The following is a 57,671-nucleotide window of genomic DNA, read 5'->3' as shown; positions in this document are numbered from 1 at the left end:
TGTATTACACCAGACTTTTATGCCAAGTGTACTTGTAGAGACCGGTTTTATAACTAATGATGCCGAAAGGAGATACCTTCAATCCTCTAAGGGACAGAGCGAAATATCCAAGGGGATAGCCAATGCCATTGTGGATTACAGAGAGACCCTGTTGGAAAATGTCGGAGATGATTTTTCATTTGAGACCCAGCTTGATAGTATTGCGGAGACCCCGGAAGTTACTGAAGGGACCAATGGAACCGGAACAGAGACTAGTAAAGAAAATAAGACTGAAACAGCTGTAAAGAAGGAAGAGAAGAAGGATGTGGTGTTCCGGGTGCAAATTGCGGCAGGATCGGTTCTGCTTGAGGCCAAACCCTATAATTTTAAAGGTCTGGATCCTGTTATTGCGGAAGAATCAGATGGAGTATACCGTTATTTTTACGGAGAATCTCCTTCCTTTGAGGAAGTAAAGAAGTTTCAAAAAGAAGCCCGGGAAAAAGGATACCCTTCGGCTTTTATTGTTGCCTATAAAAATGGACAAAAAATAAGTGTAAGAGAGGCTGTAAAATCTACGTCCAATTAGAGACTTACTTAAGAAAATTATTTCTAATTTTGTTCAGAACCAAAAAAAAGGTAACATTTGAAATTATCGAGAGAACTCAAAACAGCAATAATAGTACTTGGAGGCATCTTACTTGGTATTCTATTGTTCAGCTATCTGAAATCCAACTCAGTTTTTACAAGATATCGTACATTCTATGTGGTTTATGATCATGTAGGCGGATTGGCAACTGCTACTCCGGTAATGGTAAATGGTTTCCCTATCGGAAAGACCAAAGACATTCGTTTTCTGGATAAATCGGGAAAATTACTGGTAACACTTGCCATTGATGGCGATTTTGAGTTTTCAAAACACAGCGTGGCCGAACTTTTTGATACCGGTATCATAGGTGGAAAGAGTATACAGATCATTCCTGTCTTTGACGGAAGTGCACCGGCTATGTCGGGGGATACCCTTAGCGGAAATATAAAACCCGGAATTACCGAACTGGTTACTCAGAAGCTAACTCCTTTACAGGAGCAATTAGGGCAGATGCTGGTAAGCGGAGATTCTTTACTGGTAAATGTTAATGGCTTGCTGGACAATCAGGCGAAAAGCGATATCAAGAGTAGCCTTGCCGGCCTTAATGAGACCATTGCCAATTTTAAGAAGGCATCGGAGTCTATTAATGAGCTGATAAAGAACAATGATGAAAAGCTAAATACTACCCTGGGCAATGTTGAGAATATAACAACCAATTTGTCTAAAGTATCCGATTCATTGGCAGAAGCTAATATAGGAACAGCGGTTAAGGACCTGCAGTCCACAGTGAGTAATATTAACAGTGTACTTAAGAAGATAGACAATGGAGAAGGCTCTATAGGGAAACTATTAAAAGACGAGGAATTATACGATAACCTTTCCGGGGCTTCCAAGCAATTGGAAGAATTACTGGAAGATATGAAGCTCAATCCTAAACGATACGTGCATTTTTCACTTTTTGGAAAACGCCCGAAACAGTATGAACCTTCGAAAGAAGAAACTGAAAATAACTAAACTATGAATTATCTGGCTAGTTTCATTTTTGCAATTATCCTGGTTGCCGGGATCGGTTTTTTTGCAATGAACGTAAAGAAAATGATGCGTAACATCAAATTAGGAAAGGATGTTGACGTATCAGATAATAAGGCTCAGAGATGGAGGAACATGATCATGATCGCCTTGGGGCAGCAAAAAATGGTGGTCAGACCCGTAGCAGGCTTACTTCACATCATAGTTTATCTCGGTTTTATAATTATAAATATTGAGGTCCTTGAAATAATCATGGACGGGCTCTTCGGAACCCACCGTGTATTTGCCGATTTCGGAACGATGTACAATGTGCTGATCGCTTCGTTTGAAGTATTGGCATTATTGGTATTGGTTGCGGTGATCGTTTTCTGGATCCGAAGGAATATAATAAGGTTACAACGTTTTATCAAACCAGAAATGAAAGGCTGGCCTGAGAAGGACGGGAATTTTATCCTTTACTTCGAAATGGTGTTGATGCTGCTTTTCCTTACCATGAATGGCGCCGATCATCAGTTACAGATCCTGGGGGCTGAACATTATACGAAAGCAGGGGCATTCCCGGTCAGTCAGTTTTTACTACCATTATTTGACGGTCTGTCCGAAGGAACGCTCATTATTGTAGAAAGAACGGCCTGGTGGTTACATATTATAGGTATTCTGGTGTTCCTGAACTACCTTTATTATTCCAAGCACCTTCATATTCTTTTGGCCTTCCCGAATACCTTTTACGGGAACCTGAAACCTAAAGGAGAGTTTAATAACCTGGAATCGGTAACCAACGAAGTAAAGCTGATGCTGGACCCTAATGCAGACCCTTTTGCCGCACCGGAAGAAAATGCAGAGGAGGCTCCGGAGAAGTTCGGGGCATCGGATGTACACGATCTGAACTGGGTACAGTTATTAAATGCCTATACCTGTACGGAGTGCGGGCGCTGTACCAGCGTTTGTCCGGCTAACCAGACAGGAAAAGAGCTTTCTCCGAGAAAAGTGATGATGGATACCCGTGACAGACTGGAAGAAGTTGGAAAGAATATAGATGCCAATAACGGAGAATTCGTAGAAGACGGAAAACAGCTGTTGGACGATTATATAAAAAGAGAAGAATTATGGGCATGTACTTCCTGTAACGCATGTACGGAAGCCTGTCCTGTAAGTATAGATCCGCTTTCGATTATCCTGGACATGAGACGTTATTTAGTGATGGAGCAATCCGCCGCTCCGGCCGAACTGAATAATATGATGAGCAATATTGAAAACAATGGAGCTCCATGGCCTTATAATCAAATGGATCGATTAAACTGGCAAAACGAAGCATAACTTAAATAACAGAAAAATGAACAAAGAAGAAGTAGAGAAGTTCCTCCATCAGAAAGTTGAAGATGGAGAACATGTGAGTCCGGTATTGCCGGAGGGGATCAAGAATTACCTGATCGATATAGACGGGACAATTTGCGATGATATCCCGAATGAAGAACCCGAAAGGATGGCTACCGCCGAAGTCTATCCGGATGCCCTGATTACCCTTAACAAATGGTATGACGAAGGGCATATGATCTGTTTTTTTACTTCCAGAACCGAAGATCACCGAGTAGTGACCGAAGGCTGGTTGAAAAAACACGGATTTAAATATCACAGTTTGTTAATGGGAAAACCTCGTGGTGGAAATTATCACTGGATCGATAATCACCTGGTAAAGGCTACAAGATACAATGGGAAATTTACCGACCTTGTGGAAAAAGAAGTGACAATCCAGGTATTTGATGACGGAAAGCACGATTAAAATATAGTTTAGAAAATGAGTGAAGCTTTAAGAGTACCAACCATGGCCGAGTTGATGGCCGAGGGTAAACAACCCGAAGTTCTGTTTTGGGTAGGATGTGCAGGGAGTTTTGACGACAGAGCAAAAAAGATCACCAAGGCCTTTGTCAGGATCCTGAACAAAGTGGGAGTTGAGTTTGCCGTACTGGGAACTGAAGAAAGTTGTACGGGAGATCCCGCCAAACGCTCCGGAAATGAATTCTTGTTCCAGATGCAGGCGATGTCCAATATTGAGGTACTCAATGCTTATGAAATAAAAAAAATAGTTACCGCCTGCCCGCATTGCTTTAATACCATTAAAAATGAATACCCTTCTCTGGGTGGTTCTTACGAAGTGGTACACCATACTCAATTCCTGAAATCCCTGTTGGATGAAGGGAAACTGAGTATTGAAGGCGGACAGTTTAAAGGGAAGAGGATCACTTTTCACGATCCTTGCTATCTGGGTAGGGCTAATAATGTATATGAAGCCCCCCGGGAACTTATCCGAAAACTGGATGCGGAGCTGGTAGAGATGAAAAAGTGCAGGAAAAACGGTTTCTGCTGCGGTGCCGGAGGAGCACAGATGTTTAAAGAGCCCGAAAAGGGAGATAAAGATGTAAATGTTGAACGTACGGAACAGGCTTTGGAAACACAACCGCAGATCATAGCTGCCGGGTGCCCGTTCTGTAATACAATGATGACTGACGGAATAAAAAGTAAGGAAAAAGAAGCCGAAGTAGAGGTGATGGATATTGCAGAGCTTATTGCCAATGCAAACGACCTGTAGAGGTTCTATCCCGTAGAAATACGGATAGCATCTTTTTCTGCTTTCTTATTTTAACTTTTTTATAAGAATCTCCCGATTCTTTTATTTATACCGATATCTTAATTTTGTTTAAAAAGCTAATATGTTAGTAGATTTTGAAAAGCTTCCGGAAACTTCCTGTATATGGATTTATCAGGCGAACAGAGGGTTTTCGGATGGAGAAATATCAGAGATCAGGCTTAAGCTCGATACATTCCTTGAGAATTGGACTGCTCATGGAGCAGATCTGCGGGCTTCCTATGAGATAAAATACAATCGCTTTATTATAATTGCATTAGATCAGGGAATTAATTCGGCTACCGGATGTTCTATCGATGCTTCCGTTCATTTTATTCAGCAATTGGAAAAGGAATACAATGTTGACTTGCTGGACAAAATGAATGTTTCTTATAAACAGGGAGAATATGTGGCTTACAAGAGCCTGACCGATTTTAAGAAGATGGCCAAAGACAGAGCAGTTTCCAAAGACACTATAGTGTTTAATAATCTTGTAGCTAATAAAGGAGAATATCTTCAATTCTGGGAAGTTCCTGCTAAAGATAGCTGGCATTCCCGCTTTCTAAACTAATGCCCCGCCCAAAAGTTATTAAGTTCAAATTGTTGAAAGAATCAGGCGTTGAGGCTTTTATAAACCTGATCCCGATCGTATCTTTTGGCATCATTTTAGCAGAATGTATCCTATGAGAAAATATTTATTCCTGATCCATACACTTTTTATTACGGCAGTTTTGGCCAGGCAGGACCATCCGCTTATCACCAAAGATTCACTGGAACAACAAAAATGGGTAGACAGTATCTATAACTCCATGTCTTTGGAGGAAAGAGTGGGGCAATTGTTTATGGTGGATGTTTTCTCATCTAAAGAAAAAAGACATACAGACAGGGTTAAAGAACTGATCAGGGAGCACCATATTGGAGGTGTGATCTTCTCTAAAGGAGGCCCGGTCCGTCAGGCCAGACTAACCAATGAATACCAGGAACTGTCCAAAATACCTTTGATGGTCGCTATGGATGCCGAATGGGGACTGGCAATGCGCCTGGATTCCACCTATGCTTTTCCCTGGAATATGACGCTGGGTGCGGTAAAAGACAATGCCCTGATAGAAAGGGTGGGTAGACAGATAGGAAAACATGCCAGACGCCTGGGAGTTCATATAAATTTTGCTCCCGATATAGATATCAATACCAATCCTAACAACCCGATTATCGGAAACCGGTCTTTCGGAGAAGATAAGGAGAATGTAACCCAAAAGGCACTTGCTTTTATGAAAGGAATGCAAAGTGCCGGAGCCCTTACTTGTGGAAAGCATTTCCCGGGACACGGAGATACCGATACGGATTCTCATAAAACATTACCTACCATATCCTTTAGCAGGGAGCGTATAGATAGTATAGAACTATATCCGTACAGGAAACTGATAAAAGAAAATCTGGAGAGCGTAATGATCGCTCATCTTAATGTTCCGAGCCTGGAACAGAGAGACGGTTATCCTTCATCTATTTCAGAAGGAATTGTGACCAGTCTTCTTAAGGATACCCTGGGTTTCAAAGGCCTGGTATTTACGGATGCCCTGAATATGAAAGGAGCTTCCAATTTTACAAGCCCGGGCGATATTGACCTGGCCGCCTTTCTCGCAGGAAACGATATTCTGCTTATATCGGAGAATATTCCGAAGGGGATAAGTAAAATAAAGGAAGCTTATGAAAAGGGCGTTATCACTGAGGAGCGGTTGGCTATCTCCGTAAAGAAGATCCTTCAATCTAAATACAAGGTAGGTCTGAACAATTACAAGCCGGTAGAGACGGAAAACCTGGTAGAAGACCTGAATACCCTCGAGGACGACCTGCTGCATGAAGAGGTTATGGAAAATGCACTGACGCTGGCAAAGAACAAGCTTAATCTGGTGCCGGTCAAAAACCTTAACACCAAAAAAATTGCCTATGTGGAATTAGGGGATGACAGCGGGGATACTTTTTTAAAAGCGATGCAGCGGTATGGTAAGGTTGATAAAGTATCTGCACCTTTACTGAACGAACTCCTGGCCAAGCTGAGAAATTACAATATGGTAGTGGTCGGGTTTCACCGATCCAATGCCAATCCGTGGAAATCCTATAAATTCAAGGACAAAGAGCTGATCTGGCTGCAGGAAATAGCGCGGAATCACAATGTTATCCTGGATATCTTTGTCAAGCCCTACGCTCTACTGGATATCCCGTCTATCGAGAATATCGAAAGTATTATAGTCAGTTATCAGAACAGTGATATAGCCCAGGAGAAATCGGCTCAGCTTATCTTCGGAGCCATAGAGGCCAAAGGAACTTTACCGGTATCCGCACATGAGGAATTAGTAGTAAACACGGGTTTAAATACCAATAGGTTATATCGTCTGCAATACGGGATTCCGGAGAGTGTTAAGATGAATGGGGAAAAACTTCTGGAGATCGATTCGGTGGCCCAGTTGGCTATCGATTCGCTGATGATGCCCGGAGCTCAGATCCTGGTAGCGAGAAAAGGAAAAGTGATCTATAATAAAAACTTCGGAAAAACCGGTTACGAAAACGGGAGAAACATAGGAGAGAGCAGTATTTACGATGTTGCTTCCCTGACCAAGATCCTGGCAACTTTACCGATGATCATGAAAATGGAGGAAGAGGGGAGACTTTCAATGGAAACTCCGCTTAAGGAAATGCTGCCGGAAGCAAAAGGAACGAATAAGGAAGATATTACCCTGAGGGAGATGCTGTCGCATTACGCTCGCCTGAAAGCCTGGATCCCTTACTATTTAAGGACTCTCGATACGGTAACGCATCAACCCTCTGCAGAATATTACAGAAAGCGTCCCGATAATTTTCATTCCATCAAGGTTATAGGAAACTTGTATCTGAGAAAGGATTTTAAGGATACCATCATCAACAGGATCATGGAAAGCGACCTGATAAGGCGTAAAGAATACAGATACAGTGATTTACCCTATTACCTGCTGAAGGAGTATATTGAAAGGGAAATGAATACTTCTTTGGATAAATTGGTGCAACAGAATTTCCTGGCTTCCCTTGGAACGAACAATACGACCTATAACCCTTTGGAGAAATTTTCGAGGGACAAGATCGTTCCTTCGGAAGATGATTCCTATTTCAGATATCAAAGGATACAGGGTTATGTGCACGACATGGGAGCAGCCATGCAGGGAGGAGTAGGAGGTCATGCAGGCCTCTTCAGCAATGCGAATGATGTGGCTAAAATTATGCAAATGTACCTTCAGGGAGGCTATTATGGAGGCAAGCGTTATTTTAAAGCTTCGACAATAGATAAGTTTAATACCTGTTATTTTTGTAAATTTAATAACAGAAGAGGAGTTGGTTTTGACAAACCTCAATTGGAAGAAGTAGGTCCGACTTGTGGTTGTGTTGCAGAATCAAGCTTCGGGCATAGTGGTTTTACAGGAACCTATACCTGGGCTGATCCGGACAAGGAGATCGTATACGTTTTCCTTTCCAACAGGACGTATCCTACCGCCCAGAACAGAAAACTGATTTCAGAAAATATCCGGACCGTCATTCAACAGATTATTTATGACGCTGTCCTGGAGTAACGAAAATATTATAGGAATTCCTGAATGAGAAGACTTTCTCATTTTCAGGCACAAAAAAATAAACAGATGAAAATTGCAATAGTTTGTTACCCGACCTTCGGAGGAAGTGGTGTTGTAGCTACCGAACTTGGAATAGCACTTGCTAACAGGGGGCATGAAGTGCATTTTATTACCTACAGGCAACCGGTACGACTGGCCCTTTTAAGCGGGAATATACATTTTCATGAGGTTCATGTTCCCGAATACCCTTTGTTTCACTATCAGCCTTATGAGCTCGCCCTGTCGAGTAAACTGGTAGATACCGTAAAGCTGTACGGGATAGAGTTGTTGCATGTACACTATGCAATTCCTCATGCCTATGCAGGTTTTATGGCGAAGAAAATGTTGCAGGAAGAAGGGATATCCATTCCAATGGTCACAACCCTGCACGGTACCGATATAACGCTGGTAGGAAACCATCCGTTCTATAAACCTGCAGTTACCTTTAGTATTAACAATTCCGATGTGGTTACTTCGGTTTCACAGAGCCTGAAGGACGATACCTTAAGACTTTTTAATATCCGAAAGGAAATACATGTCGTTCCCAATTTTATAGATAAACGGAAATACAGCCAGGATTTTACGGATTGTCAGCGGGATATGATGGCAAATGAAGATGAGCGTATCATTACCCATATAAGTAACTTCAGGAAGGTAAAACGCATCCCCGATATTATTCAGATCTTTTACAGGGTGCAGCAGAAGCTGCCATCAAAACTTATTATGGTTGGAGAAGGCCCTGAAAGAACGGAAGCAGAACAATTGTGCAGAACTCTGGGAATAGAGAACAAGGTATTGTTCTTAGGGAACAGTAATGAAATTGACAGGATATTGTGTTTTTCAGACCTCTTCCTTCTTCCGTCTAAGACAGAAAGCTTTGGTCTGGCAGCTCTAGAAGCAATGATTAATAGTGTTCCGGTAATATCCAGTAACACCGGAGGTATTCCTGAGATCAATACGAACGGAGTAAGCGGATTTTTAAGCGATGTGGGAGATGTAGAGGAAATGGCGGCAAACGCTATTCATATCCTTGAAGATGATACACGACTGGAGAAATTTAAAAAGAATGCCAAAGAAGAGGCTTTAAAGTTTGATATAGCGAATATAGTTCCTGTTTATGAAGAGATATATCAGAAAGCTTTCAGCCTTGCTTAAAAAGACACCTATGAAATTAGCAGCGGTTTTTCTATTATTCGTTTCCTGTTTTTTTAATGAAGACAGGTATAAAACCGATGCTGTTCAGGAACCTACTTTTGAGCTTATTCTTCAGGAGCAAACCGGAGGACCTGCCAAACCGCAGATGATGGTGGTTAAAGGGGAGAAAAGCCTGAAAGATTTCTATATTCAGATCAACAAGACTAGAAGACCCGGGCTTCCGGTTCCCGAGATTAACTTTAAAGAGGAAAAAGTGATTATCCTCTGTATGGGCTCCAGAACTACAGGAGGATACAGTATCGAGATAGAAAAGCTCGAAGAAAAGGCCGATCTCATTAATATCTACGTCAGGGAAAAAGGTTCTCCGAGTAAATACAGTACCTCCGTTTTAACCGAACCTTTCAGTATCTATAAGATAAAAGCAGCTGATAAAAAACTGGTTTTTAAAAAAGCCGATCAGCGGTAAAATTCCCGTAATCTCATTAAAATAAGAGGTTATTAACCGAATTTTACATCATTTTTATCGATTAGATACCCTTCAACTCAGCGTCCGTTGAGAAAAATTATACCTTTATACCAGTTCTCTCAGAAATATTAAATGAATTAATAGCAAGAATTATTTAATTAATGAGAGCATGTATTTTCGATTAAAAATCAATTCTGATTTTAACCTTGGCAACGACAGCTTTTTTGTTGCCGGTTATTCCTATGCTTTGAATTTAGCGGTGCATCACTCTCAAAACTCGGTTTTTGAAAAACACTATATCCAACATATTTTAACTAAATAGCGCACTATGAAATTTAGAACATTACTCTTTTTAACTTTATTATTTATTACTGGTGTCAGCGCACAGAATCTGCATACAGATTCCAATGCAGCATCCATTGATAACGAAGCTGATGCAACAACAGGCTGGTTCGGATTGGCAAACCTGGCTTCTGATTCATCAGATCCTTTTGACGGAGAATTTGCTTTAAGAGCTTCTTCTTCGGCTACCAACGGAAGAAATATTAATTACAGTTTTAACGCTGAGATCGGAACGACTTATGTCATCAGTATCTGGGCCAGGGAAGGAGAACAGAGTTTTGAACCTGCCTTTGCCAACTGGAGTGGCCTGGATGGTTTTACCAATCCAACCCTGATCGTAGGTACCGAATGGCAGGAATATACTTTCGTTGTTACGGCTACCAGTGAGAACCCGCTTATAGGTGTGTTTACAAGCCCTTCGGTTGGAGGTGCTGAAGGAGATACCGTATTTATAGACAGGGTTTCCATTACTCCTCAGGACAATGAAGCTCCTTCTGCGGTAATCGATCTTTCGGCTTCCAATACTACTGCTACTTCTACCGATCTCTCCTGGAGTGCATCTACAGATGATGTAGGAGTTACCGACTATGAAGTTTTCCAGGATGGAGAAAGTATCGGTATGACAGGTGGCGCTACCAATTTTGATGTTACAGGCCTGGATCCTGAAACCTCTTACGATTTTACGGTATTGGCTCAGGATGCATCCGGAAAAGTTTCCGATATAAGCAATGTTTTAACGGTAACGACCGAAGCAGAAGAAGATAATAGTTGTGGTCCCGGACGTGTGGCAATTTGCTACAGAGGACAGACCTATTGCGTTCCTAAATTCCTTGCATGGTTCTATGTAAGATACGGTGCATCTCTCGGAGCTTGTGATGATGATGCTGAAAAGCCAATTGTTGCCAGAGCACGAGTATATCCTAACCCGGCCAGATACAATACTTATCTGTTGCTAAGAGCCAGAAAAGAGGCTACGATCGGAGTAAATATCTACACCAGACACGGAAGATTAGTATACTCTGAGCAGGCTAATGTTGAGCAGGGAAGAAACGTAATTCCACTTCAGATATCTTCTTTCAGGAGAGGACTTTACATTCTTAAGATCACCGATGCAGGGATCGATCAGAAAAGCATCAGGATCTTTAAATTATAACTGAAAACAGAATTTAGGCAAAGTCGATTGTTAATCAGGCGGAGATCAATGAACCGATAATTGGATCACTTCACCGATTTTGATTAATTAATCGACTTTGTCTTGTCAAAAAATACGTATCTTTGGCATGATATAAACCTAGAGTATTAAATTGATTAATAGCAAAGAATGTTAATTTAATATTTGAGGGTATGTATACTGCCAAAAATTACTTTTCTCTCCAAGCAATAATCTCAGGATTATTGTCTAAGAATTGTATTCCTTTTATTTTGATGGCCTGTATCATTTCTCCTCTTATTGAGATGTGAAACAATAAATTAATTATATATAATTTAATCAACTGGCCATGAAATATAAATTACTATTTCTTATTTCTTTATTTGTAATTGGTGTTAATGCGCAGGACTTACATGATGATGCAAATGCAGCTTCTGTTAACAACGAAGCGAATGCTACTACCGGTTGGGGTGGATTAGCCGTTTTAGCATCGGATGCAACAGATGTTTTTCACGGATCTTTTTCGATAAGAGCATCTTCTTCTGCTACCAATGGTAGGAATGCCGATTATACTTTTAACGCAGTTATAGGAGAAACCTATAATATTACTATTTGGGCAAAACAGGGAACTCAGAGTTTTAACCCTGCTTTTGCAAACTGGAGCGGAATGACCGGATTTACAAACCCGACTCCGATTACCAGTACCGACTGGACGGAATTCAATTTTACCGTAACTGCAACAACTACAACACCAACAATTCGTATTTATTGTAGCCCTTTTACCGGAGGAACTCAAGGAGATACGGTAATGATAGACAGGGTGTCTATTACTGTTGCTTCTTCAGATACTGAAGCACCGTCTGCCGTAACCGACCTTGCAGCTTCCAACACTACAGCTACTACTACCGATCTTTCCTGGAGTGCTTCTACAGACAATGTGGGAGTGACCGACTATCAGGTTTTCCAGGACGGGAACAGTATAGGGTTTACCGGTGGAGCGACTACTTTTAATGTTACCGGTTTAACAGGAAATACTTCCTATGCCTTTACAGTAACAGCGAGAGATGCAGCAGGAAACACTTCGGCAGCAGGTAATACGGCTAATGTAACTACACCGCCGGCACCTGATACCGAGGCACCGTCTGCAGTGACTGATCTTGCAGCCACCAATACAACACAAACAACTACCGATCTCTCCTGGAGCGCATCTACAGATAATGTAGGGGTAACCGATTATGAAGTATTCCAGGACGGGAACAGTATAGGGCTTACCGGAGGAGCAACCACTTTTAATGTAACCGGATTAACGGCCAGTACCGCATATGCTTTTACGGTAACGGCAAGAGATGCAGCAGGAAATACTTCTGCAGCAGGAAATACGGCCAACGTTACTACTTTAGATCCGCCGGATACCGAAGCGCCATCAGCAGTAACTGATCTGGCAGCTAATAATACAACGCAAACAACTACCGATCTCTCCTGGAGCGCATCTACAGATAATGTAGGAGTAACCGATTATGAAGTATTCCAGGACGGGAACAGTATAGGACTTACCGGAGGGGCAACTACTTTTAATGTAACCGGATTAACAGCCGATACATCTTATGCCTTTACGGTAACAGCAAGAGATGCAGCAGGAAATACTTCTGCCGCAGGAAATACAGCTAATGTAACTACGCAGTCATCTCCGGATACGGAAGCACCGTCTGCAGTAACTGATCTTGCAGCTAACAATACAACACAGACAACTACCGATCTATCCTGGAGCGCGTCTACAGATAATGTAGGGGTGACCGATTATCAGGTTTTCCAGGACGGGAACAGCATAGGGTTTACAGGTGGAGCAACTACCTTTAATGTGACCGGATTAACAGCCGATACATCATATGCCTTTACGGTAACAGCAAGAGATGCAGCAGGAAATAACTCTGCGGCAGGTAATACGGCCAATGTTACCACGCCACCGGCACCTGATACCGAGGCGCCGTCTGCAGTATCCGATCTTGCAGCTAATAATACAACACAGACAACTACCGATCTCTCCTGGAGCGCATCTACAGATAATGTAGGAGTAACCGATTATGAAGTATTCCAGGACGGGAACAGTATAGGACTTACCGGAGGAGCAACTACTTTTAATGTAACCGGATTAACAGCCAGTACATCGTATGCTTTTACGGTAACAGCAAGAGATGCCGCAGGAAATACTTCTGCAGCAGGAAATACGGCTAATGTAACTACCTCAGGAGGCGGAGGAGTAACAGATTATACTTCTGCGAACTCCAATCTGCCGACAGTAGACTGGCAGGCCAGAGACCTGATGGCAGCAGGTTCTCTTGGTATCGGAACCACCGGTGTGGTTCCCGGTTTCAGACTGGCAGTAGCCGGTAATGTGGTAGCCGAAGAAGTTAGAGTAGATCTTCAGGCAAACTGGCCGGATTATGTTTTCGAGAACAATTATAATCTTCCAACCTTAAAAGAAGTAGAAGAATATATCAGGCAAAAAGGTCACCTGAAAAATATCCCAAGTGCAAAAGAAGTAGAGGAGAACGGGATAATGGTAGGGCAAATGAATGCCATGTTACTTAGAAAGATAGAAGAATTGACACTGTATACCATCCAGCAGGAAAAGAAAATAAAGAAGCTGGAGGAAGAGAATAAGAGTCTTAAGGATATTAACAAAAGATTACTGGAAATAGAGAAAAAGCTGGAATTAGATAAAAAGAAATAATATTGATCCAATGTTATTAAGGTTATCTTAAAATTAAAGATAGTTATATGAGACAAGTCTATATATTATTGATTTTATTGATTTCAGGATCCATCGGTCTGAACGCTCAGAGTATCCGGAAGAATTATCTGGAGCTGACCGAGACAGAAAGGATTAATCTGATCAATGCTTTCTATGCACTCAGAAACGGGCCCGATCTGGTTAATGATCTGGCCACCTTTCATATGGATTTCTTTAGCTTTGACAATACGGCAGATCCGACCAGACTGGATATCCACCTGAACCTTCCCGATGAGCCGGAAAGAGATATTTTCCTGGCCTGGCACAGAAGACAGATGTTTGAGATGGAACAGGCAATGCAGGATATTAATCCAAGGATCAGCCTTGCATATTGGGATTCTTCTGTAGATCAGTCGATAAATGACCCTATCTGGGATCAGGATTTCCTTGGGCAATTTAACGCCGACTGGAACCTGAACAGGAACCTTGGAGGTAACGGGGCTCTACCTACACCTCAGGAGGTAACTACGGTTCAGTCTAATACCGATTTCCTTACGTATTCTAATGCTTTTGAAAGAGGAACACCTCACGCAGGAGCGCATAGATGGGTAGGTGGTGTAATGCCAACTTCGGTATCGCCAAGAGATCCGATCTTCTATTTTCACCACAGTTTTGTTGATAAACTATGGCAGGAATGGGAGGAAGTAAACCAGAGTTCGGCATTTATTATGACCTCCATGCTCAGGTATGACGGAACGTATGTTTTTGACGGAGAAACTTTACCGTTGGTAAATCCGAACGATATTACGGACAGCAGGGCGTTAGGTGTGTTTTATGCAGAGAACGGGCTGGCAGAACTGGATAATTATACGGTGAGTAACACCCATAATCCTGAAGAGACATTTTACTATCAGTTTTCGATAGAGGTAGGAGATAATTTTATTGCACCCTCCGGGACCAGCAGTAGGATAGAATCTGTAAATAATATTCTTTTAAGGCCCGGTTTCCGTGCCGAAAGCGGAGCCTCTTTTGTTGCAACCATCGATACGGCGCCTATTACAAACGGCATCCAGGGAAGAGACAGAAGTTCTGAGATCGTGAGAAATCAAAAACCTTTTGATGAGGTAGGTGAGCTTGAGAATGTAATATTTACGGATGAGGATCTGGTAGATGATGTGGTACTGATCAAATCATTTCCCAATCCGTTTACCAATAAGATTACCATTGAAGTTAGCAAGAACATCAAAGAATGTAGCATCATCATCTTTAATATGATGGGGCAGGTGGTGAAAGAAGAGTTCTTTGATGACACCAGCAATATAGAGATCAGAGGACTTTACGGACTCTCGAACGGAGTTTATGTATTGAAGGTAGTAGATGGTAATAACAATGAGTTGATAACGAGAAGGATCGTTAAATTATAAGGAATGAAGATGTCAGGAATAATGGCCTTGTGGTGTATGTTCCTGATATCTACATTCAGTATTGAGGAAAAGAATTGCTTACAATCAGATAATAAATCATTTATCAGAATTTTGAATAACAGCAAATATCCTCTCGGGAATATAATGCTGTATTCAAAACATTTTAAGGACCTCCGACCGGGTGATTCATCAAAGTATAAAAAGATACGTTTTGATGAACGCAAAGACGATGCAATTGTTTTTGTCTCGGTAAACGAGGTCAATTTTGCAGTATTTTTAACTGTGCCCGAAATCGGTAGGAAATACACTGTTGTCATAGACAGCATTCAATTGAAAGAACGAAATATTTTTGTAAGAGAATTGAAAAAATAATGACCTACTGTTTATATGCTGTGATGGAGGTGTCCGTTTGAAAAAGAAAAGAAGGGGGTGTTTTAAAAAGATCTAAATCCGTAACCGTTTAGATATAGGCTTGCTTTTTAGAGATTCTTTATTTTCTTGGATTTTGGAATTACGTGAGCGTAGTTCAGGATAAGGAATGTTTAAATTACTTTATTGCAAAATATAAAGGGGGAAAAATGTATTTGCTATGAATATTTCGGCTTCTAATCCTATATACAGAAAGGTATACAGGCAGCTATTTATTTTAAAGAAAAATTTAGATTATCGTTCGGAAGTTAAGGGGAAATTAAAGACAGTTAATGGTGATTCGCTAAGCGATAGTGAAATTAATGAGATCAAGCAGTACTATGCTTCTTTTGGTTTTTCCAACGTAAAGAATTATTGGCATAAATTTTACAAGACGATCAACGGGACCTTTTTTAAGGAATACATTCCCGAAGATCTTTTTTATTCTACTATTGAGCCCTGTTTAAACAGAAAAGAGCTCCTTCCCGCTTTATCAGACAAAAATTTATTAGGAAAAGTTTTCGACGGAGTAAAAATGCCCGCTACCGTCGTACAGAATATTAATGGATTTTACACCAAAGACGGGCGCGTCATTTCTAAAGAAGAAGCCATCAGCTTGTGTTCCGAACACAGCAGGCTGATCTTTAAACCCTCTATTCACTCCGGAGGAGGAGTAGGGGTTGTTGTTTGTTCTATAAACAATGGAATGACCGACTTTAAAAATAAATCGCTGGAAGAACTCCTGAGCTCTTATCGCAGAGACTTCATCGTTCAGGAAGTTGTTAAACAGAACAAGGTGATAGCTTCACTCAATCCGTCTTCCCTTAATACCCTGCGTGTGGTGTCTTACCTCAGAGAAGAAGAGGTGGTAGTCCTGTCTACTGCAGTAAGAATAGGAGGGAAGGGACAATTTACAGATAATGTGGCAATTAGCGGAGTTGCCTGCGGATTGAATGAGGACGGATCCCTTAAAGATCTAGGATACAATAAAATGTATCAACCTTTTGAAAAAGGAGAAGACGGAATTGTGTTCAGTACCGTTAAGATACCTTTTTACGACAAGGTGAAGGAAACAGTAAAAAAATTGCATGCTCAGATACCCTATTTCCGACTCGTTTCATGGGATATTGCCCTGGATGATTCGGATGAAGTGGTATTGATAGAATACAACGTTATGGCACAGGGAATATTTACCCATCAGTTGATTACCGGACCTATGTTTGGTAAGTACACAGATGAGATATTAAGTTTTTCAGCGAAATATCAAAAAAACCTATAAAAATTTAAAACCCGTGAGCAAAGAACTTCGTATTTATTGAAAAATAAATATAATAAAGAAAAAATGGTACTTGATTATAGCCTGTTAATTAAACAAATATGTTCTGTTATTGCACCGAAATGGTACATTAAGAAGAGCTTTGCCTCCAATCATAGCTATAACCTTAATTTTAAACGCCCGAGAACTTTCTCGGAAAAAATTGCTATCCGGAAGTTTAGGTATACCAGAGAGATGTCCGTACTGTCCGATAAAATAAAAGTTAAGGACTACGTAAAAGAAAGAATAGGGGAAGAATATCTGGTACCTACCTATGCAACACTGGACCGGCTTACTCAAAAAGCCTTTGACGAATTACCACAGAGCTTTGTTATAAAAGCCAATCACGGCAGCAGATTAAACCTCATTGTAAAAGACAAATCCCAATACACTTTTAAAGAAGTAAAGAAAATTACCGATAAATGGTTGAGGAAAAAATACTATTTGATCGGGATGGAGCTTCACTACAGGCATATTAAACCCGGACTTATAGTGGAAGAATTGCTTTTGAACGAACAGGGGGAGGTTCCGAAGGATTACAAAATACACTACTTTAAGAATAAGGGGGATGTAAAGTATTTTACAGAGGTCCATGCCGACAGGTTTTCCAATTTCCGTTGTAATTTTTATGATGGAGGCTGGAACAGGATCAACAATCCCTGGGTAGGGGAAGAAGAATTCGATGATGAGAATATGTCAACGCGTCCTGACCGTTATGATGAGCTTCTTGATGTTACCAAAAGACTGGCAGAACCTTTTAAATATGTAAGAGTTGATTTTTATGTATTTAATAACAGGATATATTTCGGCGAACTTACCTTTACTCCCACAGGCGGCACCCTGAGGTTCAAGAAAAAGACAATGGACGAATATTTGGGCAATTTGTGGGAAGATTAAATAGTATGGACTGTTAATCGGTTATTTTTAAAAGAAAAGTTGTTTCGTTATTTTTCATTCAACTTTGGTATTTTAGGTATCTTACGATTTTATAGAACTTTTCTTTGAAGAATTGTAATGTAAAAGGTATTTTTATAGCATATATATGTAAGGATCCTACTTTATCGACCAAGCTAACCGGTTATAACAAATGAGGCTGTATTTTTTAATGCTTATTAAGAGAATTTGCTCAATTATAGCACCTAAATGGTATATAAGAAGACGCTTTATATCTAATCATCATTATACACCGAATTTTAAAGAGCCCAAAAGACATTCCGAAAAAATAGCTGCAAGGAAATTCAACTACACTAAAGAGATGTCCGTTTTATCAGATAAGATAGCGGTAAGGGATTATGTCAGAGAAAAAGTCGGAGAAGAATACCTGATCCCGTCTTATGCGGTCTTAGACAAACTTACAGAAAAAGCCTTTGAGGAATTACCTGAGAGTTTTGTTATAAAAGCCAACCACGGCAGCCGGTTTAACCTGATTGTCAGGGATAAATCCCAATTCACTTTTGAGGAAGTAAAAAAATTAACCGATAGGTGGTTGAGAAATAAATACTACCTGATCGGGATGGAACTTCATTACAGGCATATAAAACCAAAGCTTATCGTAGAGAAGTTGTTGCTGGACAGTGAGGGAAAAGTGCCTAAAGACTATAAATTACATCACTTTAAAAATAACGGAGACCCAAAACTGTTTATCGGGGTTCATACAGACCGCTTCGAGAATTACGAATATAACTGTTATGACGAAGATTGGAATGTACAGCAAAATCCATGGGTCGGAGAAAAGGATATTTACGAGAATTCAGTTATCAAACAGCGCCCGAAAGAGCTCGATCTTTTAAAGGAGCTATGTGGAAAACTGGCTTCCAGGTTTAAGTACGTGAGAGTGGATTTTTATATCGTTGACGATAGGATCTATTTCGGAGAAATGACCTTTACTCCTAACGGCGGGGCAATGAAACTCAAAAGAGAGGAAGTAGATCGTTGTCTTGGTGGCCTCTGGGGAGATTAGTGCCTCTTGCTATTGTATCTCCAGTTCCTTAAAACCGAAAATATAAGCTTGCGGTTTGTTCTCTTCCTTCAGATACAGATGATTCCCGGAATGAATGTTTAAACCTCTGTCGATAAGTGCAATGGTTTTCCACCCGAGGGAGTTAGGACTGATAAAATCTTTCTTTAGATTATCTCCGATATAATAGTAAACAGTGCCTTCCAGTTTATTTTGTACCAATTCAAAATTTTGAGGATGAGGCTTTTCTGTTCCCGTTTCTTCCGAAATAATAAATTCATCCATAAGGGCTTCCAATCCCAGGGCTTTTACTTTATTTCTCTGAGTAATACTCCTTCCGTCTGTTATAATTGCAGTTTTTCCGCCTTTTTGCCTGATGCTTTCTATGATATTCAGGACTCCCGGTTTTAGTTCAATATCCGGGCTATGGGTCCGGTAAATATGAAGTAGTTCCCCGATATCCGCCCCGTATTCTTTTTCCAGGAACTCAAAAACGTTTTCCTTATTCCTGTACATGGCAAACATTCTCAGGAACAGTTCGGCCGGTTTTTCCGGATCCACCTTTCCCGCAATAAGCCTGTATGCCGATCTCAGATAATCGAGCTCGTTGTATAGAGTATCGTCCAGATCGAATACTATTACGGTATTTTTATCAACCTTTATAGTCATGAACTAAAATTTCATCATCGTATCTCAACATAAGCAGATTTTCTTCCCAGCAGTCAAACTGATCCTCTATTTCCCTGTTCATAAAGTACTCTTCAATGATCCATCCGGGAAAATTGGCGCCAGCCCTGTATGAAAGAGGATAGCCTCCTCCAAACCTGGGGTTTATTTCTATACCCACAATACGATCTTCTTCTTTGTGTTTAAAGAATTGCACCGTAAGGCAACCTATGGCCCCGTCTATAAAACTCAGGTGCTCCCTGACGTAATCTACGATTTTATTTTTTACGGTTACCCCTTTATTAACCTCTCCGTCCCTTACCTCTATCCGTTTTCTGGGAACAATACATTTGAGCTTGTGATCCTTCGCATAATAGAGATCGCAGGTAAACTCTTCAAATTTGCTGTGATCAAGGTATTCCAGGAACATCAGTTTGTCGTTCTTAAAATGATAATCGGTCAGATCTTCCTTTTCCTTTATAATATAGGTATCCACACTTCTGCTCCCGTCTATAGGTTTGATAAAAAGCGGAAGTTTATACTGATCTTTAGAGTATTCATGGGCAACTTCAATATTATGCGTTTTGAAGAATTCGTGTATTACCCTTTTATCACGGCATTTTTCTATAAAATCCAGCGTCGGAAGGAGGGGAGTGATCCCATTCTCATCAAAATGCTTCTTATTCCTGGCCAGTAAAAGTAATTCCGTGTCTATGGTAGGAATGACCAGGGAGATCTTATTTTCCTTGCATATAGAAATAAGTATGTCTATATAATCGGGGTGATCCAGACGAGGAACCTCAAAAGCTTTATCAGCAGCAAAACATGCAGCCGAAAGCGATGGTTTCGCATCAACAGCCATTACCATTGCATCCTCGTTGAGTTTCTTAAGTTCGGTTTGAAAAGCCCTTACCAGGGAAACCCTTCTTCCTGCAGATGTGATCAGTATATTCATTTTAATAGACGATAAAAGGTTTTATAGATAAATAAAAAGGGAAATAATAAATATGACCGGTTAAAAATAAAGACCAGAATTTTATAACGTAAGCCCTGGTAGTCCTTCCCTACAAACTCGGTAATGGGGTAAGCTCCCATCGACCTGAATTTTTTAAGTGTTTTACGCAGTTCGCCAAAACCCATGTCCGATTTCGGAAAACGTACCAGGAAGAAAAAAGCATAACCATGTTGCCTGTTTCTAAGTCTTTTTACCGCTCCATTATGACTGAGCCTGGCGATAAGCCCGCTGAGTTTTTCAACTGCATAGGAGAGGTCAAGCATATGTCTCTTTATATGCTCCGGAGATCTTTTATGCGTAATAGAATCGGCAGTTTGGCGGTAACGATGTATATCAGCAGGGATCATTGCCACCTTCTTTGCATCTAAGAAGAGGGTGGGAGTATAATAAGAATCCTGTACAAATTTCCGATCGTAAAAGGAAAGCCCGGTCTTGAGCATGTGTTCTCTCCGGGTGATATACCACCATACTTCCGCCCTGTAGTTAGTGTCTGAAACAAAACTTACACCGTCCAGGACATGAAGATCTTCGGTCCTTTCGTGAAAATTGGCAGATTGTTTCAAATCTGAAGAACTGGTAACCTCCGATTTGAACCCAAGAATGTCCAGTTGTTCTTTTTCCAGGATCTCAGTAAGGCCGCCAAGAACATTTGCGGCTATATAATCGTCGGAATCGAGAAAGTACAGGTATTTTCCCCTGGCCAGGGCAGCACCGGCATTTCTTGCTGCTCCGTTCCCCTGATTACTTTGATTGTGCAGAATAATATTAGAGTGCTCTTTTATATAGTTTTCAACGATCTCCGGGCTTTTGTCCCTGGAACCGTCGTTGGCAACTATGATCTCGTAATCTTCCGACGGCAGATCCTGAGAAAGAACACTATCCAGACAGCATGCAATATACTTTTCTGCATTATACATAGGAATGACTATACTTAATAGCATGCTGTGTTTATTTTGAGTTGGTTTCTATTTGTTGTTGTCTGTGTTTATCGAAATCCAGCATATTGGGGTCAATGACCACATCACTTCCTTTAAATACTTTTTCCACGGTTTTAAGAATAATACGGCAATCAAGGATAAAAGAAAGTTTTTTCACATATTCCACATCTTTTGCAAGTTTCTCGTCCCATCCCAGTAAATTCCTCCCTGAAACCTGTGCCAGGCCTGTTATTCCCGGTCTTACCGTATGTCTTAACTGTTCCTCTTCATTGTAATAGGGCAGATATTGTACTCTCAGCGGCCTGGGTCCCACAATACTCATATCCCCTATAATAACGTTGAGAAGCTGAGGTATTTCATCCAGAGACGTCTTTCTCAGGAATTCCCCGAAAGGAGTTACCCGGTCGATATCCGGTAGCAGTTCACCTTTATCGTCCCTCGCATCGGTCATAGTCTTAAACTTGATGATCTTAAAGATCCTCTCGTTTTTTCCGGGCCTGGACTGAAAAAAGAAAGGATTTCCCTTGATAACGATCGCCAGAACAACACCTACGGTAAATGTTATGGGAAACAGAATAAGGAAACCTATAAGTGCTCCCAGGAAATCAATAAGCCGCTTTATAAAATTCTTATACATTGTTTATACTATTCGAAATTACGGATGCTCCAGTTTTAAATATTCCTGTAATATGGATTCCCATACATAATCCTGTTTATACCTGTCGGAGATCACCTCTCTGGCATTTCCGGCCAGTTCTTTACGCATTTCCGGGTCGGAAATCATTTTACGCATCTCTTTTTCCATGGGCTCAATACTTTTAACGGGGATGATCACCCCGTTAATACCGTCCTGAACAATCTCATTACATCCGTTAATATTACTCACTATACTCGGTAAGCCCATGGCTCCGGCCTGCATAACCACGTTAGGAAAACCTTCCCGGTAGCTGGGGAATACCAGAACATCCGATATGTGAAGGTACGGGCGGACATCTTTTTGCCATCCGGCAGAAATAACACCGGGATGCGTATCTATAATCTTTTCTGTTTCCGGCAATAAGGGATCCAGATCTCTTTCATAGGAACCTACCAAAAGTAGTTTACTATTAGGATTTTCCTGGTATATATTGTTGAATGCCTGTATTAATTCGTTAATTCCTTTATCTTTTACCAATCTACCAATAAAAACAAAAACGAAATCTTCCGGATCTATTTTAAGCTCTTCTCTAAGGCTCTTACTCTGTACACTGTTATACAGGCTGGGATCAAAATGAGAAACATCTATCCCGTTAGAGCTTCCTTTGCCCAGAACTTTAAGCTTTTTCTCCGAAGTGAACTTGTTTTCCAGAATGATATCCTTTAAGCCGTAGGAATTGGGGTAAATCATGGTAGCACATGAATATGTGATCTTTTCCACCAAATTAAGAATAAACCTTTTAAAACCTCTTGCTTCTACCAAAGGTAAACCGGCAATTGTGTGTAATCTGTGGTCAACATTTGCCAATTTTGCCGCAATCATTCCCACAGTACCCGCTTTTGGAGTGTGCGTATGAACAATAAATGGCTTTTCGCGTCGAAAAATTTTAATTAATCGGATTATTGAAATAAGATCCTGTAAAGGTGTTATTTTTCGGGTCATGTTAACAGGAATAACTCTTACCCCTTCTATTTGGGCCACTTCGTCTAAAACTTCTCCTCCGGAAGATATGCCGATCATCTCATAATGGCTGCTCATATAGCGTAGCTGGCCTCTTAGCAATCCTTTCAGGGAAACGGGAACGGTAGTTATTCTAATGATTTTTTTCATCGTAAAAGAAGGAGTATGACTATAGTTTTATTGGAAAATTATTACCCCTGAAATTGCTCGTAATTTGTTAACAAATATATAAAAGTTATTGTTTTTTAATTGGGTTATTTTCCCTGTTTTAGCTAATTTCAAAAAATTTTATTAAGGCCGTAATCTAAACATGATTTTGCTTTCGTATGTATTTGGAGTATGTTTAAAAAACGTAAAAACCATGCGTTTCATCGAATAAAACTACTTTTTAACGATTTTTATTAATTTAATTTGTTAATATTGTATGAATTTTCTAAACGCCCAAATCTTATGAAAAAATTAATCAAGCAATTATTTGTTGTTGCAATTCTATGTTTATCGTCATGTCAAACGGAAGAAATTGATATTGTAGGCGATGAAACAGGTGAGGATATTGTAGTTGATGAAGGTAACGGAGACGGAGAAGGTAACGGAGACGGAGAAGGTAATGGAGATGGTGAAGGTAACGGAGACGGTAACGGAAACGGAGACGGAGAAGGTAATGGAGATGGAAATGGTAACGGAGATGGTGAAGAAGCAGAAGAAGACAACACCATAGAGAACGCCATAGACATTCCATGTGATTTTAATTTTAATGATGCAGTAGCTAACACAGCCTATAATATTAGCTGTGATTACGACCTGGGAGGAAATAATATTACACTTCCTGCCAATGTAAGCCTTAACTACGAAGGAGGAACGATCACAAACGGAACGTTCTCTTTTAACGGAGGTGTCATAGATGGTCAGTTACTGAACTATCAGTTAGAGATCGTCGGAAATGCGACACTCGAGAACACCGATTTTTATTTCTACGCCAATCGGTGGAATTTAACTCAGGGACAAACAAGTCAGAATGCTGCCGAGAATAACAAGAACATGATGGAAAAAGCCATGAATCTTGTAAAGTCTTTAGGTGGTGATACTTTTAAAATAGATCAGTTAGATAGCTATTTTCTGGTGTCTGTCATTCCTAATTTCCAGGCCGCTGAGAATGGAATTACTATTCCTGGCGATTTTAATTTTGTAATGACCGATAATACCCATTTAAGGGTATATCCTAACGGAGCTCCCCGATATTCTTTATTAGGAGTTCTGGATGTATCTAACGTTCGTATTGAAGGAGGAAACCTTCATGGCGACAGAGATCAGCATGATTATTCATATAATCAAGTACACCCAACACACGAATTCGGACATTTGATCGATCTTCACAGCGCGGTGAATACTGTGGTTGAGAATGTAAATATTATGGATGCCACCGGAGACGGGATCGATATCAAGAGTCTTGGATTTGCCTCAAACCCAGATCATAAACCATCTAACAATATAGTAATTAGAGGATGTACGATTAATCGTAACAGAAGGAACAATATCTCGGTTACAGACGGATTTAATATCATTATTGAGGAGAATAACTTCCTGAATGCGGGAATAGATACTCCTAATTCTCAGGGTACCCTACCAAAAGCAGGGATCGATATTGAGGCCGAAAGGACCAGAGATGCCAACGGAGATTTCTTCTTCTATCAGAGAGCGTATGACGTAACCATCAGGAATAACACTGAAAGTGGTTCGGTTACTTCGGCTTTCCTGATCCATACAGGAGAAGATATTACCATTGAAGGTAACAGAACGGAAAGTAATATTACCTATCTGTTTACCAGCGGAAGTAGGATCAGAAATAATATCCTGACGGCTCCTGCTACCAATGCAGACGGAACTGCCATAAACGGAGGTTCTCCTGATTCCCGAACTACGTTTAATAACGAGATCTCAGGAAACACGATCAGAGGATACGGAATCGGTATTGTTGTCTACAACAACGATTCAAGAGTATTCGGTAACAGGATCGAGGATTTTGAAACCGGGATCTTCCCTAAAGTTATTGACGGACTGGAAGTTTACGACAATACCATGATCAGTACCAAGACGGAAAGTAAAGGTATTTTCGGAAGTAACACCAGCCTGAAAAATGTACTTGTCAGAGATAATACAGTAGACGTTGAGTTCTTTGCCTTTACCTTTGCAGGAGTTAATACCAATACCGAAGCTACTACCGGAAACTATGAGGTAGTTGTGGAAAACAATGATTTCCGCGGGAAAAGAGATGCCGGAATTACACAGGCAAACGGTATTAATATCAGAAATAACGATACAAACCGTGGTATTGACCTTTTCAGATCTAAAAATATCAATATTGAAAGAAACCGTATCACAACGAATTTCGAACACGGAATCGATATTCTGGATGGATGCCAGGATCTTACGATCAGCGAAAATATTATCGATCTGAGCAGTGCAAACCAGTTTTTCAGTATTAAAGGTTTGGCTAATAGCTCAAGCGTAGGTAATATTAAGATCATTGATAATCAGATCAAGCAGGCTAACGGATTTAGAGTGATCTCTGTTGAATCTTACAACAATATTACCGTAACTGGAAACAGGGGAGATATCGGAGATATCAATACCCTTGTATATTACAGAGGGAATAACTCAGATTTCAGTAATAACCTTACCATGACCGGAGAAGAAAGAAATGATATTTCCGGATCTAACAACAGGTTCTAGGTTGTACGCGTATAGAAATAAAAAAAGGCTAAAGATCATCTTTAGCCTTTTTTGTGTTTATATGATTGCTTAATTCATTGTATAGATCGAATAATACCATTTCTGGAAGCAGTAGAAGGTCCATATCTTAAATGTGTGGTCTTTTTTATTGGAAAGGTGCTCATCTACTATTTTGGAGATCTCATCAACGTTAAAGATGCCCTGAGCATCTAAAGAATCCCGTTTAGCATAGATTTCCAGCTCTTCTCTAAGTGAAGATCTGAGCCAATCGCCTACTGGTACACCAAAACCGCTTTTCGATTTATCCAGGAAACCTTCCGGGAACTCGCTTCTGAATGCCTCTTTTAAGATGAATTTTTTATCCCAGCCCTTCATCAGGTAGTTTTCCGGCAGGCTGCTGGCATATTTCCACAATTCTTTATTCAGGAAGGGTGCCCTGCATTCGAGGGAATTCAGCATACTGGTACGGTCTACTTTTACAAGCATATCACCTTCCAGGCTTAAATGCCTGTCGATCTCCCTGTATTCGCTTAGACTCCCGGGGTTACTGATCCCGGTCTTTTCCTTATAGCTGTCAAATACTTCCGAATGAGAGAAACAGTATTCATCTCTAAAGTAATTGCTATATGAGTCTTCGGTAAAGCCGAGTGAAATGATATCCCAGTAAAAACCTCCGTTGTAATTTACAGAGGACAACAGGCGTTGGAGCCTGAATCTTTTTCCCCTGTTATCGTCTTTTGTCTTCAGAAGGACCCTGGACCCCTTTAAAACGGCAGAATGCAATGCAGATGGGACTATTCCTGTGTATATTTTATTCAGTTTCCCGATATAGTATTTGTTATACCCTCCGAATACTTCATCACCTCCGTCTCCCGTAAGGGCTACTTTTATATAGTCGCTGGTCTTTTTGGCTACCAGAAAAGAAGGAAGGGAAGACGAATCGGCAAAGGGTTCATCGAAGTTGACAATAATATCGTGAACGTGTTCTTTGAGGTCGTTTTCGTTGATGACAAACTCGTGATGCGTACTGTTTATCAATTTGGAAACTACCCGGGATTTATCCGTCTCGTCAAAAACCGATTTTTCAAATCCGATGGAAAAAGTATCTATTTTCGAATCGGAGATCTGCGAAAGACACCAGGAAACAATGGAGGAATCCACTCCTCCGGATAGAAATGTTCCCAAAGGAACATCAGAAACAGACCTGCTCTCCACACTTTCCATCACCTTTTCTTTAAGGACGGATGCTGCCTGCGGTAATTTTAATTTGGATTTCTCCTTCTCCGATTCTACAGGGATAGCAATAATTTTATGCGATCCGCTGTTCATATCGAATTCCATATAGTGATTGGCTTCCAGCTTTAAAACATTTTCATAAATGGTAAAGGGAGCCGGAATATAGGTTAGCCTGAAAAACAGGTTAAGCCCTTTTTTGGAGATCTCCGGTTTTTTATCCAGGACATTGATGATGGATTTTAGTTCCGATGCCCAGATAAATTGGTTTTCATCGGAATAATAGTAAAGCGGTTTTTCCCCGAAGAAATCCCTCGCGATAAATAACTTGTTTATTCTCTTGTCGAAAATGCTGAAAGCGAACATCCCGTCCAGCATTTTAAATGATTCTGTTCCGTATTCTTCGTACAGGCGAAGAATTACCTCTGTATCGGAAGTGGTATTAAAACGGATACCTTTTTGTTCAAGCCCCGATTTCAGGTGCCTGTAATTATATATTTCTCCATTAAAGACAATGACAATCGAATTATCATCAGAAAAAATGGGTTGCTTTCCTGTAGTCAGATCAATAATAGATAAACGCCTCATACACATTCCGAGGGTAGCTGAATTGACGTCTTCGGCAAAGAAACCGTCTTCATCCGGGCCGCGATGAAAGATCAATTCATTCATCCGGGCCATTTTTTGTTTTACCTCCGAGAGTTGGTTCTGATTCTTACTGATAATCCCGTTTATTCCGCACATATCTGTAACTTACTGGTCTGTATATAAATTTATGATCTGATCAAACGCTTTGAAAACTGCACGATACCAAATACAAAAGAATTGTTCATTAATACCTTCCTGAACAAATTCTTTTTCTTGTCCCGTACAGGGTGTGTTGTATGTAATAAGCCTTTTTCCTTAAGTTCTTTCCTGACCTCCCTGATCCGATTTAAAGGATAACTGTTCTTAAACAGCTGATAAAAAATATCGATATTCAACATGGTAAAGCGTTCACTAAAGAAAGCTTTTGTCGCTTCATCTTCCTTATCCCGATATTGTTCCCTGAATGCTGTCAGGTGTGTCAGATTGCTGATAATATCTGCAATATATTTGTCTTTCTTCGCCAGGTTCCTGTCTCGAGTTATCGATTGTTCATTCTGAAGCCAGCTGGCCACGATGATATCTATAGCTTCTACCTTTTCGGCATAATACAGCGCGCGCGTATTGAATTCGAAGTCCTCGGCATATACTTTTTCCCTGAAAAGAAGCCGTTTTTCCAGCAGGAAGGCCCTTCTGTATAATTTATTGCAGGCAGATCCCAGATACACTGTATTGTTGTAATAGGAGATCCCATTAAAAATATTCCCCTTACTGCTGTTACTTACTTTAAAAACAATATCCTCATTGCCGTTTACACCCTGAGCCCCGAACTCCAGAATATCCAATTCTCTTTCTTCTGCCAGCGACAGAATGGGAGGAAGGCTGCTTTTCAGCAGGGTGTCATCAGAATCCAGGAAAAGGAGATAATCTCCGGAGGCGTGTTGTATCCCGGTATTCCTGGCTCCACCCAGGCCTTTGTTCTTCTGCGAGATGATTTTGATGTTGCCGTGTTTCTTTTCGATTTCCCGGGCAATTTCCAGGCTGTTATCGGGAGACTCATCGTCTACTATTACGAGCTCAAAATCGTTTTCTTCCAGCGATTGCTCATAGGTAGAAGCGATGCATTTCTCAATGTATTTTTCAACATTGTACATCGGAACGATTATACTCACTTTAACACTTCCCATCATCAATCGATTTTGTAGTACAGGAACATAGCAAAAGTAAATAGAAAATACATGAATATTACCTTTGCCAGAACGACGTTCTGATTCTTAAAAAATTTCTGTTTTAAGTAGGGGTACACGATCACAATAGCTATCATGAACCAGGAGAGATAGGCAAATCTGTTTGAGAAATTCGCCCGGATCACCAGGATCCAGAAAGTATTGGCTATCAGGTAAACATTGAACAACTGCCAGTATACCTTGTCTGCAAATCCTCTTTTAAAAATAAAGTACCATCCGGCAAAAACGGCCGAGGCACTATAGAGGAGAAAGTCGAACCTGAAACCTGTATTCTCACCCCCTGCAAGATAGGAGAGACGATCCCCTCCGAAACCGAGGGAAGAAAAGAAAGCTTCCCAGAAGCCACCCATAACCAACGATAACGGAATAGCGCATAACCAGGCTATAAAATAAGTTTTAGGTTTATTGTGGATCAGTGTGAGTACAAAAGCAAATATCGGAAGTGCCATCGACTGGTGAAATAAATAGGCGAGGGTTGCAAATGCAATCAGAACAACTTTCCTGTCTCTGTAAGCGATGGCAAATAGAAATATGGAAGTAGCCATCCCGTTACGTATCCCGTTCACTCCGTATCCCCAGAAAGAAAACGATACCACTAACAGGAGGAAAGAGTAAAACCAATAATCCTTGAACATTTTCCTGGAAACCACGTATAGAGGCAGGATATAGATAATTGCACACAGGAGAAAGAAGCTGTGGACCGTCATTATAGACGAGCTCAGTTTCATAAACTGATGAAAGAAGATATCGTCTTTTACCAGTATATCTCCACCGATGGCGTAACTTTTAAAATAATTGGCATAGGTACGCATATCCACGAAATACTTTCCGCTGATAGGCCGTAACCCGATATACACTACATTATAGGCCAGAATAAGGAACCCCATTACAGCGATATACATCTTGTTCTTGATATCTTCCATAGGGAGTACCAATGAATGCAGGATGGTAATAAGTACCACGGTAAGCATTAAATACATCCGTATGGTACCATAATATTCTAATGGGATAAAATCTATCATCTGCCTGCCTTACTTAGCCCTTTTTGCTGTTTAACAATAGAATCGCAAAGATGCCTGGTGTATATAACTCCCCCGTATTTATCAAGGTGATTCCCGTCGTAGGTCTTATATTGTTCGATATGAGATGAGAAATTAATGTACTTTACATTCGTTTCCGAGGCTACCCGGCTAATGTCGTCATCAAAACCTTCCCAGTAATTATTTTCAATATCCATGATCTTCTGATCTATCGGCATCCTGACAATCACTACATCTCCGTGTTTATCAAGGTATTCAACCAGTTTTTGAAGGTGATTCAGCCTGAACTCCGATTTTTTCCAGCGGGATGCGTAATCGCTGTAAAGCTCTACCTGGATCTCCTTCCATTTATTGAGGGTCAGACTGTCTTTCGGAAGGTTGGATTCCTCCAGCCAACCGTCTTTGTGCATTTTAGACGTACGCCTTACTATAGACTTAAAGTGGAAATAGTTAAAATTCCGTACCAGGTATTCAAAGTTCGGACTGTGACTTACAAAGGTCATATTATGGGGAGGCTTCCCCTGTTCAAAATAAATACCTTCCTCTACCTTATCTTCTTCTCTTAAAGATAGTATCCATGGGTTTACTGTCAGGATAAACAAACCATCCGTAGAAGTGGTGTCCAGTTTCTTTTTAACACTTTCGGTATAGAGTGGACCATAGGCGATCTGAGCTATGGTAAAGCTGTAATTCAGAATGGGAGTTTCGTAATCGGACCCTTTAAAATAATCGTTGATCACCGATGGCTGAATTCCCTGCATACTTCTCGAATCTCCCAGGATAAGTGATTTTACCTTGGGCGTTGTGAACTTCTCATAAAAATAATCGATATAACCCCCGTAATTCATCAGGACGATGGAAAAGATGATCACTACAATTCCGAAAAAGACCGATATTTTAATTAAGAACTTTTTCATCTAGAACTGAAAATAAATGAATGTTTGAGACTGTGCCCCGAAAAACAGTATAACACAGAATAAAAATACATAAAACCCCCATCTGACAGGAGTTATTTTAAGATTTTCAATCATCAGGCCGTGCTTTTTATCTCTGTGGAACCATTCTACCACTAGAAGCAAAAGAATAAATATAAACGGCTTGAGATCTATCCCCGGTGCGCTGAACAGGGTTCCGGTAAAGATATCCCTGATATAAATAAGGGCATTCTCTATAGAAGTTGCCCTGAAAAACACCCAGGCGAGGATGGTCAGTATAAAGGTAATACCTACCTGTAAAAGCTCTTTAGGGTTAATGAAAAACCTGTTTTCAGCTACTACATTGGTATTTACCCTGTTCTTTTTCATTAGCAGGAGGGGGAGGAAATACAAGGCGTTTAAGAAGCCCCATACCAGGAAGGTCCAGTTGGCGCCATGCCAGAAGCCGCTCACCAGGAAAATAATAAAGGTGTTCCGTACCTTCATTTTAGTACCACCCCGGCTTCCTCCGAGGGGGATATACACGTAATCCCTGAACCAGGTGGACAGGGAGATATGCCAACGTCTCCAGAATTCGGCAATATCCCTTGAAAAATATGGGAAAGCAAAGTTCTGCATCAGATTAAAACCAAATAAACGTGCCGTTCCGATGGCAATATCCGAATAACCTGAAAAATCCCCGTAGATCTGGAATGCAAAGAAAACAGCGCCGATAACAAGGGCACTGGAGTTAAAATCTCCGGGACTTTCAAATATCTGATTTACGATGATAGCACAATTATCGGCAACAACCACTTTTTTAAACAATCCCCATAAGATCTGACGCATACCGTCTGATGCCTGAGGATATGAAAATTTCCTTTTCTTATAAAACTGAGGGAGTAAATTAGTAGCTCTTTCAATAGGACCGGCAACCAGCTGAGGAAAGAAGCTCACAAATGCAAAAAAGGCCACCGCATCTTTGGTGGGAGAGAGTTTTTCCCGATATACATCTATGGTATAGCTCATGGTCTGGAAGGTGTAGAAACTTATCCCTACAGGTAAAATAACATTTAAAGTCAGAGCATTTAGTTCATACCCGAGGCTGGAAAAAGCTTCTGCCAGGGATTCGGAGAAGAAATTAAAATATTTAAACACTCCGAGGAACCCGAGATTAACAAGCATGCTTACCATTAACCAGGCTTTGCGTTTTGACGGGACCTTAGTTTTGCTGATCCGTAATCCGCAACTGTAATCTATGATGGAGCTGAATACAATAAGGGAAAGAAAACGCCAGTCCCACCAGCCGTAAAACACATAACTGGCAATGAGTAACAAAAAATTCTGCCACTTTAAATTTCTTTGAAATACAAACCAGTAGAGTATGAACACTACAGGCAGAAAGATCAAAAATTCAAACGAATTAAAAAGCATAGCTTAATTTATTGGTGTTAAATAGCTTGTTGTTACCTTATCCAAATCGAATTTCTCCAGCAAAGCTTCCTTTGCGGTTACTAATGTATTTTTATATTTATCCGAAGCGAGCACTTGTTCGAGTGCATCCGCAAGGTCGTACTCTTCTTTTAAAAGATCGTCTTTTTCAGGGATCCCCAGTTTACCCTTAAACAAAGCAGGGGTGATAATACCGCTTTCCACTTCAATATTCCCTTCCTCATTCACCTCTCCGTTCATACTCATCAATTCAAAAACACCTTTGGTGCAAAGTGATGTGACCACCGGCACGTCTAATGCAATAGCTTCGACAATTACATTGGGTGTTCCTTCGAAGTGTGATGACAAGGCAAGGACCTTTGCTTTGGCCAGGTATCTGTACGGATTGGATTTCCTTCCCAAAAGCACCACACGATCCGCAATATTAAACGTATCTATTAATTTTTTTACATATTCAATGATAGGAGGTTCGCCATCTCCTATAAAGACCAGTTTTACATCTGCCTGTCTTTGAGCCAGGATATGAAAAGCCTTAAGCAGGTGCCAGGGCGATTTGGCATAGGATAGCCTTCCCAAAAACAGAATGATATTTTGTGAAAAGAGTTCCTGCTCCTCTTCCGAATCGAAAGGAGATCCGGCTCCTTTTTGTATAGCCTCAATATCGTGGGGATTGTAGATCACCTCCAGCTTATCGGTAAATTTAAAAGCGCAGTTCTCTATGAGGTCTTCTTTAATGGTATTACTGATACATACTACCTTATCCAGATTCCTGTAGGTGCTTCTGTAGCTCCATTTAAAGATCTTATTAAGGATGTTTTTATCCTGAAACTCTACACTTTTAAAGGAATGTATACTGCCCACCTTAAATTCTTTGGTAAAAGATAAAGAACTGAAGAGATTAGACATGTCCCCAAAACAGATAGAATGAGTTATTTTCTCTCTTTTTACGATCTTCCTTATGGATAGGGGAGCTGAAAGATAAAACAGGAACCGTTTTGTGATCGGCATCCGGTGAAGATCATAATCCTTTAAAAACAATTCGTCTTCTCCAAAATTAATGATATCTGTCTCCAGCTTGATAAGCTTCAGCGCTTTTACCGTATATCCCTTCTGTTTGTAGTAATTGTAGAAGGTTAACGCCAGGCGTTCCATTCCTCCAACACCGCCATATGGTATGATAAGTAATATTCTTTTGGGTTCCATAGGGCAGATTATTTAGTGATTAAAGACCTGAATAATACATCCCAGTTAGGAACTACTGACTCCGGAACATAGTGTTCCGATTTTTTTACAGCTTCTTTCCCCATCAGTTCACGCAGGCTTTGGTCTTCGATAAGTTCGATCAAAGTGCGGCTAAAAGCTTCAATATCCCCGTTAGGAATAAGGAAACCATCCTTTTCATGGGTAATAATATCTTTGGGCCCGCAAGGACAATCGAAGGAAATGCACGGAACCCCGTGTGCCATGGCCTCAATCAGGACCATTCCGAAACCTTCGGACCTGGATGACATGGCATAAACAGATGCCTCGGCATATTTCTCCTGTATATTTTTAATGGGAGGATGAAAGCGAACACTGTTCTCGATCCCCAGCTCATACGCCATTTCCTGATAAATGTTGGTGTCTGCTCTCCCGTAGATCTCAAGTATCCAGTCGTCGTGCTTCTCCAGAACGTTTTTCCAGCTTTTCAGCAAGCGGTCAAAGCCTTTCTGAAAGTGATGACTACCAACAGAAATAACCTTCTTGTTTTTAAGTGAGGATATTTTCTGGGCCTTGAACGAAAGTGGATTTGGAATTACTTTCAGATTATCCAGATCCCATTCGCTGAGGTTGTAATTGGTCAGCACTACAAAAGCATCATATTTTCGCGCTCCGATATGCATGAGGGAAAAGATGAGCTTTAATTTTAATTTTTGAAGAAAAGACGCATTATCCGAAGTCTTGATAATATTCTTGGATGCGTGTCTTTCGTAAATGATCGGAGTCTTTGTTCCCAGAAAATAAGGTACGTAAAACCCTTTTAAACCGTCATCACAAACAGAAATAACATCCGGGTTTATGGTTTTGACCTTTTTTTTCAGCCCCCTGAGGTATTGCAGGAAACTGGAAACATAATTACCCGAAATCTCGATATCGTGATAAATGAGTTTGTCGCTAAAATCGTAAAAGAGTTTTTTATTCCCCTGATTCAGCGTAATAATATGTACTTCATAACCCAGCTGCTCAGCGAGGTAACTGGCCTTGATAGAAAGTACTCTTTCCAGGCCCCCCGAACCGCATATCTGATTGGTTATATAAAGTAACTTCATAAATATCAGGAATTACTACGAGCTATAAATTCTTTACTTTTTTCCTTTAAAGGTTCCGATAGTTTTGTGTGTAACCCTAAATTGGTTACTGTGGTGTTCATATCTATTTTTGACGGTAAATCGAAATTGGCTTTGAAATTCCCTTTATCATCTACATCAATCCTGTTAAAGAGTTCGGTTATCCCATCAAACCTACAGGTATCTACAAAAGTATTAAAGGCATTCACGAATATTACCGGTGTTCCCATGGCCAGGCAGGGGAGGGCACAATGAATACGGGAAGTAATAACCAGTTTGGCTCTCGCATATTTTTTAAGACATTCCTCGGCATATGCAAACTTCTCCTCTTCTGTCTTATGCGTTCCTGAAGGTAATACCTGAGTGATATAATGCGCTTTTTCCAAAACTTCTTCGGAAACGATCTTCTTCAGGTGTTTTTTATCCTTATTGATCTTAAAGATATCTCCGTTAAAAAGACCGGTAACAAATCTTCTCGGAGAGAAGAAAAGCTTTTCTTTGGACGGATAGTTATAAAAAGGATCTACGATGTAAATATCATCACCTCTTTCCGAATCATCTACCTTATAATTGTCCAGTGTTAGTGTAAGACAACCTGTAAAATACGCATCAATGCCCTTTTCCTGAAGGATCTTGACGGTGAATTTATCTCTGCAACCAATAGGCTGATGTTGTTTTAAATAGGCTACAGCCTTTTCGTTAAGCATCCAGGGAGCTGCGGTTGAGTTTACGTGAAAGGATACAAAAAGCGGATTTATCTTATCGTTTGGGACCCAGTTATGGATATTATGAGTAAACCACCCGTTCAAGATAAGGCTCATCTTTTCACCTTCGTAATCTGCCAGTGTTTCCCTGTTGATCAGAGTGTCTACTTTCGGAAGATATTGTCTTGCCGCCAGGCTTTGAACATAATCCCCCACATTGTAGGTATATATCTCGTCGTATGTTAATAATCCGTATTCCATTGTTTATTTATTGTATCTAATATTCCTGTATAAAGTGTATAGATTAGAAAACTTGTTCCGTATTAAAAATTTAAATATCTCCTTTCTTTGGGGTTTATCCACTGCTGTATCGATGAGTTGCTTTAAATCTAGATCAATAAAACTTTTCAGGTAGTTTTTTTCCTCATTTTCGTCCTTCAGAACAAAAAAGGAATCGACTTCAGAAGCTTTTTCCTGCAGGCATCTCCATTCGTATTCCAGGCCTTTGGTCAGTGTCTTTTTGGATCTGAAGTTATTCAGGATCATCTCATAAAGCTGATCGGGAACCTCAAAACCGTATTTGTTAGGATTATCTCCGGCCAGGATAATACCCAGCATCGTTCGCTGGCATTTGGCACATTTACTACAATTATATCCGTCCCTGAGTTCCGAATAACACACCCTTAATTTGATCTCTTCGCCACCATTCTTCACATAGTCGATAACATTATCGATCTTGTCGGTCCTTCTCAAGTGATATCCGTCGTGAATAACAGAACTGTTGGCCCATTTCATTTTTTCATCTATTCCGGGAGTGGAGCCCCATCCGAAATCTACTTCTTCCGTATTGGAGGAGGCGATAAGAATAGAGGTGACTTTCTTCTTATAAGTAAGCGGAGCCAATACCCCTATCAGTGCCATTCCGTGTTGTATTTTACCCCACCATCCTATATTTACAAGTAATTCTACATGATAGGTGTAAAATGTGCGGAGGTTACTCTCAATATAATAATGCCTTTTTTCATCCAGGATAACTTCTTCCTTATTAAATCGGATAAAATCGTTCCATCGCACTTCATCCTCTATCTCCACATCTGCTCCGTGAATGGAAACTAGAAAAGGGTTTTTGTCCTTATTCCTGATAAAAGATTCGAAAGAGTCGAGTCCTCCACTGAATAACAGCGCGGATTCATTTCCGTCTATAGTGTTTTTGACGAGTTTTTTTACTTTCAACTCGCCTTTAAATGAAGTGTTGTAATATTTAAGGAATTCTTCTTTAAGGTTCTGAAGGGCCTGATAAAAGACTTCGTCCAGTTCATCTACCACAACATCAAAGCCTACAAACCAGGCTATTGGCATGACATTGGCCAAAAAGGGGATGTTCAGAATACTGGGAGGGACACCCTCAATATTATCCGAATACTTAACATAGAAAGATTGATCTGTATTAAAGAACTTCCTGTATTTTTTATCGATGGAATAGCGATAAAACAATGCAGTACCTTTTTCCTTGATCTCTATTTGTTGTAATTCCAACATTATTTACAAAACATTAATTGCGTTTTCGCATCACCTTATATATCGAATCTCTGAAAAGCTTTTTCTCGTATTCTATCATTCCGAAAAAATACATTAAAAAACTGAATACCAGCGTATATAAACTGCCTTTTACGATAAAATTGAGCCATCCGCTTCCGGGAATACATTTTATAAAGTACCCGATAGCCAGTATAAAAGCCAGGGTTAAAATGATCCTGTGACCTACTTCTCTGAAGAATCTGAGGATATTGAGTTTTATGACCCTGTGATAGTAAAAATTCATGATATTCTGTACGATCACCCAGCCTGCAACAGAACCGGCAATCATTCCGATAGCTCCATATTTACTTGCGAACAAGGCACCAACACCTGTTCCGACAATCATAAATACCAGATAGGTAAGGGCTTTGAATGATAATTTATTCTTGGCTTCCAGGATAGAATTCCCGAACCCTTGTACCAGGGGAAGGGTATAGGCCAGCATAATGATCAGTGCAACCACCCATGCGTCATAATAAGATTCTCCAACCCAGAGGAAAACAAACTGTTTTCCGTACAAAGCAAAAGCTCCGAGTATGTACAGCAGTACGATAAAAGAAATACGCCCGATGCGTATCATCATACTGGTTAATTCTTCTCCGCTGGCGTTTCCAACAGTCATCTGAGTTGCTCTTGGCAGGAATACACTGGAAATTGCCGTAGAAAAGGCCCCGTAATAGGTTCCGAGCATAACCCCGACTGCAAAAATGGCTACTACCGTGGTGTCTGCCACTATTCCGAGAACAACCTGTCCGGCCCTCCACTGAAACTGACTTACGATAGCAAAGACAAATATCCAGACCGAATAACCGAATATCTCTCTGATCAACGGCATCTCAAAACGGTGTAATTTGAATTTTACCTTTAGTTTTTTGAAAACAAAAATTGCGTTGACAATAACTATGGAGATATTAAATATGGTGTCGATAACAACCATTGCTACTGCTTTACCTCCCAGAAGAAGAACTGCAACAATAGTAATTGACCTCAGGATATACCTTGCAATATTCACAGATTTCGGAAAAACGAATTGCTCATAACCCGAGCATATTCCTTCAAAAACACCTCCGGGTAATCTGATAGCCAGGTTAAAGATAAGGATCACGAACATGATCTTTGCTTTCCCGATCTGATCCGGCGTAAGAGAGTTTTTAAAGATGTAGTCCAGGTTAAAATAACAGGCAACGCCGATAAGGACCACCAGGGTGGAAATTACCGAAAATATGAGCATTGTGGTGGCGAGGAAGTTTTCTTCGCCTTGCCGGTCTTTTTCGGCCCGGTACTTGGCTACAAAGCGTACTACGGTATTGTTAAGCCCAAAATCGAGAAGGGAAATATAACCGACAAAAGCTCCGATTAAAGTGTATAACCCGAACTCCGCATCACCAAGTTTTCTGATAATGAAAGGTGTTAACACCAAACCAACCACATTGGTCAGAATAATGGTAATATAATTTAATATGGCTCCTTTTTTTAATTGACTCAAAAAAACCTATTTAATAATTGTTATGTACTTGGTTTTATTTTTACAGCCGTCCCGTAACTTGTTTAGTCAGTACACCTTTTACATCATAAACCACACCACCGGAATTCAGCATTTTGCTAAAATCAATATCGAGGAACTCTTTATGCGCTACTCCCAGGATAATTGCATCATAGGTTTCATTCGGAGCGGTATTTAATGTATTCAGATTGTATTCGTGTTTAACTTCTTCAGGATTCGCCCAAGGATCAAATACGGAAACATCTATTCCGTACTCCTTTAAGTGGTGTATTACATCTACGACCTTGGTATTGCGAACATCAGGGCAATTTTCCTTGAAGGTGATACCGAGCATCAATGCCTTGGATCCTTTAACCTTAAGATCTTTCTGAAGCATGAGTTTAACGATCTCTCCGGCTACATACTGCCCCATACTGTCGTTCATTCTTCGTCCGGCAAGGATAATTTCGGGGTGGTAGCCTATTTCCTGAGCTTTCTGCGCCAGGTAGTAAGGATCTACCCCTATACAGTGCCCACCCACAAGACCGGGCTTAAAGGGAAGGAAATTCCATTTTGTTCCCGCAGCTTCCAATACTGCATGTGTATCTATTTCCAGAAGGTTAAATATCTTGGCAAGCTCATTTACGAAAGCGATGTTGATATCTCTCTGCGAATTTTCGATCACTTTGGCAGCTTCTGCAACTTTAATGGTAGGAGCCAGGTGAGTCCCGGCGGTTATTACCGAAGCATATAATTCATCAACTTTTTTACCAATGGCTTCCGTAGAACCGGAAGTAACCTTGAGTATTTTTTCTACCGTATGTTCTTTATCTCCCGGGTTGATACGCTCCGGGGAGTAACCTGCGAAGAAATCTTCGTTAAATTTCAGGCCGCTCACTTTTTCAAGGATAGGAACACATTCATCTTCCGTAACCCCCGGGTAAACCGTAGATTCGTAAATAACAATGTCTCCTTTTTTAAGGACTTTCCCCACGGTTTCACTCGACTTGTAAAGCGGAGTCAGATCCGGGCGATTGTTCTTATCAACAGGAGTGGGAACGGTAACTACATAATAATTACAGTCTTTGATATCTTCGATCGAATCAGAACAGTAGAGTCCATTTTTAGTATCCGGGTTGTCTTTCAATACACTTTTCAGCAGCTCTTCCGAAACTTCTAAAGTCTTATCTTCTCCTGTATTGAGCTCTGTAACTCTTTCTTTATTAATGTCAAAGCCTACTACAGGGAATTTTGTAGCAAATAACCGGGCCAGGGGTAAACCTACGTATCCCAGGCCAATAACCGCAATATTAGTCATTTTTTTTACCTATTTGATAATATGTGAAACCTTTCTCATCCAGTTTCAGTGTACTGTATTGATTCCTGCCGTCAAAAATAACGGCATTGTTCATTTGCGTTTTTAATTCTTCAAAATCAGGAGAACGGAATTCTTTCCATTCGGTAAGAAGGATCATTGCATCGGCACCTTTAAGAGTGTCGTATTTTGAATTGCAATAGGAAACAGCATCGATATCCTTAAGGTAAAAATGCTGGGCTTCTTCCATGGCTTTCGGATCATATGCCCTGATCTTAGCTCCTCTCTTTACCAGTTCTTTTATCACATAAATGGCCGGAGCTTCTCTCATATCGTCTGTTTCCGGTTTAAAGGCAAGTCCCCATAAAGCAAAGGTTTTACCGGAGAGATCTTCTCCGAAATGCTTAACCACTTTTTCGGCGATCACAAATTTCTGTTTGTCATTAACATCTTCAACCGCTGTAATGATATTGGCTTTATATCCGTTTTCTTCGGCTATCTTCTTTAATGCTTTTACATCCTTCGGAAAGCAGGAACCTCCGTAACCGCATCCAGGATAAATAAAGCTGTATCCGATTCGCTGATCCGAACCGATCCCGATACGCACCTTATTTACATCGGCACCCACCAATTCACAGATATTGGCAACTTCATTCATAAAGGAGATCTTAGTGGCAAGCATGGTATTTGCCACATACTTGGTCATTTCTGCCGATCGGATATCCATGGAAATAAATCTCCCCGTGTTCAACAGGAAAGGAGAATACAGGGCCTGCATCTGCTCGATAGCATAGTCGTTATCTGCTCCTATCACCACGCGATCGGGTTTCATAAAATCTCCGATAGCGGCTCCCTCTTTTAAGAATTCGGGATTTGAAACCACGTGAAATTCAATATCCACTCCACGCTTATCCAGCTCTTCCTGGATCACTGCTCTTACTTTATCTCCTGTACCAACAGGAACGGTAGATTTATCTACTACAATAAGAGGGGTTTGCATTTCCCGACCGATCTGGCGGGCAACACCCAATACGTACTGCAGGTCTGCCGAACCGTCTTCTCCCATAGGTGTCCCTACGGCTATAAATGCAATATCAGATTTATCCAGGCTACTGTTCAAACTGGTGCTGAAATGTAAATTTCCCAATTTGACATTCCTTAGAACCATAGCTTCCAGCCCCGGCTCATAAATAGGAATGATCCCGTTCTTTAAATCTTCTATTTTCTTTTCGTCTATATCTATACAAGTTACCCTGTTTCCCATTTCGGAGAAACATGTACCGCTAACCAAACCAACATACCCGGTTCCGATAACTGTTAAGTTCATAATATTCTGTTTTCTATTTTTTTAAATTTTCCCAATACCATTTTACAGCCTCTTTTAATCCGAGCTCTATTCCGAATTGGGGATCGTAATCCAATAATTTTTTCGCCTTATCGATCGACGCCAGTGAGTGGGGGATATCTCCGGCCCTGTTAGGACCGTGCTTTACAGGAATATTGGCGATTGCTTCATCAAACTCCGATAAATAGGTTTTTAATAATTCTGCCAACTCCTTTAGAGAAGTACGTTCTCCATATGCTACATTATATACCTGATTTAAAGCATTTGCATTAGATGAGGTCATAGCTTTCAGATTCATTTGAATTACGTTATCTATATACGTAAAATCTCTTGAGTAGGTTCCATCTCCATTGATCACCGGTGATTCATTATTTAAGAACTGCAGCACAAATTTAGGAATAACGGCAGCATACGCACCATTTGGATCCTGTTTTCTACCAAAAACATTAAAATATCGCAACCCTACCGTATCCAATCCATAGGTCTTATGGAAAATATCGGCGTATAACTCATTTACATATTTGGTGATGGCATAAGGAGATAGAGGCCTCCCTATTTTATCTTCTACCTTCGGAAGCGATTCCGAATCGCCATAGGTGGAAGAGCTTGCCGCATACACAAAACGCTTTACATTGGCGTCTCGGGAAGCGATAAGCATATTAAGAAAACCGGATACATTTACATCGTTGCTGGTAATAGGATCGTTAATAGATCTCGGAACCGAACCAAGTGCGGCCTGATGTAAGACATAGTCTACACCTTCTACTGCTTTGTGACAATCATCTATATTGCGAATATCTCCCTCTATCAGTGTGAATTTGGGAGCATCTATAATAGCATTTAGATTTTCTCTTTTTCCGGTTGCAAAGTTGTCCAGGCAGACCACTTCACAGTTGTGTTTTAGTAATTCTTCGCACAGATTAGAACCAATAAAGCCGGCTCCACCCGTAACTAATATTTTTGAGGAGGACAATGTTTCCAATTGCTCAGAGTTCATTAAAAATTGAATTTTTTGGTTTGTTTATCAATTACTGGCAAAGATGAGCAAAACCGTTGGAATAACAGTTTAAATTATATTAACTTGATATTAATTACGATGAAATTCATTTTTTGGACGATATTCGTTCTGAAAATTCAGAAAGACTGCACAATATTAACAAATATTGCTGACATCAATAACATATAGCAATAATGCGATAAGCTGCTATATTTTGTAATAAGACCGATACCAGTCTATAAAATTTTTAACCCCTTCTTTTATAGGAGTATCCGGAGAGTAGCCGTAATCCCTGATCAGACCATTTACATCGGCCCAGGTCCTTTCTACATCACCCGGTTGAATAGGGAGCATTTGCTTTTCTGCCTTCTTTTCCAGGTTGTTTTCTATCTCATTTATAAAGTCGGAAAGCTTTACAGAATTGTTATTACCTATATTATATAGTTTATAGTATTCCTTTTCATTTAACCTGTCATTTATAGGTTTTTCAATAACCCTGACAACGCCTTCCGTAATATCATCTATATAGGTAAAATCTCTCTCCATATTTCCGTAATTAAAGACCTTTATGGGACGATTATTTACTATAGCATCTGTAAATAAAAACATAGCCATATCTGGTCTACCCCACGGACCATAAACTGTGAAAAAGCGTAAACCCGTTGTAGGTAATTGAAACAAATGACTATAGGTATGAGCCATGAGCTCATTGCTTTTTTTGGTTGCGGCATATAGACTGATAGGATGGTCTACATTGTCCTCTGCCGAAAACGGGATTTTTTCATTTAATCCGTAAACGCTGGAACTACTTGCATACACCAGATGCTTTATTTTATGGTTCCGGCAGCACTCCAAAATATTTAAAAAACCAACCATATTACTGTCTACATAGGCTTCCGGATTTTCAAGACTGTAACGTACTCCTGCCTGAGCAGCAAGATTGCATACTGCATCAAATGATTCATTCTCAAATAAGGAAGGAAGGTGGGTTCTGTCTTCCAGATCCATCCGAATAAATGCAAAAGAAGAATACTTAGAACTTACCGATTTTCTCTTGAAGATCTCAGCCTCTTTTTTGGAGATTCCCAATTCGTTTAAACGATCGTATTTCAGATCTGCTGTGTAGTAATCATTTACATTATCCAGTCCGACAACTTCATGCCCTTTTTCAAGAAGCACTTTAGATACGTAGAACCCTATAAAACCGGCTGCACCGGTTACCAATACCTTCATGAATTCATTTGGTTTTTAAACAACAGTTTTTAAATTAAAGACAAAGATGGAAAAAAGTTTACAGAGTTTAAATGCTCCGGGATAATAAAAAAATAACGGGGGGATAAATCCCCTTCAATTTTTGAATTTTCCCCCTCCAAATTCTTGAAGCAAGTAGTTAACCGATTTTTATTAGAGTTTTGCCGAATTAACCCCCTTCTTTTCTTGGAACCTTAAAACAATTCTTAAATTTACCCTCGTAACCCTGAGATTAAATTGATTAATAGCACAATATTGATTTAATACTTTGAGGATTATGAGACTTATCGAAATTATAGTCGTTGATCGTTATTCTGTGATTGATTGCTTTTTTCCAAACTTATTTTACTCCTTAAATATTAAGTATCAGAAATGTTAAACCGTTCTCTGTTTTATAGAGATCAGTTTGTAAAATTTTGTTAATGCTAAAACCGGACATTCCGTAATAACGTAAATGTTCGTGATTTAAATAGATACTTGAAAAACGTGGTTAAAACTAGAATACTATTATCAACACCTCACATGAGTGGAGAGGAACAAAAGTATGTTAAGGATGCTTTTGACACTAATTGGATTGCTCCTCTTGGCCCGAATGTAGCTGGATTTGAAAAAGATATCGAAAGTTATCTTGGCGACAATTCGCATGTTGCGGTATTGAGTTCGGGAACCGGTGCTATTCACCTTGCTCTTGATTTGTTAGGAGTTTCTTCCGGTGATGAGGTTTTATGCCAGAGTTTTACTTTTGCGGCTTCGGCCAATCCCATAACATATCTGGGAGCTTCTCCTGTTTTTATTGATAGTGAATCCGATACCTGGAACATGTCTCCGGAACTATTGGAAAAAGCAATAATAGACAGGACTGAAAAATACAGAAAACCCAAAGCGATAATTGCGGTTCATTTATATGGAATGCCGTATAAAGCTTCGGAGATAAATAATATTGCCAGGAAATATGACATCCCGGTAATTGAAGATAGTGCAGAGGCATTAGGTAGTAAATATTTTGACAGGAAGTGTGGAACCCTCGGAGATCTGGGTATTTTTTCCTTTAACGGAAATAAGATTATCACCACTTCCGGAGGAGGTGCGTTGGTAACCAATGATCCGGCTACCAGAGAAAAAGCTGTTTTCCTGGCAACACAGGCCAGAGATAATGCTCCACACTATCAGCACAGTCATATAGGATACAACTACAGAATGAGTAATATTCTGGCGGGTGTTGGAAGAGGACAGATGGAAGTTCTTTATAAAAGGGTGGAGGCCAGGAGAAATAACTTTAAGATCTACAAAGAAAATCTTTCTAAATATTCAGATATATCATTTTTAGAGGAACCGGATGGATTTTATTCCAACCGATGGTTAAGCTGCATTTTGACTTCTTCTTTCGAACAGAGAGAAGCTATCAGACTGGGGCTTATGGAAGATGATATAGAATCAAGGCCATTGTGGAAACCAATGCATTTACAACCTGTGTTTGGGGACTGCGAGGCGTATACCGACGGTACTTCAGAAAAGCTGTTTGAAGTTGGTCTTTGCTTACCAAGCGGATCGAACTTAAGCATGTCTGATCTGGAAAGAACAATCCAAATAATTGAAAAATACTCAACCCGATGATAAAAGATTATTTTACTTATAACTCTCAGAAATACGCCTCGAAATGGTTGGTTTTAGGTATAGACCTGACTCTCGTACTATTGGCTTTCTTCATGGCTTATTTTATCAGGTTTAATTTCACCTTAAACTTCGATATTGAGCAGTTGTTGATCCAGTTACCCCTTTTAATGATCACTGCTACGGCAAGTTTCCTTGCCATAGGATCTTTTAAAAGTGTTATACGCCACACCGGGTTTAGAGATGTAATGAACTTGTCTAAGGCAATTTCTCTATTGTCTTTCCTGACGATTGTTTTTGTACTGATCAACAGAGAAACGAATTTAATTCCGGGATATACGATCCCTCTATCCATAATTATCATCCACTCTCTATTGAGTTTTGTGGCTTTGAGTGCAAGCAGATTGGTCTTTAAGGTAGCGTATAAGTATGTTTCCTGCAGACTGATGTCCTGCAAGAATATTATCATCTATGGAGCGGGAGATTCGGGAATTGTAACATATAATGCATTGGTTAACAATGTAAAGAACAGATTCAATATTGTAAGTTTTATTGATGATGATGTTCAGAAGAACGGTAAATTCATCAATGGGGTGCCGATCGTAACGTACGATAAGATCACACCTTCATATATTGAACTGAACAAGATAAACGAGATTGTTGTTTCTATTCAGAATATCAGCACCAATAAGCTAAGAGCTTTGGTAGACAGCCTGGTCGACCTTCCGGTTAAAGTGACCAAGGTTCCGCCCATTGAAAAATGGATCAACGGAGAGTTGAGTGTTAACCAGATCCAACAGGTACAGATTGAAGACTTGTTAGACAGGGTTCCGATAGAGATCCAGAATCCAATGCTTCAGAAAGAATTTAAAGGAGAGACCATCCTGGTTACCGGGGCAGCCGGTTCCATCGGGAGTGAGCTTGCCAAGCAGATATCCAATTACGATGTAGAAAAACTTATTTTAGTAGATCAGGCAGAATCTTCCCTTTACGACCTGCAACAGGAATTAAAGCAAAAGGGGAAAAATAATTTTACCGCAATAGTTGCAGATATTCGCGATAAGATCCGTATTGATTACATTTTCCAGGAGCACAAGCCAACCATGGTTTTCCATGCGGCTGCTTACAAGCACGTGCCTCTGATGGAGAATAGTCCGTATGAAGCGATCAAGATCAATGTAAACGGAACCAAGATCCTTGCAGATACTGCATCTTACTATAAAATTAAGAAGTTTGTTTTTGTATCTACGGATAAGGCGGTGAACCCAACCAGTGTGATGGGAGCTACCAAGCGAATTGCAGAAATGTACATAAGCTGCCTTCAGAAAGAAAGCAAAACCAAATTTATCACTACTCGTTTCGGAAACGTACTTGGGTCTAACGGATCTGTAATACCATTATTTAAAAAGCAGATTGAAAAAGGCGGACCTTTAACGGTAACTCATAAAGAAGTAACCAGATATTTTATGACTATTCCTGAAGCTTCTCAGTTAGTTCTTGAGGCAGGAGCCATGGGGAATGGAGGAGAAATATTTATTTTTGATATGGGAGAATCAGTGAAGATTTATTATCTTGCTCTGAACATGATCAAGCTTTCCGGCTTGAAATACCCTGAAGATATTGATATCAAAATAACAGGTTTGAGGCCGGGAGAAAAGCTTTATGAGGAATTATTGGCAAATGGTGAGAACACACTGCCTACCTATCACAAGAAAATAATGATCAGTAAAACAAGAGAACTGATTTACGATAAGGTTAAATCGGATATAGAGGAATTGTGTCTGACGAATCGTTTTCAGAATGTGAATATCGTCAAGAAAATGAAGAATCTGATTCCCGAATACAAATCCAATAATTCTGAATTCGAGATGTTCGATAAAAAAGAAAAAGAAACCGTATATATCGTAAACCAATAAAGTCCAATTTAAGCCGTCGTAATGAACAAAAGTTTATATTCCCCGAAGAGCCTTGTTTTTTCAATCTTAATTCTACTGTTGATCAGCTCTTGCGGTTCAAGAGAGAATGTAGTTTATTTTCAAAGTGCCAAGGAATTTGAGACCGAAGTAAATACCAATACGTTTACACCGAGATTTAAGGTAGATGATGTGGTAGCTATAAATGTATCAGCTTTAGATCTGGAAACGACCAGACCTTTTAATCTTCTGGCTGGTACAGGAGACAACGCGGTGAGCCTGGATTACCTGATAGATAAAGACGGTTTTATTGAATTCCCTGTACTGGGAAAGGTAAAATTATTGGGGCTTACGCCAACAGAAGCCAAGGATATGCTAAGGGAAAAATTATCGGAATACATCAAGAATCCGATAATTAATCTTCGATTGAATAATTTTCAGGTTACGGTTTTAGGTGAAGTTAACAGACCAGGTACTTATCCTGTTACCGGAGAAAGAATAACTTTGTTGGAAGCAATTGGGTTAGCAGGAGACTTAACAATTCAGGGAGAACGTAAAAATGTACTGATTATCAGGGATTTCAATGGTGTTAAAACCTATTCCCGTGTAGATTTAACGACTAAGGAATTTGTTAATTCTCCGGTTTATTATTTAACTCAGAATGATGTGGTATATGTTGAACCTAATAAGGGCAGGGTTAGATCTTCCGGTTTGGATAGTATCGATACACTAACGATATCCATAGGTTCTTCATTGGTTTTATTATTAGTGTCGATTTTAATTAGATGATGTTAGGATGAGCAATGATCAGTTTAAATCTTTGAATAATAGTAGTTTAGCAAAGAGTGATTTTGATTTAGGAAAAGAAGTAAAAAAATATACCCAGCACTGGCCCTGGTTTTTACTTAGTATCATAATCTTTGTCGGAGGGGCATTCTTGTACCTCCGTTATACTATTCCTCAGTATGGGGCCACAGCCACACTTATCATTACAAACGAAGAAGAAAGCCCTTTGTCAGGGATCGCTCAGTTTGAAGGCTTTGCAGGAGAAGAAAAATCCGTAGAAAACGAGATCAGGAGATTTAAGTCGAGAGGAGTCATGCGCCGTGTGGTACGCGAACTCGGACTCAATACTCAGTACTTTGCTCAGGGAAGAGTGAATGAAATAGAACTCTATCCCAAAGCACCGGTAAAAGCTGCCATCATTGCTTCGGATTCCCTGGTGGAGAGAGCCTATCTGAATTTTAATGTTACCGTTGTCTCCGAAACAAATTTTAAGTTCGAGATTATCGGTTCCAATAAATCCAAGACCTATGCTTTCGGGCAGAATATCCCGACCAGATACGGCGATCTTCTGATCACCCCCGATTCTGATGACCTTACGAGATTTAAAGGAGAAACCTATAGAGTTACGTTCTTACCGGTAGATGCGGTAGCCGTATCTCTGATCAACAGGTTGAGCATAGTACCTATTAAAGGATCTGACGTAATTTCTCTTTTCCTGAGCGATGCTTCAAAGAGAAAGGCAATAGATGTGATCAATGAAGTGATCAGTCAGTATGCAGAGACCTCCTTCGATGAAAAGAAAGCTATTTCCAAGGTAACCACCGATTTTATCAATAACCGTCTGGAGATCATTACCAACGACCTTTCCGATGTGGATGAATCTGTAGAGAGGTTTAAATCCGGAAATCAGTTGACCAATATCAGCTCTGAAGCTGAATTATTCCTGAATACCGGATCAGAATACAGGAGAGACCTCCTTGCAACCGGAACGCAGTTAACACTGGTTGAATCGATGAGTGAATTGCTGGACAATCAGCAGGCATATGAACTCCTTCCTTCGAATATCGGACTGGAAGACGCTACCATCAGCGCGGCTACAGCCAGTTATAACGAGCTGATCTCCGAAAGGAACAGATTACTGAAAAGCTCAAGCGAAAAGAATCCTGTGATCGTTAACCTGGATCAGCGTATCAACGAGATCAGAAGAGGGTTACAGCAGAGTTTAAACAATGCAAAGAATTCATTGAATATACGGGTAGGGGACCTGAGAAGGCAGACCGCTACCATCAACTCTAAAATTTCCACTTTACCGGGACAGGAGAGACAATTTCTGGATATTTCCAGGCAACAACAGATCTATGAATCCCTGTATCTATACCTGTTGGAGAAAAGGGAAGAGGCAGCAATTACACAAGCTGCGATCTCTCCGAATACCAAGGTGATAGATGAAGCTTTTGCAGTTAGTGAATCTCCGATCTCCCCGAATAAGAAAATGATCTACCTGGTTGGGATATTCCTCGGCCTGGTAACACCCTTTTCCTTTTTCTATCTGAGAAACCTTCTGGACAATAAGATCCACAATAAGGAAGATCTGGAGAAAGAATTGAATATTTCTATCCTTGGAGAGATCCCAAGACTGAAAGGGAAAAATAAAACTTTACTGGTAGAGCGAAATGACCGGTCTATACTTTCGGAATCCTTCAGGATCATAAGAACGAATTTCGATTACCTGAAAAGAGTAAGAAATACACATCGATACGATAATGTCATCTTTGTTACCTCTACGGTTAATGGAGAAGGGAAGACTTTTGTAAGTACGAATCTCTCTCTTATCATGGCCAATTCTGATAAAAGGGTCCTTCTGATAGGAGCCGATATCAGGAATCCGAAGATCCAGTTATTCCTTAAGAAGCAGAAAAGGATCAACAACTACGGCCTGACCGATTATCTTTTTGACAGGTCGCTGACTACCAAAGATGTGATCAGTACGTACGAGATCAAGAATAATCATGTGGATATCCTTCTATCGGGTAAGACTCCGCCAAATCCGGCAGAAATGCTGATGAGTGAAAGGATGAGGTCTTTGTTTGATGAAGTTTCCATGCAGTATGATTATGTGATTGTCGATACTGCTCCGGCCATGCTGGTAACAGATACACTTCTTTTCAGCCAGTATGCTGGACATACGATCTATGTAACCAGGGCAGAATATACCGAAAAGAGGATCCTGAATTTTGCCAGGGAACTCTATGAGGATAAAAAGCTTAACGGAATGATGTTGGTGGTTAACGATGTAAAACAGTCCAACTTCGGTTACGGAGCCAAATACGGTTACGGTTACTACGACAACAACAAGAAAAAAGGTAAAAAGTCGGCATTGAAAAAAACGGCCGTTTACTAGATCACCGAAAAAGTATTCACGGTATTCTTTATGATTGGCTTAAGGTAATTAAGCGTTCTGTCGGTAATGACCATATTGGAGATCTTTTCTATCTGATAGACATTATGAACATCGGAGCCTGTAAAATCGATTAGATTTTCTTCCAGAAGGTAGTGTGCTGTTTTCTGAACACCTTTTCCGTAATGTTCGGTAAGCGACAATAAATTGAGCTGTAAAAAACAACCCATTTGCTTCAGGCTTTTGTAAAAATCTTTCTTCCCGTGGTAGTATTTGTAGCGTTCGGGATGCGCCAGGACCGGTAAATATCCCTGCTGGCGAATACGCTTTATGAGCTCTTCCAGGTTGATGGGAGGTTGCAAATAAGACATTTCTACCAGAACATACTTCTCTTTTAAAGGAAGCAGGTTCTTATTTTCGAGCAGATCTTCAAAATTCCCATCCATCATATGTTCTGCCGCAGGATTTACAATAATATGCGATAACCTGGCAGAAGTAAGTTCGTCCTGTAAAATTTCGAAAGCATTGGCAATACTGATATCCGTATTGGGGTAGTAATCCTCCATGATATGAGGAGTGGCAATAAACTGTTCAATCCCAAGCAACGCAAATTTCTTTATCAGGTACACAGCTTCCTCTACATTGGCGGCCCCGTCATCTATTCCAGGCAGAATATGACAGTGTATATCGACGAAACCTTCCAAATAGTCTTTGAGAAATTGCTTTTTTGAAAAGAATTGAATCATTTTTCAAAAATAGAACTAATAATGTAAAGATATAAAATTATTATGCCGAATTGTTAGATAGAAAACAAAGCGAAGACCCGATGGAATAAATCCTTATTTTGCAACACCTTAATATTTTATTTAATCAATAACCCATCCGAAAGAATGAAAAAAATTACTTTGTACCTTCTTCTTTTATGCAGTGTGCAGTTCATTTCAGCACAGGAAAAAGAAGACAGGGAAACACCCACGCCTAATTATAGGTTGGCATCCAGGTTTTCTCCTCAAAAGCTTGGAAAACTGGTCCACTCAACAACTGTCAGACCGCATTGGCTGAAGAGAGGGAATCGTTTCTGGTATCAATATAAGACGACCGAAGGTTCCAATTACTACCTGGTAGATGCAGACAGAAGAACCCGAACAAGGCTATTCGACAACGAAAAAATGGCAAAATGGCTCACAGAGATCACCAAGGATCCGTATGATGCCAAACATTTACCTCCTTTCAGGTTTAAGTTCGTTAAGGGGGAGACTGCCATCAGGTTTAGAGTAACCTCTACCGAAGAAGTGGAAGTGGTAGATGAGAAGAAAGATTCTACTTCTGCTAAAAAGAAGAAGAAACCCAAAATGGAAAAAAAGGAATACCATTTTGAATACAGATTGGGAGATAATAAACTAAAGGTTCTCGATAACAAAAAGGAGAAAAAAGAAAAAAAATGGGAAAGATGGGCAAATATAGCCCCGGATAGTTCCATTGTTGTGTTTTCCAAAAACCACAATTTGTTTTGGATGGACAAGGAAAATTTCCTTAAAGCCGTGAAGGATGAAAAGGACAGCACCATTGTTGAAAATCAATGGACAACCGACGGAGTTGAATACAACAGCTATGGAGGCGGCGGAAGAGGAATTAATAATGAGACCAAGGAGAAGACAAAGAATGACAGAAAGGGAGTTTTTGTGATCTGGTCCCGTGATTCCAAGAAATTCGTATACCAGAAAACAGATTCAAGGCATATTAAAGATCTTTGGGTCATTAACAGTACGAGCAGTAAGCGTCCTACTTTAGAAACCTATAAGTATCATATGCCGGGTGAGCAGGAGTTTTACAAGAGAAAAGTACTCATCTTTGATGTGCCTTCCAAGGGAATAACAGCGGTTAAACTGGATACTACCAAACAGCAGAGTATCTCTGTGTACAGGGCACCGATTAAACAATCCGACAGGGATGATGATTTTCGTCCTTCACTTCTCTTATCCAAAAAAGGGAAGCTGTACTTTAACAGGATCAGCAGAGACCGAAAAAAACTGGATATCTGTGTAGCAGATATGAATACAGGTGAGGTAGATGTTTTAATTGAAGAGCGTTTTAACACCTATATTGAGAGCAGGCCTTTGGTACTTTTTAATGACGAGAAGGAAATGCTCCACTGGGCGGAAAGAGACGGCTGGGCACATTTTTATTTATATGACAGTCAGGGGAACCTTAAGAACCAGGTGACCAGAGGTTCCTATCACGTAAATAATTTTGTCAACCTGGATGAGAAGGAACGCGTACTGTATTTTACGGCAAACGGAGTTGATAAAGAGCAGGATCCTTATTATGAGCATCTGCACAAGGTCAATCTAAACGGAACCGGTCTAAGAACCCTGAATTCCGGAGATTACAATACAAATACCAGCATGTCTGATTCCCACAGGTTTTTTGTAAATAATTATTCGAGAGTAAATACGGTGCCCAAGTCAGAATTGAGAAACCAGAACGGTACGGTGATCATGGACCTGGAAGAGGCAGATCTTTCACAGTTGTTCGCTACGGGGTATAAATTTCCGGAGCCTTTTAAAATGAAGGCAGATGATGGGATTACCGATATTTACGGGGTGATGTACAAGCCTTTTGATATGGATTCTACCAAGGTATATCCGTTGATCGAATATGTATATCCGGGACCTCAGACGGAAGCGGTAAATAAATCGTTTAGCCCGTCCATGAACAGGACAGATAGAATGGCTCAGGTAGGATTTATAGTAATTACCCTTGGTAACAGGGGAGGACATCCTGCCCGTTCCAAGTGGTACCACAACTACGGTTATGGAAACCTGAGAGATTACGGTTTAGCAGATAAAAAATACGTTGCAGAGCAACTGGCAGATAAATACTCCTTTATAGATATCGATAAAGTGGGGATCTACGGGCATTCCGGAGGAGGATTTATGTCTACGGCAGCAATGCTGGTATATCCCGATTTCTTTAAAGTTGCTGTTTCCTCAGCGGGAAATCACGATAATACGATCTATAACAGTTGGTGGAGTGAAACGCATCACGGAGTAAAAGAAGTAAAAGATGCTGATGGAAAGATATCTCATGAATACCGGATAGATAAAAATCAGTCACTGGCCTCTAATTTAAAGGGAAAACTGATGCTGGTTACCGGAGATGTGGATAATAATGTACACCCGGGAGGGACTATCAGAATGGCCAATGCTCTTATCAAGGCAAACAAGCGTTTTGATTTTATGCTGATGCCTGGTAAGCGTCATGGTTTTGGCGATATGACAGAATATTTCTTTTGGCTGAAAGCAGATTATTTCAGCAAGCATTTACTGGGAGTGGAAGCTTCAAATGTAGATATGCTGGAAATGAACAGGGATAAGCCCAAAAAATAAACGATTTCCAACCGGAAAAATAAAGGCCCTGCATTATGCAGGGCCTTTTCTTTTTTTAAACTTTTGAAACAGAGTACGGTTAAGACATTATTCTCAGAAATACAGGCTATATTCTGCGAATTAACCCCCGATCTTCTTACAAATGCCCTATCTTTATTCGATTTTAATGTCAAAATCTATCTATGAGTAACCATATACAAGCCGCGCCGGGAGAAGTTGCAGATACGGTCCTGATGCCCGGAGATCCATTAAGAGCCAAATGGATAGCCGAAAACTACCTGGAAGATGTTCATTGTTATAACGAAGTAAGAGGAATGCTGGGTTTTACCGGGAATTACAAGGGAAAACGCGTATCGGTTCAGGGAAGTGGAATGGGGATCCCCTCGGCTCTGATCTATTATAATGAGCTTATAAAAGACTATGGTGTAAAAAGTATTATCAGGGTGGGAACTGCAGGTTCTTATCAGCAAGAGGTTAAGATAAGGGACCTCGTGCTGGCGATGGCAGCATCTACAAATTCCTCCATCAACCGTTCCAGGTTTGCCCATGCCGATTATTGTCCGACGGCCAGTTTTGAACTCCTGATGAAAGCTTCGCTTTACGCCAGGGAAAAAGAGATATCCTTTAAAGCAGGAAATGTACTTTCATCGGATGAATTTTATGATGAGAATTCAGGTTCCTGGAAGAAGTGGGCAGAATACGGTGTACTATGTGTAGAAATGGAAGCTGCCGGTTTATATACTATTGCTGCAAAATACGGGATACAGGCTCTGACCATTCTCACTATTTCCGATTCTTTGGTTACAGGAGAGAAAACCTCCCCCGAAGAGAGGGAGACTTCCTTTAGTGAAATGATCGAGATGGCCCTGCATATAGCAGATTAGCTCTATACCTACATTTTAAATGTTATGACCGGAATACTGGCGTGGTTTACGATATCTTCCCCGATACTTCCGAGGAAAAAATGAGAAAGACCCTTGCGGCCATGAGTAGGGATGGCAATCAGATCGGCCTTTACTTTATTACTGTAGTTAAACACACCTTTCTCTACAAAGTAATCATTCCTGATAGCTACATCTTCCATTTTAGCAGAATTACCTTCCATTCTTTGCAGAAAGGAAGCGATGATATCTTCAATCTCATCGGAACTTTTAAAATTGTCGTTGGGTAAATTTACATATAGCAATTCCACTTCGGCATTTAATTCTTTAAAGAGGTTCATGGCCCGGACATAAGCTTCCGCATTTTCTATGTGGAAATCCATAGCAAAAACCACCTTTTTTATATTAAAATCTGGCATACGGTTTTTAACCACAAGAACCGGTAACTGGGCTGTACGCACTACTTTTTCTGCATTGGAGCCCATAAAAAGCTCTTTAATACCTCCGGTTCCGTGCGATCCCATAATTATCAGGTCTGCATTGTGTTTTAAAGCAGTCTCATTGACTTCTGTAAATACTTTATGATGCTGAACAATATCGGTAACCTTCAACCCTTTTAGGTATTCCTTGTCCAGAAAATCCTCAAATCTCTTAGCAGCCATTTTCATAAAGAACAAGGCTTCATTATAGCCCTGTCCTTCCGCTTTATTCAGCAGCGATTCTGATATTTCCAGCATATGAAGGGCTATGATCTCCGCATCGTGTTTCCTGGCCAGTTGAGCCGCTAACTCCAGGGCATATTCGGAATGTTCGGAGAAATCTACGGGAACAATGATTTTTTTCATGATCTGTCTATTTAATACTTAAAGATACAGTAGAAACAGGAGGGAGAATATGATATTTATCAGTCGGTTAGCCGTGATCCGAAGTAAAATAATATTGAGATTAAAAAAGATCGGAAATACACCGAAGCTTATAAATTACAATCCATAATAACTTACATACTTTTCTTTAATTTTCATGAAACAAAACTCTCTTTTCATGATAATGGCTATTCTTATTAATTTTTTAAATAACTGAATATTAGATATTTAAATTTTTATTGATGAAAGAAAAATCATATTCATGAAAAAAGAAATAGACTACTGTTTAAATTCCTAATTTGGTATTGTGGAAGCCATTCCGAAAATGGTTTAGAGTTGATTCAGGCGGTGATGCTTTTTGGAAGATCACCGCTTATTAAACCGGTAATTAAAATATTAGAACATCCCGGGAACCGGCATTTTCTTATAGATACAAAGTATGAAAGGAACCCGGCCTGAAAATGTAAAAGATATCGCTTTATAAATTCCTACTATTTTTTATTCCTTAGCATTCTTTTATTAGGTCGGTCATCAGTTATACTTCCCCGTATTAATTTGATTTAGTCACTTTTGCCGCTCCCGGGTTTTACCTGATAGTTAAAGTAAAATTATTTAAGGCTTTCCTCAGCAATAATAGAAGTAGCCGTTACGCGAACATCTTCCTCTTCCGACACCATAAAATTCAGCATCAGCAGTATCAGTAAAAGAGCGGCAGTACCGTATGCTACACTTTTTAACCGTACGACATGTTTTATCGGAGTCTTTGCCTGATGTACCATAAGCTTATATCCTTTTTTGGGAACGGTGATAATTTCGAGTTGTTTATCCATTCCATTTGCCGAGAACAGGTTTCTGAGTTTGTATATATTTTTTCGAAGCGCTGCCTGCCCGACAAAAACATTGTTATACCAGATAGCTTCAATAAAATGCTCTTTGCTGATCATTTGGTTCTTGTGATTGACAAATACTTCGAGCATCTCAGATAAAAGAGGTTCCAGTTTCACAGTCCTGATCTTTTTCCCCTCACGAAGGATAAGCAGGTTTTCTTCGGGAAGGAAAAAAATATTCGATGATATCTCAATTTCAACTCTCATAATAAGGACATAAAAAGGACATTGATCCTTAATAAAAATAGGGAACTCAGGCTAACTTTAGAAATTATTAACAATAATTTATTATCATATGAAACTTTCATCAATCAATTTCATCATCGCCTTTTTTTGCCTGCTTCAAAGTTGCGGGCAATCTCCGAATAAAGAAGTTGCACATAAGGAACCAAACAAGCTTGAAGAGTTAAATAATTATATAGACGAGCTGGAAAAGGAAGGGCTTTACGGCAGTTTTTTGTTTATGGAAAATGACAAGATCCTCTTTGAAAAAAGTGTTGGTTATGCAAACAGGGAAAAGCAGATAAAAAGTAGTAAAAGTACTATTTATCCATACGGCTCTATTGTAAAAGATTACACTTATACGGTAACTCTGCTACTGGCTTCGGAAGGTCTTTTTGAGCTGGAAGACCCTTTAGGTAAATTCTATGAGAATATACCTGAAGACAAAAAGAAAATCACCATTGCTCAGCTTCTGCAGCATCGCTCCGGCCTTTTAACCTATCACGATAATATTCCGGAATTGCGAAAAAAATACAAAGGGATACCGGCAGACCTGTATCCGGGAACCAAGGAAGAAGCCTTGGGTTATATTTTTTCTCAAAAATTAAAATTCACACCCGGTACTGATCAGTCCTATTCCAATTCGGGCTATACCTTACTGGCATATCTGATAGAAGGTATTAGCGGGAAAAAATTTGATGAGGTCGTGAGAGAAAAAATACTTCTTCCGGCAAAAACAACCACTGCCGATTTCTACCAAAGTCCACTGTGGAAATCCGAAGACGTAGCTGTCGGTTACGGTCGCTCCAGTTACGGAAAGGAGAACAGCGCTTATTACTGGCCCCGAAACCCCAATCAGCTAATAGGAAATGGTGGGATGGCAGGAACACTCTACGATCTTTATAAGGGATTGAAATATATGATGTCTCTGGAAGAAACCAATAAAGAATTCAGCCGCTTGTCAAAGAAGTATAAGTATATCGAAGATCTGCCTGATGATATCGTGGGTTCCTCGGGAGGAGGAAACCTGGGCAATGTAATGGTGCTTTTCGGGATCAAATCGAAGGGACAATATCTCTTATTCGCATCCAATAATGACGATGACGGCTCCGAAGATGTGCTGATGCTAAGGAAAGTGACCCTTCTTGGTTTTGATTTCGATATAGCTTCTCTGGCTCCGGAGGAGTTTAAAAAGAATGGGGGAGAAGAGGAAAGCGAATTCACCCGTTTGGATAAAGATAGTGCAGGTTCGAAATGGGATTTGCCTAAAAAAGTAAAATACGAGAGGATTGCAGCTTTCTTTGATCTTCTTTCCAACCAACTGGATATAGAAAGCTTCGAAAAACAACATTGCTCTCCTCAGTTTTCAAAAAAACTTAAAAAGAACTACGAGAAATGGCCCAAATTAAAATCCCTTAAATACAGAATAGAATCTTATGGCAGG

The 57,671-nt window shown here is 40.1% G+C and carries 46 protein-coding genes (2 of these 46 running past the window's edge); 24 read left to right on the top strand and 22 right to left on the bottom strand.

Features of this window, described 5'->3' with window-relative positions; all coding sequences use genetic code 11:
* The 16 genes from GWK08_RS11175 to GWK08_RS11100 form a co-directional block, all read left to right on the top strand.
* On the top strand, positions 1–565 hold the end of the coding sequence (locus tag GWK08_RS11175; protein ID WP_163607272.1) for an N-acetylmuramoyl-L-alanine amidase. Its footprint begins 632 nt before the window's first position; only the last 565 of its 1,197 coding nucleotides appear in the window; the start codon falls outside the window, past its left edge; the stop codon is at positions 563–565.
* 57 nt (positions 566–622) lie between these two features.
* Positions 623–1,579 carry an MlaD family protein gene (locus GWK08_RS11170; RefSeq protein WP_163607271.1) on the top strand — a complete coding sequence of 319 codons (957 nt, stop codon included), beginning with the start codon at positions 623–625 and terminating at the stop codon, positions 1,577–1,579.
* Positions 1,580–1,582: 3 nt separating this feature from the next.
* Positions 1,583–2,911 (top strand): (Fe-S)-binding protein, encoded by a 1,329-nt coding sequence (locus GWK08_RS11165; protein ID WP_163607270.1) that lies wholly within the window; start codon positions 1,583–1,585, stop codon positions 2,909–2,911.
* 16 nt (positions 2,912–2,927) lie between these two features.
* The gene (locus tag GWK08_RS11160) at positions 2,928–3,374 is read left to right on the top strand and encodes an LNS2 domain-containing protein (RefSeq protein ID WP_163607269.1); all 447 of its coding nucleotides are present in this window, start codon (positions 2,928–2,930) and stop codon (positions 3,372–3,374) included.
* Between the two features lie 15 nt (positions 3,375–3,389).
* Positions 3,390–4,181 (top strand): (Fe-S)-binding protein, encoded by a 792-nt coding sequence (locus GWK08_RS11155; protein WP_163607268.1) that lies wholly within the window; start codon positions 3,390–3,392, stop codon positions 4,179–4,181.
* A gap of 121 nt (positions 4,182–4,302) precedes the next feature.
* Positions 4,303–4,788, top strand: a complete 486-nt coding sequence (locus GWK08_RS11150; protein WP_163607267.1) for an ABC transporter ATPase — start codon at positions 4,303–4,305, stop codon at positions 4,786–4,788.
* Between the two features lie 112 nt (positions 4,789–4,900).
* Positions 4,901–7,813, top strand: a complete 2,913-nt coding sequence (locus GWK08_RS11145; protein WP_163607266.1) for a glycoside hydrolase family 3 N-terminal domain-containing protein — start codon at positions 4,901–4,903, stop codon at positions 7,811–7,813.
* Positions 7,814–7,879: 66 nt separating this feature from the next.
* Entirely contained in the window at positions 7,880–9,007 is a 1,128-nt protein-coding gene (bshA, locus tag GWK08_RS11140; RefSeq protein WP_163607265.1) for an N-acetyl-alpha-D-glucosaminyl L-malate synthase BshA, read from the top strand.
* Between the two features lie 10 nt (positions 9,008–9,017).
* Positions 9,018–9,473, top strand: a complete 456-nt coding sequence (locus GWK08_RS11135; protein ID WP_163607264.1) for a protease complex subunit PrcB family protein — start codon at positions 9,018–9,020, stop codon at positions 9,471–9,473.
* A gap of 328 nt (positions 9,474–9,801) precedes the next feature.
* The gene (locus tag GWK08_RS11130) at positions 9,802–10,968 is read left to right on the top strand and encodes a fibronectin type III domain-containing protein (protein ID WP_163607263.1); all 1,167 of its coding nucleotides are present in this window, start codon (positions 9,802–9,804) and stop codon (positions 10,966–10,968) included.
* A 346-nt stretch (positions 10,969–11,314) separates the two neighbouring features.
* Positions 11,315–13,696: a fibronectin type III domain-containing protein gene (locus tag GWK08_RS11125; RefSeq protein ID WP_163607262.1), complete on the top strand. Its 2,382-nt coding sequence runs from the start codon at positions 11,315–11,317 to the stop codon at positions 13,694–13,696.
* A 47-nt stretch (positions 13,697–13,743) separates the two neighbouring features.
* The gene (locus GWK08_RS11120; RefSeq protein WP_163607261.1) at positions 13,744–15,120 is read left to right on the top strand and encodes a tyrosinase family protein; all 1,377 of its coding nucleotides are present in this window, start codon (positions 13,744–13,746) and stop codon (positions 15,118–15,120) included.
* Positions 15,121–15,123: 3 nt separating this feature from the next.
* A complete protein-coding gene (locus GWK08_RS11115) occupies positions 15,124–15,492 on the top strand; it encodes a hypothetical protein (protein ID WP_163607260.1) in 369 nt (122 codons plus the stop codon).
* 217 nt (positions 15,493–15,709) lie between these two features.
* On the top strand, positions 15,710–16,807 hold the full coding sequence (locus GWK08_RS11110) for a sugar-transfer associated ATP-grasp domain-containing protein (RefSeq protein WP_163607259.1): 1,098 nt from the start codon (positions 15,710–15,712) through the stop codon (positions 16,805–16,807).
* Between the two features lie 63 nt (positions 16,808–16,870).
* Positions 16,871–17,740 carry an ATP-grasp fold amidoligase family protein gene (locus GWK08_RS11105; protein WP_163607258.1) on the top strand — a complete coding sequence of 290 codons (870 nt, stop codon included), beginning with the start codon at positions 16,871–16,873 and terminating at the stop codon, positions 17,738–17,740.
* 190 nt (positions 17,741–17,930) lie between these two features.
* Positions 17,931–18,803 carry an ATP-grasp fold amidoligase family protein gene (locus GWK08_RS11100; RefSeq protein WP_163607257.1) on the top strand — a complete coding sequence of 291 codons (873 nt, stop codon included), beginning with the start codon at positions 17,931–17,933 and terminating at the stop codon, positions 18,801–18,803.
* 9 nt (positions 18,804–18,812) lie between these two features.
* On the opposite strand, the gene GWK08_RS11095 is transcribed toward GWK08_RS11100, so the two are convergent.
* Genes GWK08_RS11095 through GWK08_RS11075 form a run of 5 tightly spaced genes read right to left on the bottom strand, consistent with a single transcriptional unit; the run spans position 18,813 to position 23,226 of the window.
* Positions 18,813–19,469: an HAD family hydrolase gene (locus GWK08_RS11095; RefSeq protein ID WP_163607256.1), complete on the bottom strand. Its 657-nt coding sequence runs from the start codon at positions 19,467–19,469 to the stop codon at positions 18,813–18,815.
* Positions 19,453–20,421 carry an ATP-grasp domain-containing protein gene (locus GWK08_RS11090; protein ID WP_163607255.1) on the bottom strand — a complete coding sequence of 323 codons (969 nt, stop codon included), beginning with the start codon at positions 20,419–20,421 and terminating at the stop codon, positions 19,453–19,455. The genes GWK08_RS11095 and GWK08_RS11090 overlap by 17 nt, the downstream gene beginning before the upstream one ends.
* The gene (locus GWK08_RS11085) at positions 20,418–21,422 is read right to left on the bottom strand and encodes a glycosyltransferase (RefSeq protein WP_163607254.1); all 1,005 of its coding nucleotides are present in this window, start codon (positions 21,420–21,422) and stop codon (positions 20,418–20,420) included. The genes GWK08_RS11090 and GWK08_RS11085 overlap by 4 nt, the downstream gene beginning before the upstream one ends.
* Before the next feature lie 7 nt (positions 21,423–21,429).
* Complete coding sequence (locus GWK08_RS11080) at positions 21,430–22,056, bottom strand: sugar transferase (protein ID WP_163607253.1); 627 nt, start codon at positions 22,054–22,056, stop codon at positions 21,430–21,432.
* Between the two features lie 18 nt (positions 22,057–22,074).
* The gene (locus GWK08_RS11075) at positions 22,075–23,226 is read right to left on the bottom strand and encodes a glycosyltransferase family 4 protein (protein ID WP_163607252.1); all 1,152 of its coding nucleotides are present in this window, start codon (positions 23,224–23,226) and stop codon (positions 22,075–22,077) included.
* 300 nt (positions 23,227–23,526) lie between these two features.
* Here GWK08_RS11075 and GWK08_RS11070 point away from each other — a divergent pair, with 300 nt between their 5' ends.
* Positions 23,527–25,806 (top strand): right-handed parallel beta-helix repeat-containing protein, encoded by a 2,280-nt coding sequence (locus GWK08_RS11070; RefSeq protein WP_163607251.1) that lies wholly within the window; start codon positions 23,527–23,529, stop codon positions 25,804–25,806.
* A gap of 69 nt (positions 25,807–25,875) precedes the next feature.
* Here the strand turns inward: GWK08_RS11070 and asnB are convergent, their stop codons facing one another.
* The 14 genes from asnB to GWK08_RS11000 all read right to left on the bottom strand — a co-directional run bounded on the left by asnB (position 25,876) and on the right by GWK08_RS11000 (position 43,259).
* Complete coding sequence (gene asnB, locus GWK08_RS11065) at positions 25,876–27,783, bottom strand: asparagine synthase (glutamine-hydrolyzing) (RefSeq protein ID WP_163607250.1); 1,908 nt, start codon at positions 27,781–27,783, stop codon at positions 25,876–25,878.
* A gap of 29 nt (positions 27,784–27,812) precedes the next feature.
* Positions 27,813–28,814: a glycosyltransferase family 2 protein gene (locus tag GWK08_RS11060; protein ID WP_163607249.1), complete on the bottom strand. Its 1,002-nt coding sequence runs from the start codon at positions 28,812–28,814 to the stop codon at positions 27,813–27,815.
* Positions 28,814–29,893 carry an EpsG family protein gene (locus GWK08_RS11055; protein WP_163607248.1) on the bottom strand — a complete coding sequence of 360 codons (1,080 nt, stop codon included), beginning with the start codon at positions 29,891–29,893 and terminating at the stop codon, positions 28,814–28,816. The genes GWK08_RS11060 and GWK08_RS11055 overlap by 1 nt, the downstream gene beginning before the upstream one ends.
* A complete protein-coding gene (locus tag GWK08_RS11050) occupies positions 29,890–30,828 on the bottom strand; it encodes a hypothetical protein (protein ID WP_163607247.1) in 939 nt (312 codons plus the stop codon). The genes GWK08_RS11055 and GWK08_RS11050 overlap by 4 nt, the downstream gene beginning before the upstream one ends.
* A complete protein-coding gene (locus GWK08_RS11045; protein ID WP_163607246.1) occupies positions 30,829–32,259 on the bottom strand; it encodes an MBOAT family O-acyltransferase in 1,431 nt (476 codons plus the stop codon).
* A gap of 3 nt (positions 32,260–32,262) precedes the next feature.
* Complete coding sequence (locus GWK08_RS11040) at positions 32,263–33,480, bottom strand: glycosyltransferase (protein ID WP_163607245.1); 1,218 nt, start codon at positions 33,478–33,480, stop codon at positions 32,263–32,265.
* An 8-nt stretch (positions 33,481–33,488) separates the two neighbouring features.
* A complete protein-coding gene (locus tag GWK08_RS11035) occupies positions 33,489–34,586 on the bottom strand; it encodes a glycosyltransferase family 4 protein (protein WP_163607244.1) in 1,098 nt (365 codons plus the stop codon).
* Positions 34,587–34,591: 5 nt separating this feature from the next.
* Positions 34,592–35,569, bottom strand: coding sequence for a polysaccharide pyruvyl transferase family protein (locus GWK08_RS11030; protein ID WP_163607243.1), 978 nt, complete (start codon positions 35,567–35,569; stop codon positions 34,592–34,594).
* Between the two features lie 3 nt (positions 35,570–35,572).
* Positions 35,573–36,847 carry a hypothetical protein gene (locus tag GWK08_RS11025; protein ID WP_163607242.1) on the bottom strand — a complete coding sequence of 425 codons (1,275 nt, stop codon included), beginning with the start codon at positions 36,845–36,847 and terminating at the stop codon, positions 35,573–35,575.
* 13 nt (positions 36,848–36,860) lie between these two features.
* A complete protein-coding gene (locus GWK08_RS11020) occupies positions 36,861–38,372 on the bottom strand; it encodes a lipopolysaccharide biosynthesis protein (protein WP_163607241.1) in 1,512 nt (503 codons plus the stop codon).
* Positions 38,373–38,412: 40 nt separating this feature from the next.
* On the bottom strand, positions 38,413–39,687 hold the full coding sequence (locus tag GWK08_RS11015; protein WP_163607240.1) for a nucleotide sugar dehydrogenase: 1,275 nt from the start codon (positions 39,685–39,687) through the stop codon (positions 38,413–38,415).
* Positions 39,680–41,011, bottom strand: a complete 1,332-nt coding sequence (locus tag GWK08_RS11010) for a UDP-glucose dehydrogenase family protein (protein WP_163607239.1) — start codon at positions 41,009–41,011, stop codon at positions 39,680–39,682. The genes GWK08_RS11015 and GWK08_RS11010 overlap by 8 nt, the downstream gene beginning before the upstream one ends.
* A gap of 13 nt (positions 41,012–41,024) precedes the next feature.
* A complete protein-coding gene (locus GWK08_RS11005; protein WP_163607238.1) occupies positions 41,025–42,026 on the bottom strand; it encodes an SDR family oxidoreductase in 1,002 nt (333 codons plus the stop codon).
* A 207-nt stretch (positions 42,027–42,233) separates the two neighbouring features.
* Positions 42,234–43,259: an NAD-dependent epimerase gene (locus tag GWK08_RS11000; protein WP_163607236.1), complete on the bottom strand. Its 1,026-nt coding sequence runs from the start codon at positions 43,257–43,259 to the stop codon at positions 42,234–42,236.
* Between the two features lie 540 nt (positions 43,260–43,799).
* Between GWK08_RS11000 and GWK08_RS10995 the strand changes: the two genes are divergently transcribed.
* The 4 genes from GWK08_RS10995 to GWK08_RS10980 all read left to right on the top strand — a co-directional run bounded on the left by GWK08_RS10995 (position 43,800) and on the right by GWK08_RS10980 (position 49,988).
* Positions 43,800–44,891: an aminotransferase class I/II-fold pyridoxal phosphate-dependent enzyme gene (locus tag GWK08_RS10995; RefSeq protein ID WP_163607234.1), complete on the top strand. Its 1,092-nt coding sequence runs from the start codon at positions 43,800–43,802 to the stop codon at positions 44,889–44,891.
* A complete protein-coding gene (locus GWK08_RS10990) occupies positions 44,888–46,804 on the top strand; it encodes a polysaccharide biosynthesis protein (protein ID WP_163607232.1) in 1,917 nt (638 codons plus the stop codon). The genes GWK08_RS10995 and GWK08_RS10990 overlap by 4 nt, the downstream gene beginning before the upstream one ends.
* 78 nt (positions 46,805–46,882) lie before the next feature.
* Positions 46,883–47,590 carry a polysaccharide biosynthesis/export family protein gene (locus GWK08_RS10985; RefSeq protein ID WP_317168149.1) on the top strand — a complete coding sequence of 236 codons (708 nt, stop codon included), beginning with the start codon at positions 46,883–46,885 and terminating at the stop codon, positions 47,588–47,590.
* A 7-nt stretch (positions 47,591–47,597) separates the two neighbouring features.
* The gene (locus GWK08_RS10980; RefSeq protein ID WP_163607228.1) at positions 47,598–49,988 is read left to right on the top strand and encodes a GumC family protein; all 2,391 of its coding nucleotides are present in this window, start codon (positions 47,598–47,600) and stop codon (positions 49,986–49,988) included.
* Here the strand turns inward: GWK08_RS10980 and GWK08_RS10975 are convergent.
* Entirely contained in the window at positions 49,985–50,731 is a 747-nt protein-coding gene (locus GWK08_RS10975) for a tyrosine-protein phosphatase (protein ID WP_163607227.1), read from the bottom strand. The two genes, GWK08_RS10980 and GWK08_RS10975, sit on opposite strands and share 4 nt — an antisense overlap.
* Before the next feature lie 144 nt (positions 50,732–50,875).
* Between GWK08_RS10975 and GWK08_RS10970 the strand changes: the two genes are divergently transcribed.
* A complete protein-coding gene (locus GWK08_RS10970) occupies positions 50,876–53,374 on the top strand; it encodes a S9 family peptidase (RefSeq protein WP_163607225.1) in 2,499 nt (832 codons plus the stop codon).
* A gap of 182 nt (positions 53,375–53,556) precedes the next feature.
* Positions 53,557–54,258, top strand: coding sequence for a purine-nucleoside phosphorylase (gene deoD / locus GWK08_RS10965; RefSeq protein WP_163607223.1), 702 nt, complete (start codon positions 53,557–53,559; stop codon positions 54,256–54,258).
* An 8-nt stretch (positions 54,259–54,266) separates the two neighbouring features.
* Here the strand turns inward: deoD and GWK08_RS10960 are convergent, their stop codons facing one another.
* The gene (locus GWK08_RS10960; protein ID WP_163607221.1) at positions 54,267–55,100 is read right to left on the bottom strand and encodes a universal stress protein; all 834 of its coding nucleotides are present in this window, start codon (positions 55,098–55,100) and stop codon (positions 54,267–54,269) included.
* 626 nt (positions 55,101–55,726) lie between these two features.
* Positions 55,727–56,212: a winged helix-turn-helix domain-containing protein gene (locus GWK08_RS10955; RefSeq protein WP_163607219.1), complete on the bottom strand. Its 486-nt coding sequence runs from the start codon at positions 56,210–56,212 to the stop codon at positions 55,727–55,729.
* 88 nt (positions 56,213–56,300) lie between these two features.
* Here GWK08_RS10955 and GWK08_RS10950 point away from each other — a divergent pair, with 88 nt between their 5' ends.
* Positions 56,301–57,671, top strand: partial view of a serine hydrolase domain-containing protein gene (locus tag GWK08_RS10950; RefSeq protein WP_163607217.1) — the 5' portion only. The gene runs 111 nt beyond the window's last position; the window shows 1,371 of its 1,482 coding nt (coding positions 1–1,371); its start codon is at positions 56,301–56,303; its stop codon lies beyond the right edge, outside the window.

Origin of the sequence: Leptobacterium flavescens, assembly GCF_010671605.1 — a bacterium.
GTDB classification, from domain to species: Bacteria; Bacteroidota; Bacteroidia; order Flavobacteriales; family Flavobacteriaceae; genus Leptobacterium; species Leptobacterium flavescens.
This window is presented reverse-complemented; position numbering and strand designations above follow the sequence as displayed.

Bases quoted from the DNA above. Each gene is read 5' to 3' on its own strand.
- GWK08_RS11165 (WP_163607270.1), top strand. From the start codon at position 1,583: ATGAATTATCTGGCTAGTTTCATTTTTGCAATTATCCTGGTTGCCGGG.
- GWK08_RS11160 (WP_163607269.1), top strand. From the start codon at position 2,928: ATGAACAAAGAAGAAGTAGAGAAGTTCCTCCATCAGAAAGTTGAAGAT.
- GWK08_RS11155 (WP_163607268.1), top strand. From the start codon at position 3,390: ATGAGTGAAGCTTTAAGAGTACCAACCATGGCCGAGTTGATGGCCGAG.
- GWK08_RS11150 (WP_163607267.1), top strand. From the start codon at position 4,303: ATGTTAGTAGATTTTGAAAAGCTTCCGGAAACTTCCTGTATATGGATT.
- GWK08_RS11145 (WP_163607266.1), top strand. From the start codon at position 4,901: ATGAGAAAATATTTATTCCTGATCCATACACTTTTTATTACGGCAGTT.
- bshA (WP_163607265.1), top strand. From the start codon at position 7,880: ATGAAAATTGCAATAGTTTGTTACCCGACCTTCGGAGGAAGTGGTGTT.
- GWK08_RS11135 (WP_163607264.1), top strand. From the start codon at position 9,018: ATGAAATTAGCAGCGGTTTTTCTATTATTCGTTTCCTGTTTTTTTAAT.
- GWK08_RS11130 (WP_163607263.1), top strand. From the start codon at position 9,802: ATGAAATTTAGAACATTACTCTTTTTAACTTTATTATTTATTACTGGT.
- GWK08_RS11125 (WP_163607262.1), top strand. From the start codon at position 11,315: ATGAAATATAAATTACTATTTCTTATTTCTTTATTTGTAATTGGTGTT.
- GWK08_RS11120 (WP_163607261.1), top strand. From the start codon at position 13,744: ATGAGACAAGTCTATATATTATTGATTTTATTGATTTCAGGATCCATC.
- GWK08_RS11115 (WP_163607260.1), top strand. From the start codon at position 15,124: ATGAAGATGTCAGGAATAATGGCCTTGTGGTGTATGTTCCTGATATCT.
- GWK08_RS11110 (WP_163607259.1), top strand. From the start codon at position 15,710: ATGAATATTTCGGCTTCTAATCCTATATACAGAAAGGTATACAGGCAG.
- GWK08_RS11105 (WP_163607258.1), top strand. From the start codon at position 16,871: ATGGTACTTGATTATAGCCTGTTAATTAAACAAATATGTTCTGTTATT.
- GWK08_RS11100 (WP_163607257.1), top strand. From the start codon at position 17,931: ATGAGGCTGTATTTTTTAATGCTTATTAAGAGAATTTGCTCAATTATA.
- GWK08_RS11095 (WP_163607256.1), bottom strand. From the start codon at position 19,469: ATGACTATAAAGGTTGATAAAAATACCGTAATAGTATTCGATCTGGAC.
- GWK08_RS11090 (WP_163607255.1), bottom strand. From the start codon at position 20,421: ATGAATATACTGATCACATCTGCAGGAAGAAGGGTTTCCCTGGTAAGG.
- GWK08_RS11085 (WP_163607254.1), bottom strand. From the start codon at position 21,422: ATGCTATTAAGTATAGTCATTCCTATGTATAATGCAGAAAAGTATATT.
- GWK08_RS11080 (WP_163607253.1), bottom strand. From the start codon at position 22,056: ATGTATAAGAATTTTATAAAGCGGCTTATTGATTTCCTGGGAGCACTT.
- GWK08_RS11075 (WP_163607252.1), bottom strand. From the start codon at position 23,226: ATGAAAAAAATCATTAGAATAACTACCGTTCCCGTTTCCCTGAAAGGA.
- GWK08_RS11070 (WP_163607251.1), top strand. From the start codon at position 23,527: ATGAAAAAATTAATCAAGCAATTATTTGTTGTTGCAATTCTATGTTTA.
- asnB (WP_163607250.1), bottom strand. From the start codon at position 27,783: ATGTGCGGAATAAACGGGATTATCAGTAAGAATCAGAACCAACTCTCG.
- GWK08_RS11060 (WP_163607249.1), bottom strand. From the start codon at position 28,814: ATGATGGGAAGTGTTAAAGTGAGTATAATCGTTCCGATGTACAATGTT.
- GWK08_RS11055 (WP_163607248.1), bottom strand. From the start codon at position 29,893: ATGATAGATTTTATCCCATTAGAATATTATGGTACCATACGGATGTAT.
- GWK08_RS11050 (WP_163607247.1), bottom strand. From the start codon at position 30,828: ATGAAAAAGTTCTTAATTAAAATATCGGTCTTTTTCGGAATTGTAGTG.
- GWK08_RS11045 (WP_163607246.1), bottom strand. From the start codon at position 32,259: ATGCTTTTTAATTCGTTTGAATTTTTGATCTTTCTGCCTGTAGTGTTC.
- GWK08_RS11040 (WP_163607245.1), bottom strand. From the start codon at position 33,480: ATGGAACCCAAAAGAATATTACTTATCATACCATATGGCGGTGTTGGA.
- GWK08_RS11035 (WP_163607244.1), bottom strand. From the start codon at position 34,586: ATGAAGTTACTTTATATAACCAATCAGATATGCGGTTCGGGGGGCCTG.
- GWK08_RS11030 (WP_163607243.1), bottom strand. From the start codon at position 35,569: ATGGAATACGGATTATTAACATACGACGAGATATATACCTACAATGTG.
- GWK08_RS11025 (WP_163607242.1), bottom strand. From the start codon at position 36,847: ATGTTGGAATTACAACAAATAGAGATCAAGGAAAAAGGTACTGCATTG.
- GWK08_RS11015 (WP_163607240.1), bottom strand. From the start codon at position 39,687: ATGACTAATATTGCGGTTATTGGCCTGGGATACGTAGGTTTACCCCTG.
- GWK08_RS11010 (WP_163607239.1), bottom strand. From the start codon at position 41,011: ATGAACTTAACAGTTATCGGAACCGGGTATGTTGGTTTGGTTAGCGGT.
- GWK08_RS11005 (WP_163607238.1), bottom strand. From the start codon at position 42,026: ATGAACTCTGAGCAATTGGAAACATTGTCCTCCTCAAAAATATTAGTT.
- GWK08_RS11000 (WP_163607236.1), bottom strand. From the start codon at position 43,259: ATGAAGGTATTGGTAACCGGTGCAGCCGGTTTTATAGGGTTCTACGTA.
- GWK08_RS10995 (WP_163607234.1), top strand. From the start codon at position 43,800: ATGAGTGGAGAGGAACAAAAGTATGTTAAGGATGCTTTTGACACTAAT.
- GWK08_RS10990 (WP_163607232.1), top strand. From the start codon at position 44,888: ATGATAAAAGATTATTTTACTTATAACTCTCAGAAATACGCCTCGAAA.
- GWK08_RS10980 (WP_163607228.1), top strand. From the start codon at position 47,598: ATGAGCAATGATCAGTTTAAATCTTTGAATAATAGTAGTTTAGCAAAG.
- GWK08_RS10975 (WP_163607227.1), bottom strand. From the start codon at position 50,731: ATGATTCAATTCTTTTCAAAAAAGCAATTTCTCAAAGACTATTTGGAA.
- GWK08_RS10970 (WP_163607225.1), top strand. From the start codon at position 50,876: ATGAAAAAAATTACTTTGTACCTTCTTCTTTTATGCAGTGTGCAGTTC.
- deoD (WP_163607223.1), top strand. From the start codon at position 53,557: ATGAGTAACCATATACAAGCCGCGCCGGGAGAAGTTGCAGATACGGTC.
- GWK08_RS10960 (WP_163607221.1), bottom strand. From the start codon at position 55,100: ATGAAAAAAATCATTGTTCCCGTAGATTTCTCCGAACATTCCGAATAT.
- GWK08_RS10955 (WP_163607219.1), bottom strand. From the start codon at position 56,212: ATGAGAGTTGAAATTGAGATATCATCGAATATTTTTTTCCTTCCCGAA.